Source organism: Sphingomonas naphthae (assembly GCF_028607085.1).
GTDB classification, from domain to species: Bacteria; Pseudomonadota; Alphaproteobacteria; order Sphingomonadales; family Sphingomonadaceae; genus Sphingomonas_Q; species Sphingomonas_Q naphthae.
The window spans coordinates 1-55,702 of the sequence record NZ_CP117413.1 but is presented as its reverse complement, the minus strand read 5'-3'; the positions used below and the strand labels follow the sequence as shown (position 1 = coordinate 55,702).

The window sequence follows — 55,702 nt, the reverse complement described above, 5'->3', positions numbered from 1 at the left end:
TCGGCGGTGGGAGAAGCCCGCGCTTCGATGCTGCCGAACCGCAATTTCCTGATCACGGCCGGCACACTCATCCCCTGCACCTTGCAGACCGCGATGAACTCGGCGCAGCCCGGCTACACGTCCTGCATCATCCCGCGCGACATTTACTCCGAAAATGGCCGTGTGATCCTGATGGAAAAGGGCACAAGGGTACTCGGCGAATATCGCGGCGGCCTGCAACAAGGGCAGAACCGCCTTTTCGTCCTGTGGACACGCGCGGTCACGCCGCAGGGCGTGCGCATCGATCTCGCTTCGCCAGGATCGGACGCCCTCGGGCGCGCCGGCATGGCGGGCGCGGTCGACACCTTTTTCTGGGCGCGTTTCGGCGGCGCGCTCCTGCTCTCATTGGTCGATGATGCCGCTTATATTGCCGGACAGGCGGCTGCGGGCGGCAACAATAATTTCACCAACACGACCCGCACGCCGAGCGAGGGCGCGAGCATCGCTCTCCAGAACAGCATCAACATTCGTCCGGTCCTGAAAAAGAATCAGGGCGAAGAGGTCGGCATCTTCGTGGCGAAGGATTTCAACTTCGCCGACGTTTATAATCTCGAGCTGCGGCGCTAGCCATGCGCGATACGGCGGTCCTTCGGCACTATCTTGCACCAATCCAGCCCCTGCTGGTGCCAACGGACGTGACCGAACTCGTCATCAACCGTCCCGGCGAGGTCGGCATCGAGGATCGCCAGGGTTGGCACTGGCGTGATGTCCCCGAACTCGACAGCGAGTGGCTGGCGACCCTTGCGGTCGCTGCCGCCAGCTTCACGCATCAGGACGTCAACGCCGAGATGCCGATCTGCTCGACGATCCTGCCCGGCGGCGAGCGATGCCAGATCGTCATTCCCTCCGTTACGCCCACAGGCGCGCCATCCTTTACGATCCGCAAGCCATCGCTCGTCACGCTCGCGATCGATGATCTCGCCGGCGCCGGCTTGTTTTCCGGCACGCGGTCCGCTGCGCGAGGGTTGGGCGCGGTCGATAGCGAGCTTATCGCACTGCGCGACGCTGGCGACTGGCCGGCCTTTTTTCGCGTCGCGGTTGCAGCGCGGAAGAATGTGCTGGTCAGCGGCGCCACCGGTTCGGGCAAGACAACCTTTGCAAAGGCCTTGATCCGCCTCATCCCATCCGAAGAGCGCCTGCTGACGATCGAGGACACCCGCGAGCTGGTCGTCGAACATCGCAATGTCGTCCACATGGTCTATTCCAGCGAACAACAGGGCCTCGCCAAGGTAGGACCGAAGCAACTGCTCGAGAGCGCGCTACGGATGCGCCCCGATCGCATCCTGCTCCAGGAGCTGCGGGACGGCACGGCGTTCTTCTATCTGCGCAACGTGAACTCGGGCCATCCCGGCTCGATCACCACGGTCCATGCTGGCTCGGCTGCAGGCGCATTCGAGCAGCTGACCTTGCTGGTGAAGGAATCCGAAGGCGGCCGGGACCTGGCGCGTGACGATATTCGCGGCCTGCTGCGGATGCTGATCGATGTGGTGGTCCAGACACGCAAGCATCGAGGCCAGTTCGAGGTCGAGGAGGTCTATTTTGAACCCTTTGGTGGACATCCGGCTGCCGGCTAGGGCCAGCCTTGCCGTCATGCTCGCTCTCGCCATCCTGATGGCATGGATAGCGGGCACGCTGCTCATCGCATTGATCGGCCTGCGCCAGATCGGTCCACAGATGCAGGTGAGCGCGCTGCCCGCCTGGCTCTGGTATTATCGCGAGGATCCGCTGCTGTTCCTCTGGCTAAAGCGCGGCGCGCTCATCTGTGGGGGGATCATCGTGCTGGCGGCGCTGGTGATCCTGCGCCGACGTCGACCGCTCCACGGCGAGGCGCGATTTGCGCGGGAAGCCGAGATCCGGCGTGAACAGCTGCGCAGCACCACCGGCATCATCGTTGGGCAGAAGGGCGGGCGCTATCTCGTCTTCGGCGGCACCGAGCATGTGCTGCTCGAAGCGCCGACCCGGGCCGGCAAAGGCGTCGGCGTCGTCATCCCGAACCTGCTCAGCTGGCCGGACTCGGTGGTCGTTCTCGATGTGAAGCGCGAGAATTGGGAACTCACCGCAGGATTCAGAGCCAGGCATGGGCAGAGGGTTCATCTGTTCGATCCTCTTGACCCGGAAAGCCGCTCGGCGCGCTATAATCCGCTCAGCTATATCGAACGCACGGACGACATCGATGTCGTCAACGAGTTGCAGAAGATTGCTGGCATGCTGTTTCCCGCACCCGAGAAATCCGATCCCTTCTGGGCTGAGGCGGCGCGCGGCGCCTTTGTTGGGGTGGGCGCGCTGGTGGCGGCGAACCCTGCCCTGCCCTTCACCATCGGCGAGATTTATCGCAGGCTGACGGCCGGAGACCCCAAGGTCGAATTGCCCCGCGCCCTGGAGGAAGCCGAACGGGTCGGCCAGCGGCTGAGCCAGGCCTGCCGCTCCGCACTCAGCGACTTCACCTCCGCGTCCGACAACACCTTTTCGGGCATCAAGCAGACGATCACCTCCAAACTCAACCTCTGGCTCAACCCCTATGTCGATGCCGCCACGTCGGAGACCGACTTCGACCTGCGCCAGGTCCGCCGCGAGCGCATGTCGATCTATCTTGGCGTGTCGCCGGACAATATCGACCGGATCGCGCCGGTCTATAACCTGTTTCTCCAGCAGCTGGTCGACCTCAACACACGCGAGCTGCCCGAAAGCGGCGGCCGCATCCCGGTCCTGATCCTTCTCGATGAGTTTGCCCGGTTGGGCAAAGCGCCCGTGATCGCCTCGGCCTTTTCCTATGTCGCTGGCTATGGGTTGCGGCTTCTGCCGGTCATCCAGAGCCGCTCGCAACCGCGCGCAATCTATGGCCCCGATGTGACCGACGAGATCATCGCCAATTGCGGGCTCGAAATCATATTCACGCCGAAGGAACTCAAGGTCGCGAACGAGCTGTCCGACCGGCTCGGCTTCTTCACCATGAACGTCAAATCGAAGAGCCGCACGATCCACGGCATGCTGGCCAACCGGAGCATCTCGGAATCCGATCAGCGCCGCGCGCTGATGATGCCGCAGGAACTGATGCAGATGCCCAAGAGCGAGCTTCTCCTCCTTCGTGGCGGTATCCCGCCCGTCCGCGGCCGCAAAATCGAATATTTCCGCGTGCGGCGCTTTACCAACCGCATCAGCCCGCCGCCCAAAGTGGCACCGCGCGCCATCACGAACGCCCCGGCACATGCCCCCTCGGCGGCATCAGGGCAGGCATCGCCGGGAAACGATCCGCTGGTTCGCGCGCGCGAAGGCAAGATTGCAGCCTTGCGATCCGATCCCGCAAACACAGCCATGGAAGAGGACATAATCATGACCCGTCCCATGTCCGACCCCGAGATTTCCGGCGAGTTTGAAATCACCGACGACATGCTGGTGCTCGGCGATCTCGCCGATCTTCCGGCGCCCGGCGACGAAGCCGCCGCCATTGCATTTGTGATGGCGATGAGCGCGCGAGCGGTTGGCGAGGGGGGCACCATCGCGGCCTCCGACATGACCCACATACAGGAAAGGTCCGATAATGGCCGATAAGGACAAGAATCCGGCGCCTCCCAAAAGCCCCGCCAATACCGTCGCGCTCGATGCCTCTTCGCCTGCGCGCGCCATCAAAGGCGGCACCGCTGAGGCCCCGTCGAAACCGGACCCATCGATCGGCCAGGCACTGCCCGGACCCAATGCCGCCCTCCCGTCACGCGAAAAAAGCGAAAAGGCAGGTGCGGTTCGATCCGTCGACCAGGGCGATATGCCGGATACCGTTCGCAAGCGCTATTACAGCGACAAGGCCAAGTGGTCGGGTGACGCCATATTCTTCACGTCCCCCGAAACAAAGGATCCCGCCTTTCGCGACCAGGGCCGCCGCCTGGTCACAGCGACCGAAAGCCAGGAAGTGGTCAAGGATCTGGTGGCGATCGCCCAGCATCGCGGGTGGGAACAGATCCACGTCACCGGCTCGGAAGCATTCCGACGCGCCGCCTGGCTCGAAGCCAGCCGGCAAGGGATCGAGGTTCGCGGTTTCAAGCCGAACGAACGAGACATTCAGGAACTCGATCGGGTTCGTGCAGCCGCCAGTCGCAACAGTATCACGCCTTCGGTCAAGGCACACAGGGAGGCTGAACCGGGAGCCGATCGCTCGGCCGCCAGTGCCCGACCCTCACCGTCGGCGCGCACCGATATGGGTTCGCCCGGTCGACCCGGTCAGGACAATGACCGTGCGGCGCGGAGCCAGCTTCGGGTCATTGAGGCCGTTATTCGCCGCACCCTGTTCGACAATCCCGAAGCGATCGGACGCGTGATGTCGGTTGCGCAGGCCCAGTTCGATGCGCATGTCGCGGCCGGTCGGCCCATCCGACCCGCACAGGTTCGGCAAGTCGAAAATCGGGAGCGCCAAGCGCCGGGAGATCGGGCCACAGCTCAGACATCGCCGAGCCGCGAAACGCCGGGCCGGGCGCCTCGACCGCCCCAGCGCAGTCGAAGTCGGTAGCAACAGCGTGCGCTTGTCGCCTTCGTGATGGCACGCAAGATCGCGCACGCCAGCGAACTGCTGGCTCGTAGCGACCTGCCGACAGAGCGCGTGGCGGCCGCTGCCGGCTTTCGCAACACCGCGCAGTTGCGCCGGTATTTCCAGCAACTCAAGGGGCAGACGCCGCGCGACTTTCGCAGGCAACCCCAATAGATTCCGCTCTATTGGCGACGGCATGGACAAGCAAAGTCGAGCCGGCGAGACCTAACGATCGCGGTCGCGAGGTTTGGGCGTCGTAAGATCCGGGTCGGCCCCGTTCCGCACGTCACCCTCGTCGGCTCGGATGCCACGAGCCGGCGTCCCCTGCGCACGCTCTCCCAACAGGATCTCTCGTGCGCGTTGCAGCCGCCGCGACACCGCCGGCGGCATCTCCGCGACGAACGCTGCAATATCGTCCGCCAGGGCGAGGTCTGCCTCTTTACCTGTCGCCGCCAAAGCCGCAGCGGCGTCGGCATAGGCGCCACGGATCTGTTTCTGCCGGCCCAGCGCCAGCACGTCCTCGACGCGTCGCTCGGGAAACTGGGCATGCGCGAACGCGGCCGCCCTGTCCTCGGTCAAACGGTCGATATCCATTTGTCGCCCTTGCCCCGCGGTGCGCGCTTCAAGATGCAAGGCGGGCGAACGCACCCGCTTCTGGACATGGCCGCGCGCGCGGCGGGGCGTCGCCTCGGCTGCAACGCCGCGCTGGCGCAGTTCATGGGCAAAGCTTTCACGCCAATGATGCAGGTCAGCCTTGCGCGGATTGAAGCGTGTGCCATCGATTCCCTGGGTCGCCACAGTCAGATGAACATGCGGATTGGCCGTGTCGGTATGGAGCGCAACCATATAGCTGAATTGCCCTTCTAGCTCGACGCGCGCGAAAGCCTGGACGGCATCATGGATCGTGGCGGCATCGGTCGTGCCGCCAGGCATCGACAGCACCATCGACATCGAGGTCGGCCGATCGCGGCCATGCTCGTTCATCGCCTCGTCGAGCATCTGCCAGTCCTGGGCGATCGCCTTCAGACGCGCGACATCCGTGATCTGTTCGCCCTCGCTGCTGCGCACGGCCAGTTTCCCATGGCGCGAGATATAGTGAAAATGCTCGGCGAGATGGGCCGCCCCACGCTGCTTGCCCGAAATCTTGACCATGACCTCGGGCGCCTTGCGCACGATCCGCTCGAGCTTGGCGCGCGCCTGCGCCTGGGTCAGCTTGGCCGCGCGCCCTGGCCCACCCTTACCCGCCGCCGGGATCCGCAGGGTGGCGCCACGGAGCATCCGCTTGCCGCCCGAAGGCGGTCGCCACGCCTCCATCAGACCGGGAAGCGGCAGGACGTCATCATCGTCATCCACGGGCAACGTCCCAATAGGAGAGGTCACCCTTGAGCGCGGCTCCCAGCGCCCGCAGCTGTGCCGCAACTTCGTCACGGAACGAGGCGACACGCGCCGCTTCGCGCACAAGATCGAGCCGGGAATCGACCATGGTCGCGGCATGTAAGGCATGGACCGCCTGATTGAGGTTGATCCCGATCCGATTGAGTTCGCGCCAGGACTGGGCGATCACCGCGCGGTCGCTGCGCGGCGGCAAAGGCTGGGCATGAAGGTGCCGGCGCAGCAGCATGACGAGCCATTCGGTTCGCCTCAGTCCCCGCGCATCGGCGGCGGCATCGAGCAACGCGACGTCGTCCTGTGACAGGCGGACCTCGACCCGGTCGGTCGCCCGCTTGCGCGGCGGCGCGGGTCCGGGATCGACGCCCTCTCCCGCCAAGGCGCTTTCGATAAGCCTGCGCAGTATCGCCGAGCGACCACCGGAAGGGATTGCCAGGACATCGAAGCGGGCCGCGAGATCATCGGGCAGTCGGACGGTGAAGACAGCCATGTCCCGAAGGCTATTGTCATACATCCCCGGCGCCAAGCCTATCCGGCCCTCACCTTAATCCACTCGTCCCATAGTCTGCTTGAACAGACTCCGCCCCCCTTCAAGCAAGGCCTGCAACCTTACTTGCTGCCTCCTTGAAGATCGTCCCATTAGGACAAGATCATCGGCTCGGCTTGCCAGAATGAAGACAGCCGCACCCCTGAAAAAGGGGTACGGCTGTCAAAATTGTCTGGAAGTCAGGATCGTTTCTACGCGGAGTAAGGGGTGAATTGGTGAAACCGCCCCGCCGACGGAACTAGCCGAGGATGATGTCGCCAATCGGCGCGTCGATCTCCTCCCCATCATCGAACAGCACGCGGACCTGCTCGGGCAGAAGCAACCGCCCTGCCCGCCCTGCACATGTCACGCGCACATCGCCAAGACGTTGGGATGGGGGCAAGGCATCCGGCCCGAACATCGCCTTTAACCCGCGATTGGCGCGGACGGGCGGCATTGATCCGCCACGCGCTGCACCATCCCTGTCCTCCACAGGGCGCAGTTGAGGCTGCTGGGCATCGGCGACCGACGCGGACGCCTTGAGACTGGCAATGAAGCGGCTGCCCTCGGCTAGGGTGACGTTTTCGTCACCAAGCCCTTCGACATAGGCCCGCACCGCATCGCCATAGGTCCGGGCCGCGCGGTGCAGATCGTAGAGCAAACGGATCGGCATCCGGTCGATCGCCGCGCGCAGCCAGGGCGCCATGTCGGCACAGGCGGCATATAGGGACACGAACTGCTTGGACCGGCCAAGCGCGCGCGCAATCTCGGCCTGGGTAACGCCGGCGCCCAGCATGCGTTCGATCCCGGTCGCCAGATCGTGCGGTGTTAGCCCGGCGCGCTGGTCATTCTCGACAATCTGATCGGCAAGCGTATCGGCGCGGTTCACCACCGCCATGACGATCGCGGGGATCGTCTCTCGTCCGGCGAGACGCGACGCGCGAAAGCGCCGCTCGCCGACCCGGATAACATGCAGGCCGTCGCCGTTTTTCGGCGCAACGAGGATCGGTTGCAGGACACCGCGCGCGGCGATCGATGCCGCCAGATCGTTGAGTTCTGCCTCATCGAACGTCCGGCGCGGATTGCCCGGATCGGGCGTGATCCAGTCGAGCGGCATGTCCTCGACGCGCCGCGCGCTGTCGTGGAGACCGACGAGCAGTCCGAATTCTTCGGCGCGCTGATCGAACTTGCCCATCACGCGGCACTCGGCAGGCGCGCATCGACCCGGCGAACGATCTCGGCGAGGATCGGTCGGATTTCCTCGGCCGCGGCTTTCGCGCCGCTTCCTGTCTCGCGCCACACGGGCTGATGATTTTCGGCTGAATGCTTGTAGGTCGGGCGCGCCTTGATGAAGGCGGGAAACATCATCGCCTCGCCGACCGCCCGGGTGAGCTTGATCGCATTGTCCATCTCGCGCCGGTCGAATGGATTGACCATCGAGGGCAGCAGACCGAGAAAATCGACCTTGCGACCGCCGCGCGCGCCTTCGGCCTTTTTGAGCGCGGTCAGCAGAATCTTGGCGCATTCGATGGAATCCTCGGCGACCTGCACGGGTGCGATCACGGCATCGGCGATTACCATCGCGCTCAAGGTCAGTTCATCCCATTTGGGGCCGGTATCGACAACGCAATGGTCGAAATGCTCACCGAAGGCCGCATAGCGACCGAGAAAATCCCGCACATCCTGCGCCGCCTTGATCATCTGCAATCGCGGGTCGGCGGCAAAGACCGCCAGGCCCGGCGCACTCACCGCGCTCAATGCCGCATCGGGATCGAACAGATCGGCGGAAAAGCCCGCCTGCCGTTCGGTTGCCAGCCTGCGGGTCGAACTGCCCTGGGGATCAAGGTCGATGAAGGCGACCCGCCGTCCCGGCTCCTCTGCCAGAAACCAGCCAAGATGGGTGGCGAGGAAGGTCTTGCCGACCCCGCCCTTGAGCAGGCTGACGACAATGGTGCGCATCGGCGTGCGCTTGCCTCCGGCGTCAGGACTCATAGTCGTCGGGCCCATCGCGCAGATTGCGCTCATAATGGTCGCGCGCCGACCAGTCGCCGCCGCCGCCGATGCCGGGGCCGACATAGCGGAACAGATAGACGGTGATCGCAAAGCAGACGAACGCGAACAGGAAGGCGTGATCGGGATGACGGGAAAAATAGTCGGCCATGGGATGTCTCCACAAATGAGCAGGCGCCGAGCGTCAGCGGGCGCCGGGATACCCACGCGCAAAAGCGCAGGCTGCCCAAAGGTCAGCCGCCCTCCCCTCTGACACAAAGCCGGGAGCACGATCGAAACGGCGTCGATGACGGGAGACAGTCTGCTCAAGCAGACTTTTCAGAGCCATCCCCCTGACCGGGGGGATCGGCGTATAAAGACGTCGCAGTCCTGCTAAGCGGGACGCGGCACAGAAGTCGATGAAGCTGGAACCCTCGCTGGCCAGCTCGCCGCACCTATGCGGCGGGCACGGTCAGCCGCCATTGCTCGACAAGCGCCACGATCCTGTCTTTGTAGCCAAGTTGGTCGGGATAGATCGCGCCATGATGGCCGCCAAGATAGGCAAAGACGATGGCCATGTCGGCAGCAACCGCATGATCGACGCCAAACAGGTCAGCAAGGTCGAAGCCGCCATTGTCCTGTGCATTCCACCAGGCGAGAAGGAAATTGGCGGCGCGGCGGGCCTGGCCGGTGTCGGAGGCGGCCAGATCGAACAAGCGGTCGAGCGCTTGGGTTACAGGCTGGCTCATCTACGAATCCCTTCGTGACATGGTGGCCCCGGCAATGCCGGGGCCATGATAGCTCAATATTCGTGGGTGAGAAGGATCGTCAGCACCCGAGTGGTGAGATCGGGGTCGGTGGGATCCGATGAGCCATAGACGAGGTCGCGATCATAATAGTCGATCTTCCAGTAGAGTGTCTCGCCCGCGAACGCGAAACGCCCGAAATCATGTTCGCCATGCGGATCAACGTCCGGTCCGAAGGTGTCATAATCGCGCACGGCACGCAGCAATTCGGCGCGGCGCTGAAATCCGCGAAACAGGCTGGTGTTGCCGATAAGGGCCGCGACGCCTGCGGTCATCACGACCCGGTTGCGGCCAGGATTATGGATGGCCTGGCGAAAGCCGTCATTGAGGATGGCGATGGTCGCATGGGTTTGCGATTGGGGCTGTGTCGCGCTGCTGTTGGGCTCGGCCATGGTGGATTGTTCCTGCGCTTGTCTGACCCCGCCGATCGGGGCCTTCCGACAGGCGACCGGACCGCCGGGGCATAGCGCGCCCGCGCACCTGAAGGGTCGCAACGATAGTGGAGAAGCCCGGCCACGGGCTTGCGCGGGCAAGTGCCTCGGCGAGGACGCCAAGCCAGGAAGGGACCGTCGTTTCGGCGGATTGCCATTGCGCTGAACGGTCTGGCCGATTTTGCAAAGCGACGATGGACGCAAGCGATCGGCGTTCGCTATCGTCCTTGTCATGACGCCGGAAGCACAGATCATTCCGCTTTGGCCTCGCTGGACCGCGAGCATCGGCCTTATGCGTCACCGCAAGATCCAGGTCCGGACCCGGTGCCGCCGCTGCGACGTACTGATGCGGGCCGATCTGAGCGACCTGGCCGGACGCTATGGCGCGAATATGTGCCTGATCGATCGGCAGGAGCGCTGCCGGATGGTCGGCTGCGATGGCGCCGCTTTTTATCTCGCTACGCCGCGCTATGGCGGGCCGTGGCATATTCTGCTCGCCGATCCGCGCCTCATGAAAGGACTCGATCTGGGTGCCGCTTCCGGCAGTGCGGCAGCCCTGCGGATACTCACATAACCGACCCAGCCCCTAGCGAGCAGGGTTCATAAACGCTATCTTGGTATCAGCAGAATCGCATCATGCCGAAAGGAGGGCAGTTTCATGGCGACGAACGCAGTCATTCAGCCCCGCGCGCGCAAGAGCAAGTCGCGCAAGGTGCGCTTTGGCGACGTGACGGTGACGGCGCCCGCGCCCTCAACCGCGCTGGTCCAGCATAATATCAGGCTGAGCACGCAGGCGCTCGAGCGTGTCGCCAAGCGTCTGGCCAAGCCGGGCGTGACCTTGCGCGCCAAGAAAGATGTGCCGCTCTATTCCCTCGACAGCGACAATCCCGACGTGATGATCCGCAAGCTCAATGGCAAGATCGAACGCGGGGCCATCGTCAACGGCGTCTTTCAGGCCGTCGATTGACCTCGGCGATCGCGGCGATCCGGCAAGTTCGCGAGACGCAGGAGAAACGCAAGAAGCCGCTGGCGATCGTCTTGGCCGGGCACAACGGTTCAGGCAAATCGACGATGTGGCGGCGCAGTCTTGCCGACGAACTGCAAATGCCCTTGGTCAATGCCGATCGCATGATGCTCTCGATCCTGCCCGAGCAGGCCAGCGACGGCGCGCTTCCGGCTTGGGCGGCGACTTTGCGCGATACCGACCAGAGCTGGATGAAGGTCTCCCAGCAAGGGGTTCAGGCCTTTGTGGGCCATGCCATGAACGCCAAGGTGCCGTTCGCGATGGAGACGGTCTTCTCGCATTGGCAACCGCGCGAAGATGGCACGGTTGAATCGAAGATTGATCAGATCCGCCAGATGCAGGCTGCGGGCTATTTCGTGCTCCTCATCTTCGTGGGGCTCGCGAGCGTCCAGCTCTCGATCGGGCGCGTTCAGACGCGGGTGCAGGAGAACGGCCATGCCGTGCCGGAGGACAAGCTGCGCGAGCGGTTTCCCAGAACCCAACTGGCAATCGCCGAGGCGATCAAGGTCGCGGACGCATCCTTGTTGGCCGACAATAGTCGCATGCCCGGCCAGGCCTTTACCGTCTGCCGGGTTCAGATCGAGGATCGCGAGATCTTTGATCTACGTAACGGCGCCAGGAGTGCGCCGAGCGTCATCTTGCGGTGGCTTGATCGCGTAAGCCCGCGACCGGCCTGACGTTCGCGGCAGGGATCGTGACCCGGATGGGCCAAGACCCGGCACGGGGCTTGGGGCGCGTATCGCCTAGAGCCCGGTCCGGCGCAGCCGGAGCCGCCCTGCCTGCGACCTGGTCTGCCGCCCTCCCCGCCAAACTCCCGCTGACGCACCGCTGATAACGGCATTGCAGTATCCACACAAAAGAGACGATGGAGAAGGATGAACTGCGAACTTAGGCAATAGGGATAGAGTATTTGGACCTGATCGGATTTGCCCTTGCTGTCCTGCTGATCGAACTGACGCCTGGTCCCAACATGGCGTGGTTGGCAGGTCTTGCGGCAACGGAAGGTCGACGCAGCGGTCTGGCGGCCGTGTGGGGTATAGGGCTTGGATTGCTCGCCAATGGGCTGCTGGCAGCAATCGGTCTTGCAGCCCTGTTGCAGGCGGCGCCGCAGCTCTGGACCGGATTGCGCCTCGCCGGCGCAGCGATGATGCTCTGGCTGGCATTCGATGCCTGGCGCGGATCGAACCAGAGCAGCGCGCCCGCCCCGCAGGCCCGTTCGGCCAGACGTGCCTTTGCGACAGGCGCGATGATCAATCTGCTCAATCCCAAGGCCTATGTCTTCTTCATCGTGGTCGCACCGCAATTCCTGCGCGGCGCAGCGCTCAGCCTGCACGGTGCGCTGATCTTGTCACTGGTCAGCGCGGCAATCGCCACGTTCATTCACCTCTCTATCGTCCTGGCTGGCGCTAAGGCCCATGGCTGGATGAATGATCCAATACGGATCAAACCCATCAAGCGGCTGTTTGCCGTGGTCATGGTCAGCGTGGCGATCTCGTTCGTCATTGCCGATATCGGGCGATAGGCGGGGGCACACGCCCCCGCCCTTGCGGTCAGCCAAAGGGATCATATTCGTTGAGAATGGCGACGTCGCTAGTGCAGTCGTCAGCGGTAATGACCGCGAACTGTGTGCCGATACCGATGACCATCGTTGCAACCATGAGGGTTTTCGAGAGGCCGAGCGCGTGGAGGCGGGCGATCTTGATGTCGGTGAACATATCGAGGCTCCTTGCCAAGCCGGCGGGTTCATCCCCGCTCGACTGGCGCCCGATGTGTTCGGCCGGTGGCCGCGATCACTTTTTTGCCAACGGCCAAAAAGCCGTAGCGCAAGCGACCGGACCCTTTACGGGTTGATCGCATTAGGCCGCCGGCCGGACCAAGGATTGCGCCTCAAAGAGCGGGGTGAGCCCGCCTGGATCTAGGAGCTGGCCTCGCCACCGACCTCTTCAGCCCGCCTCTCTGGTCAGCCCCACCCCGGACCGCACCGTCTTGCGCAGCACGATCGAGAGCTGCTCCATCGAATAGGGCTTGTTGAGCAGTTCGAACCCGAACGCCCCCTGTTCAGCGAGCGTGTGACTATATCCGCTGGCAAGGATCACTGGCAGATGCGGATAGAGGCGAGCGATCTCCTGCCCCAGCTCGATCCCGGTCATGCCGGGCATCACAACGTCGGAAAAGACGATATCGAAGCGCCTCGCGTCCTGCGCCAGTTGGGCGAGCGCCGCTGCGCCATCAGGCGCTGCGGTAGCATGATAGCCCAACTCCTCCAGCGTCTGTGTCGCAAACAGGCGCACCTCGGCATTATCCTCAACCACCAGCACGCGCATTCCGCCGCCATCGCTGGTGCCTGATGCCATCGGGACGGCAATGGCAGGTTGATCGGGCGCCTGTACATGGGGCAGAAAGAGCGTGAAAACCGCGCCGACGCCCGCTTCATTCGCGACATGAATCTCCCCGCCCGACTGTTTGGCAAAGCCGAACACCTGGCTGAGGCCAAGCCCGGTGCCATGCCCAACGGCCTTGGTGGTATAGAAAGGTTCGAATACCCGTTCGAGCTGGTCGGGCGCGATCCCGCCGCCGGTATCGGCAAGCGAGACCGCGATGAATTTGCCAGGACGCATCGGATGAGCGCGTATCGCGGGAATCGCATCGACAGGATGGACGGAAATGACGAGCTTGCCCTCACCGTTCATCGCGTCGCGCGCATTGACCGCCATATTGATGAGGGCCGCGTCGAACTGGCTGGGATCGGCGTCGGCGAAACAGGCGTCGCAGTGAAGGTCCGTTTCCACCTCGACCCGCGATCCGGCGAGCGTACGCACAATCTCACTCACGGCCAGCACGTTCAGTCCAACATCGAAGGTCTCGGGCTTGAGTGTCTGACGCCGCGCGAAGGCGAGCAGTTGCGATGTCAGTTTGGATGCCCGTCCCACGGTGTCGATAATGGCATCGACATAGCGCTCGCGCTTTTCCTCGGAGAGGTTCTTGCGCCGTAACAGATCCGCCGATCCGCCGATGACGGTGAGAAGATTGTTGAAGTCATGGGCAACGCCGCCGGTCAGCTGGCCAATAGCCTCGATCTTCTGGGACTGGCGCAACGCTTCATGGGCCTGTTCCAGCTCGCGCGTACGCTCTGCAACCCGCGCTTCCAGCGAGGCATTGAGTTCGCGCAGGTCAAGCTCGGCGCGTCGCCGTTCGACAGCAACTCGGGTGCGTTGCGCAATATCGCGCATGAAGGCCAGATCATCGGGCGACCAGTCACGCACGTCATCATGATTGACGAACAGGAGAGCCACGAAGCGCCCCATTTCGGTCACCGGCATGTTGATGAAGGATAAGGCGTTGATGGCGATCAGCACATCGGCGGTTTGCGCGGTGCGTGGATCCTGCCGCGCATCGGTGACCAGGACGGTGTCGCCGCGCTTCAAATCCTCGATATAGCTGCCATGCTCGCGAAAATGGAGCCGCCCGGCAATGCTGTTGACCCCTGGCGCGTTCCAGTCTCGCTCGATGTCGATTGTTTCGTTGACTGTGTCGATCGTGCCGTAGCCGGCGCGGCTGACCCCCATCGCCCGCCCAAGAATCTCGGCCGCTACATAGGCAAGGTCACCAGGTTCCTCGGTCATGAGAAGCTGGTCGTTCAGCTCCACCAACGCGTCGCGATAGGAAAGGGTCTCTTGGGACTGAGGACCAAACGTGTTGACGTCACGCACTCCCTGACGCCTGACGAAGGCTGTCAAACCCATATGCTCGACCTCCAGGAGCATGCTGGGTTCTTTTCGCAATCGTCATGAGTTTTCCTGATGATCCAAAGCGGATCGTTCGCGCAAAACGCGCGTCGTCGCCATTAGTGCCCGCTTCGTCTTAAACTCGATCAATAAATCCCAGTCCGAAAACTGGGTGAGGCAATGTGACCGCTGGAACAAACGGCCGCTTGATAAATGTTCCTTGTTTGTTCTATTTCAGGTCATGATCCGAGTCGATGAAGAAAGCCTGACCCTCCATCTCGAGGTTTCGCTCGCCATAGCCGAGCCAGAGCTGGTGACGGATATCCGCTGCGGTGACGCGGCCGCACGGCGGCGTGCGGTGGCGCTGCTTGCCCGCCATCTGGCGGTGCGTTTGCGTTGCTATGATATTCTCGCCGACGAGCCCGCCGCGATGGCGGGTGCATTACCGCTGTTCCCCGACGCATGACGAACGCCTCGTCCCGGTCCAGGCGCTGATGTTCACGGCCTTGCTTCTTGCGGTTGCGGTCGTGCCCGCCGGGCAGACATTCAGCTGCACGCCCGTCAGGGTGTGGGACGGGGATGGACCGGTCTGGTGCCGGGAGGGGCCACGGATTCGCCTTGGCGGAATAGCGGCACGCGAGATCGACGGCTCATGCCGGCAGGGCCAACCCTGCCCACGCGCCAGCGGTATCGCCGCGCGGGACGCGTTGGTCCGCTTGCTGGGCGGCGCCCGGGGCAGAAGCGGCGCCGGCCATATCCTTGTTGCCGGCCCGAGGCTCCAATGTCGGTCAACCGGCAACGCGAAAGGGGATCGCACCGGGGCCTGGTGCTCTGCGCCGGAGATTGGCGACCTGAGTTGCGCCATGATCGCGACGGGCACGGTGCTGCGGTGGCAGCGCTATGCGGCAGGCCATTGCCGCTGATAGGGCGCGAAGGGACAGAACGGGATAAACTGTCCGAAATCTGTCTACAAATTTCGGACGGGTCCGATTTACACTTGTCCGAAATCTGTATAGGTATTTCGGACATGGCCGATGATGCTCCCTACCTCAAAGCCGCCATTCTTCAGCGAATCGACGCGCGCGCACCCAAAGCGGTGTGGACGCCGGGGGACTTCCTTGACCTTGGCAGCCGCGATGCCGTCGACAAGACGCTGCAACGTCTGGTGGCTGGCGACATGCTCCGCCGTATCGACCGCGGCCTCTACGACAAGCCCGGGCACAACAGCCTCACCCGGCAGAGCAACCCGCCCGATCCGCGCGAGGTCATCGATGCGATCGCCCGCCGCGATCAGATCCGGGTGCTGGTCGACGGCATGACTGCCGCCAATGATCTGGGTCTCACCAATGCGGTCCCGGCCAAGATCGTCGTTCATACCGATGCGCGGCTGAAAACGATCCATCTCGGCCATCTCACCATCAGCTTCCGCCTGACCGCCGCCAGCAAGCTCTTCTGGGCAGGGCGACCAGCGATGCGGATCGTGCAGGCCCTCCATTGGCTGCGCGATACGATGGGCGGCGACCCGCAGGACGATGCCACGGTCCACCGCCGGCTCATGGCGCTGCTGCACGACCCCCGGCACGGCAAGATACTGCGCGACGATCTGGCCGATGGTCTCTCGACAGTGCCGGCGTGGATGCAGGCGTATCTGAAGCCGTTGCTCGCCAGCCAGGCATCGGCCGCATGATGAACCCTAACTATGACCGCATCATCAGCGCCGACGACGACACCCGTCTCGGCCTGTTCACGACGACCGCGCAGCGCATCGGCACGACGCCCCAGAATGTCGAAAAGGATTTCTGGGTCTGCTGGACGCTCGACGCCTTGTTCAACGGATTGCCGCCAGGTCCGCGCCTGCTGTTCAAGGGCGGCACCTCGCTGTCGAAGGGCTTCGGGCTTATCCGGCGCTTCTCAGAGGATATCGACGTCACCGTCTTTCGCGACGATCTCGGCCAGACCGCCTCGATCGCCGAACTGGAGGCGATGAGCGGAAAGAAACGGCAAGCTGCGCTCGACGCGATCCGCGAGGCCTGCGAGGCGCATATTCAAGGACCGCTGCACGACCATCTGGCCGGGCTCGTCAGTGAAGCCGCAGACCGCCTGGGCATCGCAACCGGGCAATGGCGCGTCGAACCGGACCCCGAGGATGCGCAGGCGCTCTATCTACGCTATCCCACGGTCACGCCGGTCGACGCCTATGTCGGCAAGGCCGTGAAGATCGAGTCCGGCGCAAAATCTGCGCTCGATCCCCACGGATTACATACGGTCCGGCCCTATCTCGAAAGCGACGTGCCGGGGATCGATCTCGCCATCGCCAATATCACGATCGTCGACGCGGAGCGGACCTTCTGGGACAAGGTGGTCATCCTCCACGGCCTGCGGCGCTGGTTCGAGATCCGCGGGGCCCTGCGTGGCAATGGCCAGCGCGTTTCGCGCCATTATTATGACCTCCACGAACTTCTGCAGTCCGATGCGGGTAAACGCGCATTGGCCGATCCTGCGCTTGGGCGCGATTGCGTGGCGCATGCCAGACTGTTCTTCAACCGCCCCGCCTTCGATCTGGCGACGGCCGTGCCAGGCAGCTTTGCGCTATGCCCCGAAGGCGACATGGTCGATGATCTGCGGCGCGATTATCGTGCGATGACGGGGATGATCTTCGGCACGCCGCCCGCGTTCGACGATGTGATCGAGAGCATCGCAACACTCCAGAATATGCTCAACGAGACTGCCGCGTAACGATCCGTGAGCCGATCAGCTGACGGCCTGTGTGGCAAGATCCTTGGCCGCATCACGTCTGACCGCTGCTGCCTTTCGCTCGGAATATCGATCGACAAGTTGCTCGGCATGTCCGCGCGTGAGGATCGTGAAGCGGACGAGCTCCTCCATCACATCGACGATGCGGTCATAATAGCTCGACGCGCGCATGCGGCCGTTCTCGTCGAACTCCTTGAACGCCATGGCCACGCTCGACTGGTTGGGTATCGTGAACATTCGCATCCAGCGGCCGAGAAGACGGAGCGTGTTGACCGCGTTGAAGGACTGCGAACCGCCCGATACCTGCATGACGGCGAGGGTCCGCCCCTGCGTCGGGCGCATGCCGCCGAATTCAAGCGGCAGATGGTCAATCTGCGCCTTCATGATGCCTGTGATCTGGCCATGACGCTCAGGGCTGCACCAGACCATCCCTTCCGACCATAGCGCATGCGCGCGCAGTTCATGCACCGCTGGATGATCATCGCCGCGAACCTGATCGGGCAGCGGGAGATCATGAGGATCGAATATCCGCACTTCGGCCCCGAAACGGATGAGGAGACGTGCGGCTTCCTCGACGGCAAGACGGCTGAACGAGCGTTCGCGCAGCGAACCGTAGAGCAGCAGGATGCGCGCAGGCGGATCGAGCGGGCCGAGGCCCGCAGCCAGATCGGCCTGGATCATCGCCGCATCCAGCGCCGGCACGAGATTGGGATCGGAAAGGGTGCGCAGACGGGACATCAACAAATCCGCTTAAACAAGAAGGCCGCGCTGGCCGGACACAGCGAGCGAAACTCCGCCGAGTTGGCGATCGGCTCGGGCGCCCTCGTCCGCTCGACCGGCATGTAGCCGGCGCGGCGAAAAAAGCCTTCGGCCGTCGTGGTGAGGAGGTAGAGAGATGTTGCCCCGCCATCGGCAGCGGCGTGTTCGAGCTGCCCCAGCAATATGCCACCCAGACCAGTGCCTCGGCGTTCGGTCGTCACGACCACCGAGCGTAGCAGGCGATCCGGCCCACGCCCTTCGAGACCACCATAGCCAACCATGCCAATTGCGTCCTCGAACCGATAGAATTGGCGGTCAGGGGCTTCGAGGTCGCTGGTTGGAAGACTGGCCGCCTCGAGCGCGTCAGCAAGAGCGGCCAATTGCTCAGGATCGAGCCGGACAAGGTTCATGCCGCGACCCGATGCTCATACCAGGGACGCGTCGCCTTCACGATCCGCACCACCGACAGCATGACCGGCACCTCGACCAGCACACCAACCACGGTCGCCAGCGCGGCGCCGGAGTTCAGGCCGAACAGGCTGATCGCCGCCGCGACGGCCAGTTCGAAAAAGTTAGAGGCGCCGATCAAAGCCGCCGGCGCGGCGACACACCAGGCCACGCCAAACCGTCGGCTCAACCAATAAGCGAGCCCGGCGTTGAAATAGACCTGGATCAGGATCGGCACCGCGATCAGCGCAATGACCAGCGGATGGGCGATGATCGCCTGCCCCTGAAAGCCGAACAACAAAATGAGCGTCGTCAGCAGCGCGACCAGCGAGACCGGCCCGAGCAGCGCCAGCAGTCGATCGAGCGCGGGCTGACCGCCTGACGACAACATCATGCGGCGCGCAATCTGCGCGACGACCACCGGGACGACGATGTAGAGCATCACCGATATCAGCAGTGTATCCCAAGGCACCGCAATCGAAGCCACGCCCAGTAGCAGGCCAACCAGCGGTGCGAACGCGAACACCATGATGATGTCGTTCAACGCGACCTGGCTCAGCGTATAGGTCGGATCGCCATCGCACAGATTGGACCAGACGAAGACCATGGCCGTGCAGGGCGCCGCCGCCAGCAGGATGAGCCCCGCGATATAGGAACTGACGTCGCTCGCCGGGAGCAACGGACGGAACAGCCATCCCAGAAAGATGGTGCCGAGTAGAGCCATGGAAAACGGCTTCACCGCCCAGTTGATAAAGAGGGTGACGCCGACGCCCTTCCAATGCCGGCGCACGGAGCCAAGCGCGCCAAGATCGATCTTGAGCAGCATCGGCACGATCATCAGCCAGATCAGCACGGCAACGACCAGATTGACCCGTGCGACTTCGGCCGACGCGATCACGGCGAACAAGCCCGGCAACGCATAGCCAAGCGCAATGCCGACGAGGATGCAGATCCCGACCCACAGACTGAGGAGACGCTCGAAGCGACTGATCGCGGGGGCGGCAGGTACGCTCGATGAGGCGTCCAGGACAGTCATGGCTGGATCCGTTTCCCATCGGAATCGATCACTCGCTGACCATCCTCCTTCGTGAACGGCCCGCGATGGGTGCCGGGCAGCAGATCGAGCACTTCCTCCGATGGGCGGCAAAGCCTGACGCCGAGCGGCGACACGACGATGGGGCGATTGATCAGGATGGGGTGCGCCACCATGGCGTCCACCAGTTCGTCATCGCTCAGGGCAAGATTGTCGAGACCAAGATCGAGATAGGGTGTACCCTTTTCTCTAAGCAGCGCCCGTGGTGTGATGCCCATCCGACCGATCAGCGACACGAGACGGGACCGGTTCGGCGGCGTCTTGAGATATTCGATGATGTGGGGCTCGATGCCCGCATTCTCGATCATCGCGAGCGTGTTGCGCGACGTCCCGCACGCAGGGTTATGGTAAATGACGATATCGATGGTCATGTCAGGTCTCAGCAGCAAGGAACAAGTTCGGCAATCAGCGGCTCGCACAATTCAGCTCTGCCCCCGCAGCAGTCCTTGACCAGGAACAGGGTCAGCGCCTTGAGCCGATCGAGATCGGCGCGGTAGATAATCTGCCGGCTATGGCGCTCAGCCCGGATCAGCCCCGCCCGCGCGAGACCGGCCAGGTGGGACGACATCGTGTTTTGCGGAATGCCAAGCTGCCGGGCGACGTCACCCGCGGCGAGGCCATCGGGCTCGTGACGGACGAGCAGCCGGAAGGCATCAAGCCGTGTCCCCTGCGCCAACGCGCCCAGAGCCAGGATCGCAGAATCATTTTCCATATATCGATATTATTGGATATATGGATCTACTGCAAGGCACAGTTGATTGCAGTGACCGTCAGAAAAGGCCCGGCGGTCTGAACCGCCGGGCCTTTCGGGATCCGCTCAGAAGGGGATGTCGTCATCGATCGGGAGGTCCCGCTCGCCCTGCTGCTGCTCGGACGCCTGACGGGCGCGGGTGAGGAAGGTCACCTCGTCGGCGATGATCTCGGTGCCGTAGCGCTTGATGTCGTCCTGATCGGTCCAGCTGGTGTAGTGGATGCGGCCGCGGACCATCACCTTCATGCCCTTGTCGACATATTCCTCGACGGTCTTGCCGACGCCGTTGAAGCAGGTGATCCGGTGCCATTCGGTGTCTTCGACACGGTAGCCGTCGCGATCCTTGATGACCTTGCCGTCGCTGTCGCGCTTGGGCCGCGAGGTCGCGAGGCTGAAATGGGTGATCTTGGTGCCGCCCTGCGTGGTGCGGGCTTCGGGGGTGGCGCCGACGTTGCCGGCGAGGATGACGATGTTCTGCATGTCGAGGTTTCCTTTTCTGTCGGCCGAGGGATGATCCCTTCGACTGATCCCCGAAAAAGGCGGCCAGGACGGCGTCTCCACCAAAGCGCGCCAGCGCGCAGGGAAACCCCGAGACAAGGGGTGGTGCGGGCAGCCGTGGCACACGGCAACTCGGCCCGAAGGATCGCGGGTTGGAGACGCTGGACGGCCGACTTAGGGGACAGGTGAATAAGAAGGGATTATTCCTCACTGCCGACACGATCTGTCGGAAACCATGCCGAAGGTCGTCTATCCCCGCCCCGTCAGCCCCACGATCCCAACCAGGGCGGAAAAGCTCACCCCATCTCCCCCGACCTTTTGGGCCTCCAGCGTCAGCGACAAGGGCACGTATAGCGCGACCGGAAACCCGACCCAGACCCGACGGCCTTGTCCTGCTGTCTGGCGCCGGCCCTGACCTTGCGGATCGACAGGCGCGAAGGATGATGGTCGGATGCCATCCTCCCGCCTGCGCCAGATCACGGTATAGCCTCCGAGGCACCCGCACCGCAGACGAGGTGATCTTCCGCGCTACGCTCGCCAGCCCGGCTGCGACGGGTCGGCGCCCGTAACATGTGAGGCCTTTACGCTGAAGCGGGCTCGGCGGCGTCGCCATCGGCCACGGCAAATGGATCGACAACGGTATGGATGGGCTGCGCACGCCCCATCCAGGGCTTGGGCTGGATGCACCGAACCCAATCGACAAAGCTCGGAATGAAGCCAAGGTCTTCCATGACGTGCTGCTCGCCGATCAGGCGAACCGGCACCTGGCGCCCCGTCGATAGGGTGATGGTGGCGCCGAAGAAGCGCTCGAGCATGAAGATGCCTTCGGCATGGTGCCGAAGCGCACGATGCCGATAATCGGCAGTGATGGATTTCGATTCATCGAACCACTGATGGAGCGGCAGATAGTCCTCGGCCACGCCGCCCCATTTACGAACCGACGACAGCGCGTGGTGATAACAATGTCCCATCACACCCTCCTCACCATTGATGCTCGAAGGATTCGACCGCTGTGTAGCGGTCGTTGTGATCGAGCGTGATCGTTCGGGCGGCGACGTCAAAGCTGAACTCGCCATAGGCACCATCATTATTCTCCCAGCCCGGATGGCTCTGGGTGAGGAGTTGATAGGCAAGGTCTTCGATCACGTCGGCCACCGACATGATCGTCGTCTCCATGCCACATCCGTCCGGCTTTGCCTTGAGCAGAGCGATCTGCGCTTCGGGCAGATCCGCCGGTGCATCGCCGGCGGCGGCATCGACGCTTTCGATCTGACCGGAATCGCCGCCACCGTCGAAAGCCACGGTGACCAAGGTGATACCGACAGCATGTAGCGCATCGAACAGCGCAGCTTTGTTCAACGGCATGAGCGAAGCGGCCTTCGCCTCATAAGCGGCGTGGCGTGCCATGACGGCCTCCCAGTCGATGCTGACCGGCGTAAGCGGTGCTGCATGATCCATTACTTGTCTCCAGAAGGGGGTTGAGGACGGATCGGCAATGCCGCCCGGCCGATCCACGCCATCGCAACCTCCCCTCTGGTCGGCCGGCACCTTTCCACAGGAGACCTGGAAGAAGGGAGGGCACCCACGCGAGGGTGCCCCCTTGCCGTCAGCGCGATCGCTGACGGCGCTCGGCATCGAGCGATGCCGGCGGGGCGCCGAGCGGCCCGCGCCGATCGACGACACGGATCTTGCGGGCCTTCGCCTCGATCACGAGCCGTTCGGTCACCCCATTGCCCTGGAAGGCGATGACGAAGCGGGGGTTGAGCGAGAGCATCTGCTCGTTGCGGCGGAACCCGGCGCGGTCGCCCAGCTTGCGGTCGAGGCCGAACCGCACTTGCTGGATGCCTTTCTGTTCGGCCCAGGAAGCGGCAAGCCGCTCGATGCCCTTCATGTCACCACCATGGACGAGATACATGTCGCCGACATGGGCGCGGACCTTGTTGAGGGTCGCCAGCAGGTTGTCGGCGAAGGTCTTGAGATCGGCGTCGTTGGCAAAGGTCAGTCGGCCACCGGCAAACACGACCGGCGTGCCACTGGCAGTATTGGCCTCGAGGCGACGTTCGCGACGCGCGCGGAGGAAGGCGTTGCCGTCGACGATCGCGGCAGTGACGCCCAGCGAAATGCGATTGCCGGAGGAAGGAACCCAGGACCGGCCTGTCTCGCGCATATAGTGAGCGGCAGCGACGTCGCGCATGACCTCGAAGGCGCCTGCGGATTCCTCGACCTTCTTGGCAAGGTCGATCTTCTCCTCCAGATCGTTGGTGCTGATCTCCGAGCCGTCCTGTTCGGCCAGGAGGAGCCGGATGTCGTCGGTCAACCGATCGACAAGCCCGTGCTTCTTGGCGGCGGCGCGGTGGAAGAGATTGACCATGCTCCAGCCGAGATCTTCGATGTCGCGTTCGATCGACGTGTTGGTCATCGTTGTGAACAGGTCGCTCCAGATGGCAGTGACGGTTTGCTCCAGCGCCTCGGTCGGCGGTGGCGCCATGCCCGACAATTCTTCGGCGGCAGGTTCGAGATGGTCCAGTTCCAGTGCCGCCAATGCGGCTGCTAGCGAGGTGGACATGATGGCTTGCCTTTCGGTTCTGAACCGGCGGCCTCTCCGCCGGATGCGCACCTCCTGGGCGGTCGATTGAGAGGGTCAGGCACCGAGGCGCAGCCGAGGGAAACCCTGTCGTGGCGGGGTGGAGCGGGCAGCCGCGGCACGCGGCAACACGGCCCGCTGCGACAGGGTTGCCAGGCCCTCGCGACCGCCCATGTGCCGCATCCTCTGGCGGCGAGGCTGTCGGTTGAGACGATGAGCCCAACATCCCCCTCGCAGCCGCTGATGGTGAGGTCTGGGACTACGGCCTGCGCTGCCGCTCGCTGAATGATCGCCGCGTCATAGCCCTCAAGCCTGCATCGCGCCGAACCCGTCATCACAGCTGGTCACCACCACAGGCGGGCAACGTCCGCACAGGTGGACCATCGAAGGCGGAGCTTATGGTTCCAGACCATTCCGCTGCGCCGCCCGTCCGTCGGGCATGGAGAGATGAACAGACCGGCATCCCCGAACCGAGCCCGGACGACCTCGGCGGCAAAACGATCGCAGAGTGAGGTGGCATCGTCAGCGTCGAGGATGCTGGTGTTTCTTCCCGGGTTCCCGCGCGCTGTGCTCAAGATCGCCGACAAGGTTGCCATGGTCCAACGCCGTGCACCGATTGGGCAGGCGCCACTGGTGTCAGGGATCGGAGAGCATAAGCGGCTCCTCCTCATAGGTATCGCAGGGGGCGCCAACCGCTTCGAGCCATTCGACCCCTTCGGTGCTGCTGTCGAGGTCACGGATCCGCGCGAACAATCCCTCCTTGAGCATCGCAGGCGTGAAATCCTCGCCGCGCTCGTCGTCCGAGACGATGCTGAAGGCGATAGTGACAAGGTGGTTATAGCGCGGCATGCGGTCCTCCCTGGTTGAAAGCACGCTCATCGCGTGCGCGGTCGAGCACATCTGGCAGGCGTGCCGTGGTGCGCAGCGCCTCCGCTGCGCGCTGGAAATCGCGGAGCCAGTCGCCCATCGGCGTCCGCTTCTCGACGGGGAGGGCGGCCTGGGCAGCCTGGAAATCCAGAAGCTCGCCTGGCGCGCTTTCCACGATCCGATCGATCTCGACCGGTGGGAGCAGTCCCCGCTCGCGGATGAACTCAATGATGCTGCCGGGTCGGGGTGTCGCGCCGCGATGGCCCAATACCGGCTTGCGCCATAGACCCTGCACGTTGCGCAAACGCGGCGCCGCGCGCGCCTCCATCAGCACAATGATACGAAGCTCGTCAGCCGACAGGTCGATGACTTCGTCCGGCTTGATCGCGCCGCAGAAGAATTATGTCGCCATTGAGACGATCCATTCCCTTTGACGGGATAAGGATATTGTCCCATTATCGATCGGGTCGGGGCAATAAAATGGAAACGCCCAGTGTCATGTCGAGGGTTCAGTGCATCTTTTCCCGTTCGATCCTTGGCTCGGCGTCGAGCCTATACTTCTTGATGGGACGATGATCCGGCCTGCGCTTGATGACTCCATAAAGCAGGACGCAATCAAATACTTACCCGAAACAAATCTCCCTTCTCTCCTTCATTCCGACGGAAGCCCCGTTGTAGAAGTCAATTCGTTCATCACGTTCCTGCGATCCGATGGCGTGTCCCTTGCCAGCGCAGGCCACTATGCTCGAGATCTTCAGGTCTTTGCCCGTTACCTGCGGGATGCGCGTTCAAAGTCGTTACTCGACGCATCGAGTGCCGACGTAGGGAAATATCGCAGCCTTCGGCTCGAAGGGCCGGGCGAGCTCCGACTATCGGGATCGTCTTGGAAGCGCACCTCTGCGGCGCTAACGCGGTTCTATCAATGGGCCGCCAGCGAGGACGCAGGACTGATATCAGTTGCGCCGAAAACCAGATTCCGCCGTGATGGCGCGGTTGCCGAAGATACGATCCGCATGATCCCGCTCGAGGATTACGTTCTGTTCCGAGACCAAGGCCTGCTCGGTGGGGGTTACGCGAACGGCATCACTCACCGGCGGAATCCGATGCGCGATGCCGCGTTCGCCGAGCTGCTTGTGACGACAGGGGTTAGGCTCGAAGAAGGCGCAAGCCTTCTGATCGGTGAGCTTCCGACGACGAACGCCCGCGTCTTTCACGGCTGTCGCAGCACCATGATCGACCTGCCCGCCAGAATCACCAAAGGGCGCAAACCTCGATCAGTGCCGTTCCCGAGGCGGGTAGCCAGTAACTTCATCGACGCTTATATTCGCGAGGAGCGGAGCCAGTTGGTCGATCGCTGGCGACGCGCGGGTGGGGTCCGGACCATGCGGCAGCCGCTCATCGGCACGCTTGCAGGCGGGCAACGCGTTTTGATCAAGGGCGAGCGGCGCCCTCGATCACTGGCGACTCTGCGCATCGACGAACGACGCAACCTCCTATTGCTGCCCGGATCGGGCGCACCATTGGAAAGTGCGCAGCCGGCAGCATTGTGGCTGGCGCAGGACGGCCAAGCCCTCACCCCCGCGGCATGGCAGTCGATATTCCGGCGTACCAGCAAGAAGTTGTCGGAGGACATGGGCTGGGACCTACACGTATCGCCCCATACCCTCCGGCATACCTTTGCCGTCTACTGGCTTACACACCTCGTCAAAGCGGAAGTGATGAGGCTCGACGATCGATCTGTCCCGGATCGAACCGAGGAAATCTACATGAAGGTTGTCAGCGACCCCTTGCGCCGGGTCCAGCGATGGCTGGGTCACGCCAGCGTCCTGACCACTGAAAAATATCTCACCTACCTCGATGAAGCCTTCGAAATCGTAGATCAGGCGGCCGAGGCGCTGGACTCTCGTCTGATGGGCTTCTTCTAGCAGTGGGTCGCCCTCGCCTCTCGTTCCGCGATTTACCTCCGCAGCAGGATGAGGAGCCGCGAGCCGACGCGATCGTAGCCTATCATCATCGTGACGGTGTCGGGCGCGAAATGACCTGGTTGCTGCACGAGGTGGGGAACGAAGGCCTGGGTCGCGATCTTGCCTTGTACCTTGGGCCGATGATGAACGAGCTGTTCGCCGGCCTGGCCGTCCCGAGTGTCGAACAGTATCGACAGAGCTGGATCCCGCTCGGGAAACATCTGTCCTCCAGCGGGCGCCTCAACGGGGGGCTTCGCGTGATCACGGCCGCTGACATCGATGCCTGCGACGTTCGGGGTCAATACTCCCGGTTCCGTTGCCTTGTTCACGGCCTTCGCGCGATAGACGAACGAAACCCTGATCTGCTTCGTCCGGATCTGAAGGCGCGGATCAACTTCACGAGCCGGCACAACGGAACGGCATTACGGCCCCGCGAACCGTTGACACCGTTCGTCGCTCGCGTCCTGAAAGACGCCGCTGATCGCAGCGTGGTAGCTACACGCGAAAGGATCTTGTCGGGCCGCGAGCAGATCGAAGCTTTGCGAAACAAGCCGGAGAGGAGCCGCTTTGAGAATGTGTTCCTGAGGGTCGCCGACGGCACGCGCCCCGCTCGAAGCGAGTTCGACATGTTCAAATATCGCAAGGTTGCCATCGCCGCGGCCAGCGATCTTCTCGTTCTGACCCTGCCTGATGCGATCTGCTTCATCATCGCCATCGCGCTCCGGGTCGAAATGCCGATAGAATGCCTGCGGACCCTGCGGCGCGACTGCCTGAAGAACCCCGCGAGAGGGTACGTCTCCATTGAATACACAAAGGGACGAGGCGGCCCCCGCGCGAAGATCAAGCGCGAACGCGTGCGTGATGGTGGAATTAATACGCCCGGCGGACTCGTTCGCCTTGCCCTCGAACTATCCCGACCCGCCGCCGAGCGAATGGCCGATCGAGGGGACCCGAATGCGGATTACCTGTGGGTGGGCTTCGTTGCAGCCGGACTGCCGAGCTGGCGGCGGTTCAGCCTTTCTACCCACAACTTCTATGCCGCGATCAGGAGCCTTGGGCTCGTCGACGAAGCGGGCAAGCCGATAACCAAGATCGTTCCCGCCCGGCTAAGGAAGACGGTGAAGCGGGACAATTACTTGCGCCACACAGGCCACCTTCGGCGCTTCGCGAGCGATCACTCGAAGCCAGTTGCCGCTCGGCATTATGCCGCGGTGGACGGGCTTCGAGAAGAGCATGCACGCTCGGTAGCGGTCGCTGAAGGTCAACTGTTCGACATGGCGATGATGCCGTTGGTCCTGCCACCGAAGGAGGAAGTCAGCGCGCTCGCATCCGGCCTCTCGATCGGAAACCAAAAGCTCGACGCAGGCGCGGTCGCGTCGTTGGTCTCAGGCGATGCCGATACGTTCCTTGGCATGTGTTCCGGCTTTTGGTCGAGCCCTCTTGGGCGGAACGACAACGGCTCCTGCGCCACCGCGTTCACCGGCTGCCTCCATTGCTCGAATGCAGTGTTCACCGCACGAAAACTGCCTGCATTGCTGACCTATCTGACATGGCTAGCTGAACGGCGCGCCGTCATGACGGAAGCGGAGTGGCACGAGCGCTACAGCGCCGACCATAATCGAATTATGGTACAGATACTCCCCGTGTTCGACGCTGGCGATATCGAACAGGCTCGGTCCACGGCGGAAAATGCCGCTGTGGCGCCAGCGCTGCCGCCACATCTTCAGCGGGGCTGAACATGCGTCGGGTTCTGGAACGTGCCGAAGCATCTTGGCGGATTGACCGTTCGGCATTGGTGATTCCGCCCCAGATGGTCGTGAGTGGCCGTGAGCAGCAGAATATCTCTCTGGTCGGGGACGATAAGTGGCTGCTCGAATGTGCCATCGCGCGGCCGACAAAGGCCCATGAAGCCTGTATCTGCTTCGGTCGGATCGCCGATGCTGATGAGCGGGAGCTCATACGAGAATACCTGTTCCTGTCTTTAAACTACGACTCCCGAGACAATGTGCGCGGCCGCCTCGGCGTCCTGAAACCTGGTTCGCTGATGCAGGTCGGCAATATAATCCGGCATTTTCTACAAGAAGTGCGGGAAGCCGGACTTCGACTCCACGAGATCGATCAGCCTTGGCTGGATCAGTGGCTGTCCGCGAAGCGGCACCTCGCACCGGCAACTCTTGTCTACAAGATCCTCTGCGTACGGCGACTTGCGCTCTATACGCCCTCCCTGTCGTTCCGGGGAATCGAGATAGCTCCTTGGGGTAACCGTTCAGCGACTAGGATCGCGGGATACCGGGGTGGCCGAGAAAATGTCACACCGCGAATACCGGAAGCCATTAGCGCGCCGGCGTTGCGGTGGGCCATGTTCTACGTCCATCATGGGATCGACGATCTTATCGCCCGACATCGTATAGCTGGCATCAACATCGCCGCGCGTCGGCAGAGAGTGTCACCGAAACTAAGCGACCAGCGCCTGCGCGCTTATTTGGATGCGCTTGAAGCATCGGGCTCTGGAGTACCGGCGACCCAAGATGGTCGACCCGCGTGGCCAGAAATCTGCAAGGCCAGCGGCCTCGGCGTGGCAGTGCTGAAGGCACGCTCAGCTATGCTCGAGAAGGCAATCTCGCAACTCGGAACCGAGCGCCCAGGCGCAAGCAGTGGTTGGGCCAGCATGCCAGGAACAAACATTGCGTGGCGGTCGCATCTTCCCAGCTTCAGCAGCCGTTATACCTTCATACCGGCGATAGCCGCGTGCTATCTCGTAATCGGCCTATTATCAGGAATGCGCGGCGAGGAAGCGGCCGCGCTCAAGCGTGGTTGCCTCAGACTCATGCGCGACGAACATGGGAAGGTTAAGGGCTACGAACTCGTCGGAAGAATCTTCAAAACCCGTAAAAACGTCGACGGCGCTGAACATCGCTGGACCGTGATAGAGCCTGTTGCCAGGGCCGTATTGGCAGCAATACGGTTGCAGGACTATCTACACAACAGCGCCGATCGAACGGAAGCGCCGCGAGATGATGAGCCCCTGTTCAAACCGGCCTTGATTCGGGGGGTGGGCAATGTCCAGCTTACGGCGCATCAATCGACCGTATACCTGAATTACTTTGCCAAAGAGTGTCGCCGGCTCGCCGAAGAAATGGCAGCGGCGGCGCCCGCCGAAGCCGACCGCATACTGGCACTTTATCATATCCCGGACGAGGGTGATGAACCCTGGCGGTGGCGCACGCGTCAGCTCCGCCGCACCCTTGCATGGTACATCGCCAGTCAGCCCTTCGGCGTGATCGCGGGCATGATACAATATGGGCACGCGAGCGCCATGATGTTCGAAGGCTATGCGGGCACTTCCCAATCCGGCTTCCGTTCGGAGATCGAAGAGGAACGTCGCCTCGCTCAGCTCAGCGATATCGTCGAGATGTACGAGGACTGGAAGGCAGGGATCAATCCAGGCGGCCCCATGCGATCGAAACTCGTCGCCGAATTTACAAGCATCAGAAACAAGATCGGAGATCTGCCCGGCACGGTCGTTGATGATCGGCGCCGCGCAAAAATGCTCTCGAACACCGCCGTCACGCTTCATCCGGGTTATATCAACGACTGCTTCTTCTATGCCGACCACGCCCTCTGCTTGAAGGTGAAAGGAGCTGAGGCGCAGCCGGCATTTACGAGGTGCCAGCCTGCTCGTTGTCCGAACAGCGTGGTGGCGAGGCGGCATGTGCTGGCTCTGCAATCATGCATCGCAGATGCCGAGACCATGAAAAATGGCAAGAACATCAGCCCGATCCAGAAACACGCCATTGAGGCACAGATCGATATTTACAGGCAGTTGCTGGAACAGGTCGAACGATGACGACGAAAGCGAACCCTCCCCGGAAATCGCAAGCCACCGTCGCGCTGCTTGACGCCTATAACCGCTTGCGCGACGGCAAAGGCACCGCGACGAATGGCAAGCTGAGCATAACCAATGTTGCGCGCGAGGCGGGGGTCAGTCGAGCGACGGCCTATCGATGCTCCAAACTTCTCGCTTTGTTCGATGAAGCTCCGAAGCCGCCGAAGGCTAAACCACAAAGCACGAGCGGCAAGGCCGAGCTGCGAAACGTGATCAACCAGTTGCTCAATCGTATCATCATGCTGGAGGCTGCGTTGGAAGCCAAAGACGCGGAACTCCGGCAATTGCGCTCAATGCTGCCAAAACCACGGCCGGCCGACTCATGATGCGAGCAAGTCCTGAGGACATTACAATCGACGCCACGTTGCACGCTCAATTCGCTCTACGCTACATGGCGACGCGAGACCGCCACGGGCGGGCTACGCATTGAAGGCAGGTTCAGTGTAAAACCCTCCCCGCTTGCGCAGCACTGATCCTCCCCTGCACAACGCTTGATGGATTTTGGTTGGGCCCATCACTCGACGAAGAATTCCCTCAATCAACGGCCCGCCTGCGACCAGCAGCTTGAATGGGTATCTCGCATGTAAATGACCGCGATTGGCCGGTAGGCGACTGTCCGGTTCGGAGCCGGGATGCGTGGATAGCTGACGGTCGTTCGGAGTCGGCAACCGACCAAAATGCGTCGTTCACCGCTCGGGCTTCTAACGGCAGCTTATTTCGGAACCTGCCGTTTGCTCGTTGCGAACCTTCGTGGCCGCCCAGCAAGGGATTACAATCGCTGCGACACCGGTATGGCGTTTGATCGATGCGTCGCGATGGAGGATCCGGTGCAGCTCTCCAGGGTCGACCTTCACCAAGATGATTGCCTCAACTCAGACTGTTACTAGATGATCGGCAAGAAAAGGCCGCCGCCATCGATGGATCGTGAAATCGAAGATATGTCCCTGCGCCTGAAGCAAGGGCTTCTCTGCCACGGATTGACCGTCACGGTCGCACATTGAATGTTCCGGGTCGCCAGCACCTTCGATGCGGCGAGCAGCGGCAATGAGGTTCTGCTTTTAAAGGGCAACTGGAACGACCGGTTCACCTGGATCACTCAGTTCTATGTCACGGTCGTCGACGCGGACGGCACGCGCACCCCTGCCCTCCCAGCATGACAACGATGTCCACTGCGTGCGGTAAGTCGAACATGGACTCCCCGTCAACGATCTCGCCTGCCATCTGAAGTGCCATCAAGATCCCAACCGAGATGGCGATACCCAACTCGGCCAGCACCCTGCGCATCACCAAAGCCGACCGGGCGTCACAAAGATTTACAATCGTCGCCAACTCCTGTTGCCTGACGAGCCGATAACAGCCTCAGACATCAAGGAGGCGGTTATGCGGCAGGATGAGCGATGCTGGACACGGATCATCCTGCGGCCAGATCCGTCCCCTTGATTGCATACCGCAATTTCCCCTTTGCGCTGGCCGTTGTCCCTTGCTCCTCCCCCTGGACGGCCAGCGCCGACGCGGTGCGGATCCTCGCCCCCGGATCCGCACCGCGTCTTCTTGTTCGAAAGGCTTCACCATGAACCATTATCCGATCGCGGTCGCGACCGCATTGCTCGCCAGCGTGTCGACTATCGCCAATGCTGCCCCGGCCATGACGCTCTATCCACAGCAGATTGGCGCGGAAACGGCGCGCTATCAGCATGGCAGCGCGACCATTTCCCTGAAATCACCGACGGCTACCGTCGAAATTCGGCCCCTGCCGGTGGAAGACGGACGCGCCGCCTTTTCCATTGCCATCTTCAACCATGACGGCCGCCCCGCCAATCTGGGGATGGAAAATATCACCGCTGTCGTGAACGGCATTCCAACACCCGTTCCCACCTATGCGCAACTGGCGGAAGCAGCCGAGCGGAAGGCACGTCAGGCGAAGATCGGTACTGCGCTGTTCGCCGGCGTGCTGGCAGGCGTCGCATCCACCGCATCGAACCAGGGCAGCTATTATCGCCATGTCCGTGGCCCGCGCGGCGGCTTCACCCAGGCCATTCACTGGCAGGACGATACGCCCGGCGTGATCGGCGCGACGGCCGCGGTCGCAGGCGGCGCGATGGTAATCGGCGGCATCGACCGAAAGCTCGACTACACGCTGGACCAGTTGGGAACCGAGATTTTACAGACGACCACGATCGACCCCGGCAGCAGCTTTGGTGGCATGGTCATCCTGCCGATCGATCGGGACGCCGGCCATCCGGCAGATATCAGGGTCAATGTCGCCTTTGACGGCAGGGTCTATGCCTTCGGATTTCGCCTGACGCGCTCGGGCATCGGCGTGCCTGCGCCCGTGCCCGCGGCGGCAAGGGCGGACGCGCCCGGCGTCCAGGCATTGCCTGTCGACCTTGCCGGCGAAGGTGGCGGCGAATGACCATGGCGGGAAGCGGCCGGATGCGCGCAGCGGCGATACCGCTGGTCGGCGCCCTGCTGTTGTTGCCAGCGTGCGCCGGCACAGCCGTCCATGACCTCAGCATGGCGCCCGCGCGGTCGCAGCAGATACCCGGCGCCATTGGGGTGCGGGTGACGCTGGCGCCGGACATCCGGTCCGATCCCGATGCGGGCAGGGCCGCACATCGTCTGCTGGCCGAACTCGTCAAGGCCTATCGCAAGGCTGGCCTCCCCGCCTCCGTCACGACGGACGGGCAGCCCTCTCCCGGCGGAGCCACGGTAAGAGTCCAGATCGTCCGGGCCGATCCCGGCAACAGTGCCGAACGGTTACTGATCGGCTTCGGCGCGGGTCGATCAGCCCTGCTCACCAAAGCCTCGTTCGACATCGCCGGACAAGCCGGCCCGGCCATGTCCTTTTCCGCCACCGCCAAGGATGGGCGCAAGCCCGGCCTGATCGTGCCGGGCGCTGTGGCGGCCGCCACCGGCGAATTGTCGCGCCTTGCCATCGGTGGTGGCGTCGGCCTGCTGATGGGAAGCCGCAGCGGGCTGCACAGAGGCGCCAAGCGATCCGCTGCTCTCATCGTCAAGCAAACGCGGCAATTTTACCGCGCGTCCGGCTGGCCCTGGCCATCCGACAAGGGCTGACCCTCCCCCTCTTGCCAGCAAGGTTCCCGCAATGAAGATGCATCCCCCCATCCAGCCGCCGCTTCCCGAAATTCCGCTGGTCGACAATATGTTCGCACCGGAAATATTGGCTGGCGGCCTGACTGGCCTGTCACTGCTCAACGGCATCGTAACGGTCACGCTGGAAAATCCAAGGGCCGACCATGGCCGCCCCGATCCCAGCCTGGAACGTGTCATCGTCGGCCGGATCGGCATGCCGATTCCGACCGCACAGGCGCTGCTTTGCGGCCTTTATCAATTTCTGAGCCAGCATCAGGTCAATCCCCTGGCCGCGGAAACGGAGATGCGCTGCCAATGAGCTATTTCCCGTTACTGCATCTCATCGGACACAAGCGCAGCCACCACATCGCACTGCTCATGCCGCCATGCCGCTATCGATTTTCGATCCGATGGTCGGGCTCCAGTGCGGCACACACCATACAGCGCGTGACCCACATGCCCCGATAAGATGATCTTGCCCCGAAAGGACAGCCCATGGCTGCGACATTTTCCTTCAGCATTCAACAGCAGCTGGTGCTGACCGCCGCCCGTCAGTGGCGTCGGGCGCGGCACCTGCACATCCCTGCCCAGCCGCATCTCTACCGCAAGCTCGCCCGCCATGGCTGCGGACAGCTGGCCCCCGCCTGCGACAGCCTGATGAGGCTATCCGAACTCGTACTGGGGCATCCGTTTCGCTGCGGTACCGGCCTGGCCCTGTCGGAGGATGAATGGCGACTGCTCGACATGATCGAAGGGCGCGAGCGCCAATTGGTCCACGAATGCAGCGTCGCGCTGGCGAGCGCTTTCCGCCATGCCATCAGGTCGCTGCACATCATGATAGACATGGCCTTTAACATCGACAGCGGCGAGCCGGTGAAGCGTGCCGTCGCTTCGACCGGCCTGATCGCCGCCTGATCGTCAGGCGGCGATCATTTCATCAGCGCATTCACTCCGGCCAGCGTCTCATCGCCCAGATCGCCAGTCGCGGCAGCGAGCTGGAGCCGGGCCGTCATATAATCATATATGGCCTGACGCCGGTCGCGGTCGGTCGAAAAGCTCTGGCTCTGCGCATTCAGGACATCATCCTGCGTGCGGATGCCGACCTCTCGCCCGGTATTGGCCGCATCCTGCTGCAAGCCGGCCGACCGGTTTGCGGTGTTCAGGGCAGCTATGCGGCGCGCGCCGGTCGATACGGCATGCCAGGCCTGCTGCGCCTGAAGACGAGCATCCCGCCGCGCGGCATCCAGGGCGCGCTCGGCCTTGACGGCGTTGGCGCGGGCTTCCCGTTCCTTCGACTGAATCGCCCCACCGGCATAGAGCGGAATGGTGATACGCAGCCCGGCCGACGCCGACTGGATGCGGTCGGGAATGATGCCATTGCCCCCTTCCCCGCCCAGCCGATACTGGCCCTGATAACCGGCGACGCCTTCGACGACGGGGCGTCCCGCAAGGCCGTAGCGGTCGATATCGGCTCCTGCGGCCTTTGCCTGATGCTCGGCCGCCTTCACCAGCGGCGACTGACGCTCCGCCTGCTCGATGGATGCTTCCAGCGTCACGAGCGGCAACGGCGCGGCGAAATTCCCGGCGGGTCGGTCCAACCCTTCCGCCGGCAAGCCCGTCAGTTCGGAAAAATCGGCACGGGCATAGGCCAACTCGGCCTCGGCGCCGATGCGCTGTGCTTCACTCGCGTCGCGGCGGGCCTCCGCCTCGCGCACGTCAGTGATGCGCGCGCGCCCGGCATCGAAACGCGCCTGCGCGCCGCGGCGTTGCTGTTCCGCCGCATCGACCTGCGCCTGATAGGAGCTTAGCCTGTCCTCGGCCGCCAGCACCTTGAAATAGGCCTGCGATACACGAAGGATGAGTTGCTGCTGCTCGCCGGCAAACTGCACATCGGCGCCTGCCGCCTTTTCGCGCAGCTGGATCGACTGTGCATGTTTAGATGCATCATACAAAGGCTGAACCGCCTGCACGCCAACGGTCGCCCGGCCGCTCGATCGGCTTCCGGTAAAGACCGGGTCCAGTTCTTCCGGGAAACGGGCGTTGGTTTCTGTGACATTATATTGGTATCCGCCCTGAAGCTGTACGCTGGGCCGCTTGAGCGCCCGCGCCTGAACGGCGGCCTCCTGCCCCGCGTCGCGCTCAGCCTGCGCGCCCAGATGATCGGGATCATGCGCCGCCGCTGCTTGCCATGCTTCCATGAGGTCGGTCGCATGGGCGGGCGGCGCGAGCATGGCCGCTGCGGTACAGAGGAAAAGGCGTTTCATGCGGAAATCTCCTGGCTGTCGGCGCGATGCTGCGGGCGGTCGAAGACCAGCTCGTAGAGCGCGGGCAGGACGATGAGGGTAAGGATAGTGGCGACCATCAGGCCGCCCATGATCGCCCAAGCCATCGGCCCCCAGAAGGTCGACCGGGTGAGCGGGATCATGGCGAGGATGGCGGCGAGCGCGGTCAGCAGGATCGGGCGCAGACGATGGACGGCGGCTTCGCGCACGGCCTCCCGCATCGCCAGGCCATGGCCCGACAAGGTGTCGATCTGCGCGATCAGGATGACCGAATTGCGCAGCACCATGCCGAACAGCGCCAGCGATCCCAGCATGGCGACGAAGCCGAAGGGGATGCGGAACAGGGCCATGATGAGCGCCACGCCGATCAGCGCCAGCGGCCCGGTCGCCAGCACCACCAGCATCCGCTTCACATTCTGGAGCTGGAGCATCAGCAGGATGACGATCACGAAGATGGCGAAGGGCACGGCGGCCATGGTCGCCTTCTGGTTGATGCTGCTCTGTTCTTCCGACCCGCCCTTGACGATGGAGGCGCCGGACGGAAGATCGCGGCGCAGCGCCGCGATCTGTGGTTCGATCCGCTTCGTCAGGTCGCTTGCCTGCTCGCCTTCGACATCGGCGGAGATGGTGATGGTCGGCTGACGGTTGCGCTGGTAGATCACGGCCGGTTCGCTGCCCGCCGATACATGGCCAAGCTGGGCCAGCGGCACCGCGCCATTGGGCGTCGATATCGGCAGGTTGGCGATGCGGCCAAGGTCGGTCCGCTCAGCCGCGCTCAGGCGAAGCACCACGTCGAGGGCCAGATCGCGATCCCGAAAGCTGGTGGTACCCGCCCCGCCAATCGCCGCCTGCAACGATTGCTGCACCGCCTGCGTCGACAGGCCGAGCGCGCGAACCTTATCCTGATCCAGGTCGACCCGAATGGCCTTGAGCGGTTCGCCCAGATCGCTGTTCACGTCGCGCGCGTGACTGTCCGCACGGATCAATTCCTCCAGCTTCTTCGCGACCGGCATGATCTGCGCAAGGTCCGGTCCCGCCACACGATACTGCACGGGCTGGCCGACCGACGGGCCATTTTCCAGACGGCTGACACGGCCGCGCGCTTCGGGGAAATGCGTGGCGAACAGGCTCTGGATGCTGGCGATCACGCCTTCGCGCGCCTCCTCATCCCTGGTCTGGAGCACGAGTTCGGCCAGCGTGATATCGGGCGTCTGGACATTGAGCGGCAGGTAGAAGCGCGGCGACCCGCCACCGACATAGGCAGTGGTGGACGTCACCCGGTCATCGCACGCCAGCAGCTTTTCCATGCGGGCGGCAACCGCCTGCGTCTGGGCGAAGCTTGCATTTTGCGACAGCTGAAGGTCGATCACCAGTTCGGGTCGGTCGGACGCGGGAAAGAATTGACGGGGCACGCCGATCTGGAACAGCAGCATCGACCCCACGAACATGGCGAGCGCGACCGCCACCACCGTCTTGCGCCGGTCGAGGCAGCGGTCGAGCACGCGCCGGAACCAGCCGTAGAAGCGGCCTTCATATTGTTCTTCGGGCTCTCCCGCGTCGTCACGCGCATCCGCGCGCTGGGGCAGCAGATGATAGGCGATGAACGGCGTGAAAATGACCGCGACGATCCACGACAGGACCAGCGAAATGGCGATCACCTGAAACAGCGAGATCACATATTCGCTGGCTGTCGCCTTCGACATGGCGATCGGCAGGAAACCGGCGACGGTGATGAGCGTGCCGACCAGCATCGGCACCGCGGTCACGCTATAGGCGCTGACGGCCGCCCGCGTCCGGGTCCATCCCGCCTCCAGATGCGTCGCCACCGCCTCGACCACGATGATCGCGTCATCAACCAGCAGACCCAGCGCAATGATGAGTGCGCCCAGCGAAATGCGCTGAAGGTCGATGCCCATATACAACATGCACAGGAACGTCATCGCCAGCACCAGCGGGATGCACAGCGCCACCACGATGCCCGGCCGCCAGCCCAGCGACAGGAAATTCACCGCCAGCACGATGACGATCGCCTCGATCAGCGATGTCGTGAATTCGCCGACGGATTCGTCGACAACATGGGTCTGGTCGGACACGGTATGAATGCCCACGCCGACCGGCATTTCGGACTGGAGGGCAGCGATCGTGCGCTTCAGATCCTCGCCGAGACGCGCAACGTCACCGTCCGACCGCAGGCTGATGCCCACACCGACCGCATCCTTCGCTCCAAAACGCATCCTGAACGTCGCAGGATCGACCGGCTTGCGTTCGACCCTGGCTATGGCGTCGAGCCGAACGCTCTTGCCATTGGCGACGATCGGCGTTGCGGCAATGGCCTCCACCGATGCGAAATCGCCCGTCACCTGCATCCGCACACGTTCCGCGCCGGCCTCTACGATCCCTGATGCAGCGACCGCGTTGGTCGTGTCGAGCGCGTCGGCTATCGCCTGCGCAGAAATGCCCGACATGGCGAGACGCGCACTGTCATAGGTGACATAGATAGCTTCATCCTGCGCGCCGATGATCTGCGTCTTGGCGACATCGGGCAGCGCCTGGATACGGTCCCGCAGCGTCTCGGCATAGCGTTTGAGCACCGGATAGGAAAAGCCGTCGCCCGTGACGGCATAGATATTGCCGTAGGTCGTGCCGAATTCGTCATTGAAGGCCGGTCCGACGACCCCGTCGGGCAGGTCTGCGCGATTGTCGGTCACGGTCTTGCGGATGCGATACCAGATATCGGGGACGGCGCTGCTCTTGACCGTCGATATGAGCGTGATGTTGAGCGTCGCCTGGCCCGGTCGGGCCTTGCTCTTCACATAATCGATCTCGGCGATATTCTCGGTCAACACCGTCTCGAGCGGCTTGATCACCTGTTGCGACATCTGCTGCGCCGTCGCGCCGGGCCAGCCGACGGTAATCATCATCGTCTTGACGGTGAATTCGGGGTCTTCCTTGCGCCCCAGCGCCATGTAGGAAAACAGGCCCGCAACGGCCGCCAGCACAAGCAGGAAGCCGACCATCTGCTGATGGGTGAGCGCCCAGCGGGACAGGTTCATGCCCTTCATGTCGATGCTCATGACTGCGGCACCTGCACGATACGAACCTTCTCGCCCGCACGCAGCAGATGCACCCCGGCCGTGACGATGGTCTCGCCCGGTTTCAGGCCGGACCGGATGGTCAGCATGTCGCCCTGCGCCGCGCCGATCTGCACGGCGCGCGGCTGCACCACCATCGTTCGCCGGTCGAGTACCCAAGCCTGCGCGCGTCCGTTGGATTGCAGCACGGCGGTCAGCGGCACGCGGACGGCGGCATCGCCGGCATCGCCTTCGACCCGCAATTCGGCGGTTTCGCCCATCAGCAGCGCCTGTGCCGGCGCATCGACGGACAGGCGTGCCGCAAAGGTCCGCGTCGCAGGATCGGCAGCGCCCGATATGCTGCGGAGCCTGGCAGCATAACGCCGGCCCGGGCTGCTCCACACGCTCACACTCAATCGTGAGGCGGACCGGATCCGGTCCAGACTGCCTTCCGGGAGCGCCACCGCGATTTCCGGCCGGGACGGATCGGCCAGCGTCACGATCGCCTGTCCCGCGCCCACGACCTGACCAACCTCGCCCTGAATCTGCGTGACGACGCCGGCGCGCGGCGCCGTGAGGACGGTGCGGCCCAGCTGCGCCGATGCCGTTCCGCTCTGGGCGCCGGCGGCACGCAACTGCGCCTGCGCCTGAACGGCCGCCGCCTTCTGCTGATCGAACTCTGCGGGGGAAATGAAGCCTTGCTTCAGCAATTCGCGCGACCGCGCCAGATCAGCCTGCTGCACGGCGGCGGCGGTCCGGGCCGAACCGCTCTGCGCCGCCGCGCTGTCCAGCGCCCGCGCATAATCGCTGTTGTCGAGACGCAGCAACGTCTGGCCCGCATGGACGCTGCTGCCAAGGTCGACCCTGCGCTCGACGATCCGGCCCGCCACTTCGAAACCGATCTGGCTTTCGAAGGCGGACCGGATTTCGCCGGCATAGGTTGTGCCGATGCCGGCATCGGCGCGAATGCGCTGGACGGCCACGGCGCGTCGTTCATCCCTGACCTGCGGCTCATCCCGACAGGCCGGAAGCAGCAGCAACGCGATCGGTACGATATGGGCAAAACGTGCCATTCCATCCCCATGGGAAAAGGCCGCCGAGGCAGGCCGGTTCATGCAAGGCCAAGGGAATGGAGCAGGTCTGCAACCATCTGATACGCACTTTGTAACGCTATGTAACAGGCTCGCGGCGCTAGGCGCGCGTTCAGCCTGGTCAGTCGCCGATAGTGCCGGACCATGAGGCCGACCCGCCATTGGGACCGGTCATGTTGCGATGATAGGTTGCGGTCCCATCGCCATTGGCTGTCGCGCTGGTCGATCGCCCCCAGCTTTTTCCGCTGTTGGTCACATGACTGGTGGAGCCGTGGAACTGCCCGTCCTGCGCCTGATACCCGCGCTGGCTGCTGAAGCCACGTCCGTCATTGGTCTGGACATTGCGGGTCATGGCTGCCTGCCCGCCGCCGCGCGAGGCGTTGTAGCTGCTGTGCAGCCCTCGCCCATTCGGCCCCTGCACGTTGCGGCTGTGGCTATATTGAAAGGAACGGTTGCGGGCTTCGGCCGTCGATATGCTGGCTGCGATGGCCAGGGTCGAAACGATGATCGTGGTGAATTGGCGCAATGTCATGAAGCATACTCCTTCTCCGCGTCAGCAAAAGGCGCGGGACAGGACATGTCGCACCGGGCCGTGAACGGCCTTGCCGCATAATGTGTCGGATATTTGCAGCGGGATCGGGCGCCGGATCGCGCTGTTACAAACTGTAATCTGTCTTCACCTGGGGATCGAACATGCTGCGGTGGCGCGCGCTATATCGGCCACGCTCATTTTGGGCCTGATACAAGGAGAATGACATGAAATATCTGACGATCGCCCTGTCGCTGGCCGCCGCGGTCATCGCCCAGAGCCCGACCGCCATGGCGCAGGATGCGTCGGCAAAGGCCAGGGAAATGTTCATCAAGGCCGACACCAATCAGGATGGCGCGCTGTCGCTGGAAGAATGGAAGGCGGCCGGTCGCCGCGATCGTGGTTTCGCGATGATCGACGCCGACAAGGACGGCAAGATCACACCGGACGAACTGCGCGCCGCCGCCGCAAAACGTGGCAAATGATCAATTGCCCCTGGAACCATGCTAGATGGTTCCGGGGGCGCTGCACCATCGGCACAGGCGCTGACGACAAAGAGGTATGGCATGGTGGCCGAAACGCAGGCATCAAATGGCAAGGTCGCGATTGTCGAGGATGATCCCGGCATTCGAGATCTGGTGCGCATGTTGCTGACCCGTGAGGGGTTTGAAGTCCTGGCCATGGAAAATTCGGCCGGCCTCGACGTCGATGGCGTGCTGGAACGGCTCGATTGCCTGATCCTCGACCTGATGTTGCCCGGCGAGGATGGGCTGGAAATATGCCAGCGCCTGCGCGCCCGCTGGCCGCGCCTGCCGATCCTGATCGTCACGGCGAAGGACGATCCGATCGACCGGATCATCGGGTTGGAAATCGGCGCCGACGATTATCTCGCCAAGCCGTTCAACAAGCGGGAATTGCTGGCGCGGCTGCGCTCCATCATTCGCCGGACCCGTGACATAGACACGGCCGTCAGCGAGGAGAATGGCGACAGTTTCCGGTTTGACGGCTGGCTGCTGCGCCTGGGAGCCCGCGATCTGACCAACCCGGCGGGCGAGCCGGTGGGCCTGACCACCAGCGAATTCGACCTGCTCCATGCGCTGGTGCTACACCCACGCCGCATCCTGTCGCGCGAACTGCTGATCGACTGGACACGAGGCGGTCATGCCAGTCCGGTCGATCGCGTCATCGACGTGCAGATGAGCCGGCTTCGGCGCAAGCTGGGCGACGATCCGCGCGAACCCGTGATGATCCGGACCGTGCGGGGCGACGGCTATCTGTTCGCACCGGCCGTCACCCGATGCTGAAGCTGCGCCCGCCCCGGTTGCGAGAGCGGATAGGCCTCATCGTCCTGCTCCATCTGCTGGCCATGATTGCCGTCATTCTGCTGTTCCTAGAACAGACGGACATGCGCAAGATGGCCCCGCTATATCGGGTGCCCGTTCCCGAAAAGGTCGCTTTGGTCGTCACCGCATTCGAACGCACGCCGCCCAGATCGCATCCCGATCTTGTCCGCGCCTTTTCCGATGCGACCATGCGCGTCACCATGCTGGCGGCACTGCCTGCGGGCCAGGCATCCTCTGCCACGCCCGCGACCCTGTCCCGCTATCAGGAGGCTTTGGGCGGCAGGCCATTTCGCATCGAAACATCAGGCGATATCGGCCCCGCAGACCTCAACATGCGCCCCGCCGTCACGATGAACCCCGTGCGGATATCGGTCGCCCTGTCCGGCGGCGATGCCATCATGATCGAACAGATGGTCGCAGCGCCGCTGACCAAGATCGTCAACAATCTGATGCTCTTCCTGGCGGCGGTTGCGATTGTCGATATCGCTGTCATCCTGTGGCTGGCCGCGCAGACGACGCGGCCTGTCGAACGGCTGGCCCGCGCTGTCCGCGAGGACAGGCTGGATGCGCTGAAGCCCGACGGCCCGCGCGAGATCGTGGAACTGGGCGAAGCGTTCCGGCAATTGCGCCAGCATCTGCGGACGCTGCTTGATGAACGAACGCGCATGCTCGCGGCCATCGCACATGATTATCGCACCTATCTGACCCGCATGGACCTGCGCAGCGAATTTATCGAGGATGAGGAGCAGCGCGCGCTGGCGGCCAAGGATATCGAGGAAATGCGCGACCTGCTGAGCGACACGCTTACCTTCGCATGGGAATCGGCCGCGACCGACCTGGACATGGCGACATGCGACATTCGCGCCGAACTGGCGCTGGTCGCCGAAGAGCGCCTACAGCGCAACCAGCATGTGGACGTCGCGCCCCTGCCCCATGCCGTCCATGCCCATGTCTCCCATATTTCCTTCCAGCGCATGATGGCCAACCTGCTGGACAATGCGGTTCGCTACGGCGGCGGACAGGCGCGTATCCTTGTCGAACCCGACGGCCCGTTCATCCGCATCATGGTGGAGGATGACGGCCCCGGCGTACCCGAACCCAGCCTGCCGCGCCTGACCGAACCGTTCGAGCGGCTCGAGCCGTCGCGCGCGCGCAGGACGGGGGGCGTGGGCCTTGGCCTGTCGATCGTCCAGGCACTGACCCAGCGCTACCGGGGCGACCTGGTGCTGGAAAATCGCGCGGAAGGCGGGTTTCGCGCCATCCTGTTGCTCCGCAGTGCAGGAGGAACCGGACCGGCATGACCGACACGGACTGATACATGGCACCCGACCGGATGATGCAAAGGCCATCCATATCAGGCTTCCCACCCAAGGAGTCCGATCATGCCCCGGTTTTTCAATCCCCAATCCCTCACGAAGCACGGTGTCAGCGTCAGCGCCGCTTTTGCAGGCAGCGCGACCCTGTTCCTGTCCGTCATGGCCATCATGGCCAGTCCCGCCGCAGAGGCGCAGGTCGTCCGGCATACGACCGTCGCGCCCCGCGCCGGGGTCGTGCACAGCCGCACCGTCATCGTCGATCGCGGCCGTCCCGGCTGGTGGCGCGGCCACCCCGGATTTGTCCATTATCACGGGCCGCGCCATGGCCATTATTTCGCGCCCGGCTACGGCTATTACCCCATCCCGCCCAGACATGCGCATAGCGTTTGGATCGTCGGTGGCACCCTCCCCCTGTCGATGCGCCATTATGTCGTCGTCAATCCGGTCGGCTATGGACTGTCCCCAGCACCGACCGGCCATATCTGGTGCTATGCGGGAACGAATTTCGTGCTGATCTCCCGAAACACCGGCGTCATCATTCAGTCCGTTGCCGGTGGTTGGTGAAAAAGCGACACTCGCTGGCAGTGCTTCTGACTGCCAGCGGCCCATACCGGTCTTTCCGCCGACGATTCCCAATGCTCAGGTGCAGACGGCCCAGGACTGGCAACTCGCGACCACAATGCGTCGTTCGCCGTCCGGGTTTAGAACGGCTGCTTCCGTTTGAACCCGCCGTTCGCTCATTGCGGAACCGTCAGGCGGCAACGCGTCCCATTTTCGGTCGTTCAGCTAGCTCCCTGCAAAGCCTGAAAGCGGCCGTGAGTTCAGCCCCCGCCGATCGGCGTAGTGGGTGGATGGCAGCCCGTCTCATTTGAAGCGACACCATAGGATAAGCGACCTTTTGTTCATCGACCGCAAACAACAGCTTGGTTGGTGGTTGAGGGCGATGTCATCTGCATTGATCGAGCGAGCTAAGACGGCCCAATGGGGTGATTGCGGCGCCACACCGACCGTGCAGGTCGTTGCAATTTCAACGATGAAAATCAGACTTAGCGCTTTAGTCGTGCTCGTGAGATCGGCTATGCCTACAACATGGAGGCACGGACCAGAATGAGCGATCTTGAAGCGATGGCTGACGCGTTGCAGGCGAGCGGTCAGTATCGCGTGCAACGCCGTCTGCAACCGAGGCTTCGCATCAATGATGCGCGCGGTGCGCCAACCCGCCAGGGTCTTTTCGTCGATGTCGAGACAACTGGGCTCGACCCGACGAAACACGAGATTATCGAACTTGGTATGATCCCGTTCAGCTATCTGCCAGACGGCTTGATCTGCGACATTGGCCCACCATTCGAACAGTTTCAGGAGCCTTCGTCGCCAATCCCGCCTGCAATCACGCGATTGACCGGCATCACTGACGAAATGGTTGCCGGGCAGCGTATCGATGTTGATGCTGTCCGAGCGCTGGTCGACCGGGCGTCGCTCGTGATCGCGCACAATGCGAGCTTTGATCGCCGATTTCTGGAGCGACTCAGTGATCCTTTCGTTCTCAAGCCTTGGGCCTGTTCAATGTCCCAGGTCGACTGGACCGAGGAAGGGCATGAAGGCGTGAAGCTCGCCTACCTCGCCGCCAGCACCGGCTTTTTCTATGACCGGCACCGCGCCGTTCACGACTGTCGTGCAGCCATCGAGCTGCTTGCCGCGCCGCTTCCGACAAGCGGGGTGCCGGCGATGCAACGGCTGCTGGAAAAGGCCCGGCGTTCGAGCTGGCGGATCTGGGCGGAGAACTCGCCCTTCGACCTGAAGGATGTCCTCAAGGCTCGCGGCTATCGCTGGAACGGCGACGACAATCCCAATCCCCGCGCCTGGTATATCGATGTCGAGGATGGGCTCCAGGAGGCCGAGATCGCATTCCTGCGCAAGGAAATCTATCTGCGCGATGTCGAACTGCTGGTGCGCGAGATCACCGCGTTCAACCGCTTTTCCGATCGCGCCTGATCGATACAAACTGATGTCCGGGGGGGATGCATGCACATTTCGAAACTGCAGCTGGTCAATTACCGAAACTTCGCCCGCGCCACGGTGAAGTTCGAAAAGGGCGTGAACACGATCATCGGCGAGAACGGATCGGGCAAGACAAACCTGTTCCGCGCGATCCGCCTGCTGCTCGACGACAATTTGCTGCGCATGGCGCACCGTCTCGATGATCGGGACTTCCATCGCGGCCTCGGTGAATGGCGCGGTCACTGGATCATCATCAGTCTCGAATTCACCGATGTCTCGCAGGACGAGACGATCCAATCGCTGTTCCTTCATGGTGTCGGCGCCATCACGGGCGCAACGGTCGACAAGGCGACCTATAATCTTATCTTTCGCCCAAAGGCTGCGATCCGGCAGAAACTGTCGCAGCTGGCGGCCGGGGACAAATCGGCCCTTGCCGATCTTCGCAGGGAGATCAGTCTTGCCGATTACGAGACCGTCTTCACCGGCAAGAGCAGCGCCGATTTTACCGACCCGGCGGTTTATCAGGCGCTCGTCGGGGACTTCGATGCCGTGATCTTCCCGGATGAACTCACCCCGGCCGAGATCGGCGGCATCGTCCCCGGCATGTTTTCGATCGCTCGCGAGATCGGGTTCACCTTCATTCAGGCGCTTCGCGACGTCGTCGCCGAATTCCAGAACAATCGCACCAATCCGCTGCTGACCTTGCTCAAGGGCAAGAGCGGCGAGATCGACCCCGCGAAGTTTGCTCCCATCAGCGGACTGGTGACAGACCTGAACGCCGCGATCGAAGGCCTCGACGATGTCCGCGCGATCCGGACCGACATCCGCGACACGATCACCGAAGCCGCCGGCGAAACCTATTCGCCCAAATCGCTCTCGATAAAATCTGACCTGTCGGACGAAGCCGACCGGCTGTTCCAGTCCCTCAAGCTGTTCGTCGGGGAAGCCGAGGCAGGCTATGAGGGCGGCATCCACGAGCTCAGCCTCGGCGGCGCGAACCTCATCTACCTCACGCTTAAGCTGCTCGAATTCAAATATCAGAAGGTCAAGCAGACATTCGCCAATTTCCTCGTCGTCGAGGAACCCGAGGCGCACATCCACACGCATATCCAGAAGACCCTCTTCGACCGTCTGAACTACGACGAAACCCAGATCATCTACTCGACGCACTCGACCCATATTTCTGAAGTCAGTAACGTCGAGAACATCAACATTCTCGGGCGTGATGGCGGGGTCTGCGAGGTCTACCAGCCTGCCGCCGGCCTCGACCCCACGCAGATCGGCAATATCCAGCGCTATCTCGACGCCGTGCGCAGCAACCTGCTGTTCGCCAAGAGCGTGTTGCTGGTCGAGGGAGATGCAGAGGAAATCCTCATCCCCATCCTCATCAAACAAGTGTTCGGCCTCAGTCTCGACGAGCTCGGGATCAGCCTGATCAATATCCGCAGCACCGGCTTCGAGAATGTCGCGATCCTGTTCCATGACCAGCGCATCCGCAAGAATTGCGCGATTATCACCGACCTCGACCAGGCCTTTATCGATCTCACGACGAACCCGGCTGACACCCCTGCGCAGAAGAAGGCGAAGGACAAGGCCACTGGATCGCAGACGTCAGGCGCAGCGCGCGCGCTGCGATTGACCACCTTCTGCACTGGGAACAACTGGCTGAGTACGCACCTCGCGCAACATACGTTCGAAGTCGATTTCATTCGTGCCGGCAACAGCGCCGCCGTGGTCTCGATCCTCGGTGAGGTCTACAGTGATGGCCCTACGATCGCGCTGGCCAAGACCGAACTGGAATCCGGCGACATCGCGCAATATGGCACGCGCGTCCTGACCATGGCGAAACATGTCGGGAAGGGCTGGTTCGCGATCATTCTCGGCAAGGCAATCACACCCGACGTCCACATCCCGGACTATATTCTCGACGCCTTGTTCATGGCGCATCGGCCGGTCTCCGACGAGATCCTCGCCAGCATCATCGACCATCGCCTCAAGGTTCAGTTGAAGACCCTCGGCGTTCTTCCTGCACAGGTCGCGGCGATGCGCGTCCATCTCGATCGGTTCCGATCGGGCGACATCGATTTCCCTGCGGTGCGAACCGAGATGCTCACGGCGTTTCCTGGGGATCGCATCAACACCATTCTCGCGACCCTGTGATGTTCGTCTGGAACGCCGACGACCTGAACGCCGATCAGGTGAAGGCGATCGAGCAGCCGGGCAGCGTGTTTCTGACGGCGTGCCCCGGCAGCGGAAAGACGCGCACGCTTACGTACAAGATCGCACGCGAACTTTCGCTGCTGACCTCCGACAAGCAGCGCATCGTCGCGATCACCTATACCCATCGCGCTGCGGACGAGATCCAGGAACGGATCGAGCAACTCGGGGTCGATACCAGCCAGCTGTGGATCGGAACGATCCACTCCTTCTGCCTCGAATGGATCCTGCGGCCCTATGCCATTTACCATCCGGAGCTAAAAAACGGCTTCCGGGTAATCAACGCCCATGACACCGAGCGCGCCCATGAGCTGCTGTGCAGCGAGCATGGAGGCGGTCTTCGCACGTTCGATTGCGGCCACTATTTCACGTCTGCCGGCCATGTCATCGCCTGTCCGGACTGGAAGCGTGCGAAGGTCGAAGCGCTGCTTCAGCAATATTGGGCGGAGCTGCGCGCGAACCGGCAGGTCGATTTCGAGATGATCCTCGACTACGCGTATCAGTTGGTTCGCGATATTCCGTCGATCAGCGTCCTGCTTGGATCGATCTTCGCGACGGTCTTGGTTGACGAATATCAGGACACTAAAGAAATCCAGTACGCGATCCTCGGCGCCATCCTGAAAGCGTCGGGCGGTAAGGCCAAGGCATTCATCGTCGGCGATCCTAATCAGGCGATCTATGGGTCGCTTGGCGGCTATGCGATCACGCCCGCCGCATTTTCAGCGCTTAGCGGTGTCAGCTTTACCGAGATGGACCTGACGGTAAACTACCGCTCGTCAGACCGCATCGTCACCTATTTCGAGAACTTCAACCAGCTCACTTCAAAGATCAGTGCTGGCGGGAAATACAAGAGTTTCGCGAGCGCAATTTCCTACGACAGCTCGACTAATCGCACTGCGCTGGTGGACGAGGTCGTACGTCTGATCCGCTATAACGTCGAGAGCATGGGGATCGTCCCCCGCGAAGTTTGCATCGTTGGGCCGCAATGGCTGCCGCTTGCAGGCATGACGCGCCAGCTTGTGGCTGCCTTACCGGATTACAGTTTCTCCGGCCCCGGCATGGTACCGTTTGCCCGAGACATCGACAATTTCTGGTACAAGCTCTCCCGGATCATTCTGACCGAAGCCTCGCCGCAACTCTATATCCGGCGCAGCCGGTGGGCGGGGGAAGTGATCGCTGCGCTCGACCTGGCCGGCATCAACACCGCCTCGATCACACGGAAGAGCCTGTTGCGTGCATCGAATACGACTACCTCCGCCGAAACCGACGGTCTGAAATATCTGCTGGAGTGCTTCGACGCCTTCTTCGACGCGCTCGGCATAGATCGCACCAGCTCTCCCATGCTGGTCGAACACTACGAGGCCTTCGTCGAAGGATCGCAGCGACGGATCGAAAGGCTCATCGCGGACGGTGCGACCGCGATCGCCGAGGTCGCCATGTTCCGGAAGGTTTTCGATGAGAAGACCGGGATCACCGTCTCGACAATCCATGGTGTGAAAGGCGCCGAATTCGAAGCGGTGATTGCTTTCGGTCTGCTTGAGGGCATGGTTCCGCATTTCAACGAGGACGATAAGATCGCGGCCGCAAACAAGCTTCTCTACGTGATTTGCTCCCGGGCAAAAAAGAACCTGCACCTCATTTCGGAAGTGGGCCGGCGGCGGGGGCAGAACAACGTATATCAGCCGACCGATATCCTGCTTGCTTGCACTTTTGGCTATGACCAGATTCCCTGACCCGGCGTACGCGCGACTGCTTACGAAGGTCGGCTATACTGCTCGATTTGCATTGAAATTGCCGGTCGGCAATCGGCCCACTTCCGGTCGTACTCCGATGGCTGGTCGGGGAAGCGCTGGACGTCCGCTCCTAGCGAAACCTGCTGTTCGGCGAGTCATGCGGAAACGGCAGATAAGTCCCAGACCACGTCATAGCTGTCGTTCGGCTCAACAGCGCAGGAAGACGCGAGCCGTACGACCAACTTGGGCGCGTAACAGACATTTCCCAATCTGTCGGCGCAACGATCAAGGCCGCATCAGCAAGTCCCGACGGGCAATGGCAAGTCAGTTTCTTCCGCTCAGCAAAGTCATTCCGGATGCCGCCGCGACGAGTCGCACCGCCTTCGGCGGTTGCGCTCGGGACAGTTGCAAAGTGCAGTAGCGCTTTGCAACTGTCCCGAGCGCTTCAATGGCCTCGGATCGTCTCAAACGGCGGATAATTTTGTAGCCCATAAATAAAGGGTTGCGGTGAGACGAGACACCATCTGCAAACATAACAGCCAGCAGCTCGATTTCGGCGGAACAGGCAGACCGGCGGCCGTAATCCGTGCCGCGCAGCGTTCGCGATCCCATCCCCATTCGCGCAACGGATAGCGATAGAGATAGCGCGGATCCTCGCAGCCGAGGGCATGGCGGTAACGCTGGGTGTCGCGGGCTGAAGCGTCATAGCCGATCAGCTTGGTGACGCGCCCTCCCCCGCCCCAGCAGCGGCGCGCCGGTTCCCAGCTTGTCGTCCACGCCTCTTGGGCGGACACCTTCCATTTTTGCGAGCAGGAGCCACCGCCGAACACGACCGATGGAAGGGTGGCGTTCGAGAGCATATTCTCGGCGATGGTCGCGTAGGGCGGCCAGTGCTTGAAATTGCGCGGCCGGTATCGGACGATCTCGGACGGGATGCCGCGCGCTTCCATCCACGCGCGGAACGGCGGGATGAAGGCATAGGTCTGGGTCTTTTCAGAACCCGGATCGGCGAACAGGACCATGTCGATGGGCTCACCGCGTTCCGCCAGCTCGATGATCATAGCCGTGGAATCAACGCCCGCGCCCCACGCCGCAATGACTGGGGGCCGGGTCATGGGAACCGCAACCCATCATCGGTGAAGCTGTAGTCGTTGGCGAGGATCGCCGCATCGACCTGTTCGTCGGCCGTTTGATACGCATATTCGGCTTCGAGCTGGCGGTAGAGCCAGCGCGCGAGGTCGCGCAGCGCCTCTGTCACCACCTCGTCGGCACCGCCCGCTATCGCGCTTTCGACAGGGGCGGACCGCTCGACATCGATCGTCATGCTATACTCGTGATAATAACGGCCGCGGTGCTCAACGCGGGCTTCGAGCTGATAGAAATTGGACCGCTGAACGGTTGCCAGCGTGTCCGCGATCCGGTGGAGCTCGGCATCGCGTGGCGCATGGGCTCGGATCATCTTGGTCGAAGACCGGGCGTATCGGTATCGCCCTTCGAAACACGCACCGTCGCCCTGGCTCGCAAACCCCGAAAACCAGATGCGCGGTGCCTGCCGGCTTCCGCCACCATAAAGGCGAACGGGATAGCTGCCTAGGTCGACGCCGATGAGATCGCAAATGCGCGTGAAGTCGTCGTACACGAACTCATGCCAGTCATCGCCAGGTGCGACCTGCCGATACCAGTTGCGCGCCGCGTCCTTCGCGGACGCCGACAGCTCGTTGAGCCGATAGACGGTGGTGGACACCAGCTCAGGCATGGCCGTCCCCTCCCGTCAGGACCCCGGCCAGCCAGTCGGACGTCGACGTCCAGCTATGTGAGGTGCGGTTGGACAGATCGACCACATGCGCACCGCCACCGAACCCGTCGAGCAACGGGCGTGACGCGGTCAGCGCATATTCGAAACCCCATCGCCCCTCCAGGAACAGCGTCTCGGCGCACAGCAGTACGAAACTGACGAGCAGTTCGATGTCCCCGCGACCATCGTCGTGAATCCAGAGCTCCGAGCCACCGTCGGCCGGCGGCTCGAGCCGGAATCCATCGGGGAAGGTAAGTCCGTCCTCGTTCGGCGGGGTATTGGCGTAAAGCGCGAGCGCTTGTTCGACATGAGGATGGTTACCCACGTCGAGCGTGCAGGAAAAATGCGTGTAATAGTCAGCCATCACAGCCTCCGTTGAAATCGCGCCCGACGGGCGCTGGCAGGTGGAAAAGCCGCCGCTCAGGCCGCGACCGGCAACGGCAGGCCGGTATCGCGCAAGGCTTCCAGGCGGCGAGCGAAGCTGCCGGGCTCGAGCAGGAGCGCTACCCCACCATGACGGGGGCGACCCGCAATGACGCCACGGGCGCACCGGAACCAGGTCACCTCACTGTCGGGCAGAAAACCGCGCGGGACGACACGCACGAAGAAATCGGCGTGGCGCAGCTCGGTGATACCGTCTTCATGGTCAGCGCCGGCAGTGACGACGATCTGGAATTCTTCCGCGACAAGGCCAAGCGCGTCTGCGACCCACGCGAGTGCCTGCCGCGCCTGCACATGGAAGGTCCGCTTGGCGAGCCGGTCACCGCTGACCGCTTGGCCGGCGATGGCGAGCAATGCCGGATGAGCGAGGATCGCTGCGCGATCGGCCGCGCAGCGTGCCGTAAGAGCCGTGAGATCCGGGACGGCGCGCGCGGCGCTCTTAGCCAGAGCGCGGATGAGCAGCAGGACTGCCGCATCCTGTTCGGCGGATTTGCCGGCGCGCCGACAGTCGTCGATCGCGCTCAGCAGACCATGCAGCACAACGCCAACCGTGGCGTCGGGATCGGGTGTAAGCGCCTGATTGTGGCGGTAGATCGTGTCGTAGAACATGGGAGTGCCTCCAGCTTGGCGCGATCACGCGCATCCCGCCGGAGGCCCCCTCTCCTCTCGTTCCTGCCCGCATCATGTCGGCCCGGCCGCTTCACCGAATGCGCCTGCCGGCAACGACCATGGATCGAGCGTGATCGGGAGCTGCCAGACCGGATCGTCGGCCTGGGCCCGATCATCGGGATGCGCGCTTGCCGCCGGATAGGGACGCCCCCGGTCGGCGAGTTCGTTCACGCTACAGGCGCGGTGGATCGTCCTGCTACTAGCCGCCTCGCGACGTGCGACGCGTTCGAAGGCTTGCGGAAAGATCAGGCGCAGTGTCGCCCATTGATCGGGCGTCCCGAAAATGCAGCAGCGACACGAGAGGCGACGCCAACCAAGCCGATAGGCAGGATGCAGCCTGATCCGCGCCGACGCGATGATGTCCCACACGCGCTGCTCGCCCCAGCCATGGACCGGTCGCCAATGATCGACATGGCGACGACGGCTCCAGGTCCGGTGCGGTTCGAACGTCGCATAGCGAGCACGACCGGGACTTTCCGCCGCGCGCTCCCCGGTAACGACGAGGGTCTTGCCTTCAACGAAACGGCTTTGATTGCGGATGGCCGCCGCCAGCACGTCGATCTTGAGCGCCGGGCTGCACCAGCGTACCCGAAGGTCAGCGGAAATCTGCGGAAAGAGGCCGCGCGTGCCGGGCGGGCCCGCACCACCGGCGACGCGGAGCCCATCAGGCGTCTCGAACGCGATCGGCGCGGTCGCCGTGCAGTCCCTGTCGAGCTCGCGCGCAAACCCGCCGATCCGCCAGGACCGATAGAGGGCGATCCCGAAATGGCGCGCGAGCGCGTCGACATAGGCCGGCGTACACGGCCAGTCCATGAGGGTAGCCCCCTGCCCGTCCACCTCATGATGATGCAGTTCGATGCGGTCTGGGGATATGCCATGCTCCAGCAGAGCGAGGAGACTGGCGAGGCTGTCCTTGCCGCCGCTGAAGGCCACGACGAAGCGGCGGTAGGCGCCGAGGTCGGGGAGGACGTCCATGGTCACGCCGCTTCACGAACGGTCTCGTCACGATCATCCGTGTTGGCGAGCCCGGTGGCGCGCAGCAGATAGCCGGCCGCGACTTCCGCCTTGGCGGCAGCGGTCATGACCACGCGGCTATCGCGTTTGAGAACCCGAAGCCATGAGGCGATGTAGCTGGCATGATCATCCAGATGCGCGGTCGGCAAACCCAGATCGGCGCCGAGCAACGCAGCGGTCATCTCGGCGCACAACTCCTCGAGCGCATAAGCGTCATCGCCGAACTTCTTGCCGAACACGCGGTTCAGCCGGTCGGGGTGACCCGTCCAGTGACCGGCCTCATGGGCGAGCGTCGATGCCCAATAAGCCTGCGTGGTGAACAGCTCGATCGACGGCATGGTGATGCTATCGGCGACGCGGTCGTAGAAGGCGCGGTCGCCGCCAACCGACACGGAGGCCGGAAGTGCGCGAATGAAGCGATCTGCCCGTTCGGGTAGCACGTCGCCGGGGGCGACGAGCGCGACTCGGCTCGGATAATAGTCTGCGGGCAATCCTTCGATCTGGTCGACGTTGAAGACGGCATAGCTGCGGAGCATTGCCCGGACTTCGTCGGTCACCGCCCCCGTCACCGGAGAGGCGACCTCCTTGGTGTAGGTCTTGTAGAAGATCGCAAATTGCGATTTCTCGCCCGGACGGACCTGTCCACCGAGCGTCTGGGCCTGTTTGTAGGTCATCCAGGTGCGCGCGCTGTAACCGGCGCTCTCCGCCACCAGCCAAAGCCAGAAGCAGTTGATGCCGCGATAGGGTTCACCCGTCACGCGCAGCGGTCGACCGCCGAGTCCCGGTCGCCACGGCTTCACCCATGGACGGACACCGGCCTCGAGCCTGTCGATAATGGTGTTGGTGATGATGTCGGCGGGCGATGGCTTGCCAGTGGTCTTGGCCACAATCAGTCTCCGATTTGGCGAGAGGCGGACCCGCCGGCTGACGGATCACGAAAAAAAGGGCGGCACTCGCAAGAGCACCGCCCCAAGTCGCCTCGAACAGTCAGCGCAGCGTCAGGCCGCTTCGCTCAGGTCATCGTCGCCCGTGATGTCGACGATCGACCGATTATCCTCGCCATCCAGATCCTCATCGACGCCCTCGACGTCGTCCTCCTCCCCTTCCAGGAAGGTCGAGCGGGTGGGATAGCGTTCTGGCTTTTCGATCGCCTCGAACCGCATGGCGTCGGGCAGCCAGGCGCTCGCCTTCTCGCGGATTTCGGCTTCGACGATGCCCTGTCCGTTGCACAGGGATGCGCAGGTGGCGGCAAGATCGCCCTTCTTGGCGTCCTTGTAGCGACCGCGCAGGATCGGGCCGCCGATATCCTCCAGCGCGTCCAGCATCACATCCTTCTTCACACGGCCGAAGAAGTTCGCGGCCGTCGGACGCCACCATTGCGCCACCTCGATGTCCAGAATCCGGCCGAGATGATCGTGGAAGCCGTTGAGGCGACCGCCATCGCCGGCATTCAGCGTCGGCTCGAGCGTCTGCGCAATGACGAAGGCCACCCACGCACCTCGGGCTTCATCATCAAGAGCGCGAAAGGCATCGAAGCGCGCGGACATTGTGTCGTAACCCGCCCAGTTGGTGTCGAGCGCCTGACGCTGTTCCGCGATCGTCTGCGACGCAAGCGAACCCTCATCGCGGAAGGCAAAGATGGGGAACTGCGATGGCGATGCCTTCAGCGTCGAATGATTGCGGACATAATTGTTCGCGAAGATGGCATCCTGCGCCATAAGGAAAATCGTCAGGTCGAGGGCCAGAGCCGGATCGCTCGCGAGATGGGCGACAAGGATTTGGCGCCGCTGGGTTGCGAGTTCATCGACAAGGGTCGCGCTGAGCTTGACCCCCTGTTCGACCACCTCATCCGCCCCGCCCCCGATCGGGCCGATGACGACCGGAGCGTTCGGATCGACCACCGGCTTCTCGCTGAACATCCGGGTGTGGACGCGGACAGCGCCGTCGCCACCGATATAGACGAACGTGCCGAGCTGGGCGCGAACCTCGGGATCGACGACCTTGCGCGCAGCGTCGAGCTCGTCGAGCTCACGCTCGATTTCCTCCAGTCGCGCATTTGCCGTCTCCGCTTCCTCGGTGCCGTCGCTCAGTTCCGTTTCGAGCTGCTCGAGCAGCGCGTCATTTTCCACAGCGAGGGCTTCCACCCGAACCTGTTCCTCCTCGGTCAGCGGCCGCGCGACAGCATGATATTCGTGGAGCTGACGCTCGGTGTCATAGGGAACATGCGTCGCCGCGACGGGCGTGACGAACGCGAGACCCTGCGATTCGGCCAGTTCGGCGGCAGCGGCCTCGAGCTTCTGCGCCGCCAGATCCTCCAGGAGCTCGACATCGATCCAGTTCTCGTCGCCCTCGGTCGCGAACAGATCGCCCTCGATACGGCCGCCGCCGGCCAGATAGGCGTCCCGGCCCACGAAACGCGCCTTGGCGTCGTTCGCCTTGACCGTACCGTTCAGGATCGCACGCCGGATATTATCGGGCTGGTTCCCGTAGTAGGCGGACTTCATCTGATCGAAGACACGGGCCTGCCGATCAGTGTCACCGGTGACCGCATAGGCCTGCGCAACACCCAGGCTGATCTCGCCGGCAGCGAGTGCCTGGAAGATGGAAGGTGCAAGTTCCGCAAGGCGAACACGCTGCTCGACAAAGCGGGTGGTGACACCGAACCGCTTGGCCACATCCTCAGCCGATGCGCCCTTGTCGATGAAGTGGTTGAAAGCGGTGGCCTCGTCTGCAGGGTTCATCGGCAGGCGGCCGAAATTCTCCGCAAGGCTCGCCTCGGTGCTGTCGGCATCATCAGCCAGCACCAGAGCCGGCACTTCATGGTCGGCAGGCAAAACGCCCGTCGCGATGAGGTGCTGCAGCGCGCGCAGGCGACGACCACCGGCTTTCACCGTGAAGTGGCCGCTCTTCTTCAGCGGGGTGACCACGAGATTTTGCAGGAGTCCGTGCGCCGCGATGGTGGCGGCGAAGGACTCGATATCGAGGTCGCGATTGCTCTTGCGAACATTGTCCTTCGAAAGGGACAGGTTCTTCACTTTGACAGATTGGATCATTGGATTTCT

The 55,702-nt window shown here is 63.0% G+C and carries 59 protein-coding genes and 1 pseudogene (1 of these 60 cut by a window edge); 29 read left to right on the top strand and 31 right to left on the bottom strand.

Going from position 1 to position 55,702, the window contains the following annotated elements; all coding sequences use genetic code 11:
• The 5 genes in view from virB10 to PQ455_RS20200 are tightly spaced (at most 27 nt apart) and all read left to right on the top strand, a layout consistent with a single transcriptional unit that may run on beyond the window.
• Positions 1-606: the 3' portion of a type IV secretion system protein VirB10 gene (gene virB10, locus PQ455_RS20220; protein ID WP_273692149.1), read on the top strand. Its footprint begins 522 nt before the window's first position; the window shows 606 of its 1,128 coding nt (coding positions 523-1,128); its start codon lies off the left edge, out of view; it ends in the stop codon at positions 604-606.
• Positions 607-608: 2 nt separating this feature from the next.
• Complete coding sequence (gene virB11, locus PQ455_RS20215; RefSeq protein WP_273692146.1) at positions 609-1,613, top strand: P-type DNA transfer ATPase VirB11; 1,005 nt, start codon at positions 609-611, stop codon at positions 1,611-1,613.
• Positions 1,614-1,629: 16 nt separating this feature from the next.
• The gene (locus PQ455_RS20210) at positions 1,630-3,588 is read left to right on the top strand and encodes a type IV secretory system conjugative DNA transfer family protein (RefSeq protein ID WP_273692177.1); all 1,959 of its coding nucleotides are present in this window, start codon (positions 1,630-1,632) and stop codon (positions 3,586-3,588) included.
• A complete protein-coding gene (locus PQ455_RS20205) occupies positions 3,578-4,537 on the top strand; it encodes an LPD7 domain-containing protein (protein ID WP_273692145.1) in 960 nt (319 codons plus the stop codon). Before PQ455_RS20210 ends, PQ455_RS20205 begins: the two co-directional genes overlap by 11 nt.
• Before the next feature lie 27 nt (positions 4,538-4,564).
• On the top strand, positions 4,565-4,729 hold the full coding sequence (locus PQ455_RS20200; RefSeq protein ID WP_273692143.1) for a helix-turn-helix domain-containing protein: 165 nt from the start codon (positions 4,565-4,567) through the stop codon (positions 4,727-4,729).
• Positions 4,730-4,780: 51 nt separating this feature from the next.
• Here the strand turns inward: PQ455_RS20200 and PQ455_RS20195 are convergent, their stop codons facing one another.
• The 7 genes from PQ455_RS20195 to PQ455_RS20165 all read right to left on the bottom strand — a co-directional run bounded on the left by PQ455_RS20195 (position 4,781) and on the right by PQ455_RS20165 (position 9,657).
• Positions 4,781-5,908: a relaxase/mobilization nuclease domain-containing protein gene (locus PQ455_RS20195; protein ID WP_273692141.1), complete on the bottom strand. Its 1,128-nt coding sequence runs from the start codon at positions 5,906-5,908 to the stop codon at positions 4,781-4,783.
• A complete protein-coding gene (locus tag PQ455_RS20190; protein WP_273692139.1) occupies positions 5,901-6,434 on the bottom strand; it encodes a ribbon-helix-helix domain-containing protein in 534 nt (177 codons plus the stop codon). Before PQ455_RS20190 ends, PQ455_RS20195 begins: the two co-directional genes overlap by 8 nt.
• A gap of 295 nt (positions 6,435-6,729) precedes the next feature.
• Complete coding sequence (locus PQ455_RS20185; protein WP_273692137.1) at positions 6,730-7,665, bottom strand: ParB/RepB/Spo0J family partition protein; 936 nt, start codon at positions 7,663-7,665, stop codon at positions 6,730-6,732.
• A complete protein-coding gene (locus PQ455_RS20180; protein ID WP_273692135.1) occupies positions 7,665-8,429 on the bottom strand; it encodes a ParA family protein in 765 nt (254 codons plus the stop codon). The genes PQ455_RS20185 and PQ455_RS20180 overlap by 1 nt, the downstream gene beginning before the upstream one ends.
• Positions 8,430-8,451: 22 nt before the next feature.
• Positions 8,452-8,631 (bottom strand): hypothetical protein, encoded by a 180-nt coding sequence (locus tag PQ455_RS20175; protein WP_273692133.1) that lies wholly within the window; start codon positions 8,629-8,631, stop codon positions 8,452-8,454.
• 283 nt (positions 8,632-8,914) lie between these two features.
• Positions 8,915-9,208, bottom strand: a complete 294-nt coding sequence (locus PQ455_RS20170; RefSeq protein WP_273692130.1) for a DUF7673 family protein — start codon at positions 9,206-9,208, stop codon at positions 8,915-8,917.
• A 53-nt stretch (positions 9,209-9,261) separates the two neighbouring features.
• A complete protein-coding gene (locus PQ455_RS20165; RefSeq protein WP_273692128.1) occupies positions 9,262-9,657 on the bottom strand; it encodes a DUF3768 domain-containing protein in 396 nt (131 codons plus the stop codon).
• Between the two features lie 271 nt (positions 9,658-9,928).
• On the opposite strand from PQ455_RS20165, the gene PQ455_RS20160 reads away from it, so the two are divergent.
• The 4 genes from PQ455_RS20160 (at position 9,929) to PQ455_RS20145 (ending at position 12,242) form a co-directional block, all read left to right on the top strand.
• Complete coding sequence (locus PQ455_RS20160) at positions 9,929-10,270, top strand: hypothetical protein (RefSeq protein ID WP_273692126.1); 342 nt, start codon at positions 9,929-9,931, stop codon at positions 10,268-10,270.
• An 84-nt stretch (positions 10,271-10,354) separates the two neighbouring features.
• The gene (locus tag PQ455_RS20155) at positions 10,355-10,663 is read left to right on the top strand and encodes a hypothetical protein (RefSeq protein ID WP_273692124.1); all 309 of its coding nucleotides are present in this window, start codon (positions 10,355-10,357) and stop codon (positions 10,661-10,663) included.
• Positions 10,660-11,397 carry an ATPase gene (locus tag PQ455_RS20150; protein ID WP_273692122.1) on the top strand — a complete coding sequence of 246 codons (738 nt, stop codon included), beginning with the start codon at positions 10,660-10,662 and terminating at the stop codon, positions 11,395-11,397. Before PQ455_RS20155 ends, PQ455_RS20150 begins: the two co-directional genes overlap by 4 nt.
• 233 nt (positions 11,398-11,630) lie before the next feature.
• On the top strand, positions 11,631-12,242 hold the full coding sequence (locus tag PQ455_RS20145; protein WP_273692120.1) for a LysE family translocator: 612 nt from the start codon (positions 11,631-11,633) through the stop codon (positions 12,240-12,242).
• 28 nt (positions 12,243-12,270) lie between these two features.
• Here PQ455_RS20145 and PQ455_RS20140 read toward each other — a convergent pair whose 3' ends face one another.
• Positions 12,271-12,435 (bottom strand): hypothetical protein, encoded by a 165-nt coding sequence (locus tag PQ455_RS20140; RefSeq protein ID WP_273692118.1) that lies wholly within the window; start codon positions 12,433-12,435, stop codon positions 12,271-12,273.
• 228 nt (positions 12,436-12,663) lie between these two features.
• On the bottom strand, positions 12,664-14,484 hold the full coding sequence (locus PQ455_RS20135; protein ID WP_273692114.1) for a GAF domain-containing hybrid sensor histidine kinase/response regulator: 1,821 nt from the start codon (positions 14,482-14,484) through the stop codon (positions 12,664-12,666).
• Positions 14,485-14,665: 181 nt separating this feature from the next.
• On the opposite strand from PQ455_RS20135, the gene PQ455_RS20130 reads away from it, so the two are divergent.
• The 4 genes from PQ455_RS20130 to PQ455_RS20115 are packed head-to-tail and all read left to right on the top strand — an operon-like array spanning position 14,666 to position 17,181.
• Positions 14,666-14,911 carry a hypothetical protein gene (locus tag PQ455_RS20130; protein WP_273692112.1) on the top strand — a complete coding sequence of 82 codons (246 nt, stop codon included), beginning with the start codon at positions 14,666-14,668 and terminating at the stop codon, positions 14,909-14,911.
• 28 nt (positions 14,912-14,939) lie between these two features.
• Complete coding sequence (locus PQ455_RS20125; protein ID WP_273692109.1) at positions 14,940-15,368, top strand: thermonuclease family protein; 429 nt, start codon at positions 14,940-14,942, stop codon at positions 15,366-15,368.
• Positions 15,302-16,132 (top strand): DUF6088 family protein, encoded by an 831-nt coding sequence (locus tag PQ455_RS20120; protein ID WP_273692108.1) that lies wholly within the window; start codon positions 15,302-15,304, stop codon positions 16,130-16,132. Before PQ455_RS20125 ends, PQ455_RS20120 begins: the two co-directional genes overlap by 67 nt.
• Complete coding sequence (locus tag PQ455_RS20115) at positions 16,132-17,181, top strand: nucleotidyl transferase AbiEii/AbiGii toxin family protein (RefSeq protein ID WP_273692175.1); 1,050 nt, start codon at positions 16,132-16,134, stop codon at positions 17,179-17,181. The genes PQ455_RS20120 and PQ455_RS20115 overlap by 1 nt, the downstream gene beginning before the upstream one ends.
• Positions 17,182-17,196: 15 nt before the next feature.
• Here PQ455_RS20115 and arsH read toward each other — a convergent pair whose 3' ends face one another.
• From arsH to PQ455_RS20060, 11 genes are all read right to left on the bottom strand, one after another.
• Complete coding sequence (gene arsH / locus PQ455_RS20110; RefSeq protein WP_273692105.1) at positions 17,197-17,937, bottom strand: arsenical resistance protein ArsH; 741 nt, start codon at positions 17,935-17,937, stop codon at positions 17,197-17,199.
• Positions 17,937-18,368 carry an arsenic resistance N-acetyltransferase ArsN2 gene (arsN2, locus tag PQ455_RS20105; protein WP_273692103.1) on the bottom strand — a complete coding sequence of 144 codons (432 nt, stop codon included), beginning with the start codon at positions 18,366-18,368 and terminating at the stop codon, positions 17,937-17,939. The genes arsH and arsN2 overlap by 1 nt, the downstream gene beginning before the upstream one ends.
• On the bottom strand, positions 18,365-19,441 hold the full coding sequence (arsB, locus tag PQ455_RS20100) for an ACR3 family arsenite efflux transporter (protein ID WP_420542884.1): 1,077 nt from the start codon (positions 19,439-19,441) through the stop codon (positions 18,365-18,367). Before arsB ends, arsN2 begins: the two co-directional genes overlap by 4 nt.
• A complete protein-coding gene (gene arsC, locus PQ455_RS20095) occupies positions 19,438-19,869 on the bottom strand; it encodes an arsenate reductase (glutaredoxin) (RefSeq protein ID WP_273692102.1) in 432 nt (143 codons plus the stop codon). The genes arsB and arsC overlap by 4 nt, the downstream gene beginning before the upstream one ends.
• Positions 19,870-19,877: 8 nt before the next feature.
• Positions 19,878-20,210 (bottom strand): ArsR/SmtB family transcription factor, encoded by a 333-nt coding sequence (locus PQ455_RS20090; RefSeq protein WP_273692100.1) that lies wholly within the window; start codon positions 20,208-20,210, stop codon positions 19,878-19,880.
• Positions 20,211-20,315: 105 nt separating this feature from the next.
• Positions 20,316-20,729: a single-stranded DNA-binding protein gene (locus PQ455_RS20085; protein WP_273692098.1), complete on the bottom strand. Its 414-nt coding sequence runs from the start codon at positions 20,727-20,729 to the stop codon at positions 20,316-20,318.
• 599 nt (positions 20,730-21,328) lie between these two features.
• Positions 21,329-21,718 (bottom strand): DUF6915 family protein, encoded by a 390-nt coding sequence (locus PQ455_RS20080; protein ID WP_273692096.1) that lies wholly within the window; start codon positions 21,716-21,718, stop codon positions 21,329-21,331.
• 10 nt (positions 21,719-21,728) lie between these two features.
• On the bottom strand, positions 21,729-22,205 hold the full coding sequence (locus PQ455_RS20075; protein ID WP_273692094.1) for a DUF6878 family protein: 477 nt from the start codon (positions 22,203-22,205) through the stop codon (positions 21,729-21,731).
• A gap of 148 nt (positions 22,206-22,353) precedes the next feature.
• A complete protein-coding gene (locus PQ455_RS20070; protein ID WP_273692169.1) occupies positions 22,354-23,313 on the bottom strand; it encodes a DUF2493 domain-containing protein in 960 nt (319 codons plus the stop codon).
• 654 nt (positions 23,314-23,967) lie between these two features.
• The gene (locus tag PQ455_RS20065; protein WP_273692092.1) at positions 23,968-24,180 is read right to left on the bottom strand and encodes a hypothetical protein; all 213 of its coding nucleotides are present in this window, start codon (positions 24,178-24,180) and stop codon (positions 23,968-23,970) included.
• Positions 24,167-24,526, bottom strand: coding sequence for a hypothetical protein (locus PQ455_RS20060; protein WP_273692089.1), 360 nt, complete (start codon positions 24,524-24,526; stop codon positions 24,167-24,169). The genes PQ455_RS20065 and PQ455_RS20060 overlap by 14 nt, the downstream gene beginning before the upstream one ends.
• A gap of 244 nt (positions 24,527-24,770) precedes the next feature.
• Between PQ455_RS20060 and PQ455_RS20055 the strand changes: the two genes are divergently transcribed.
• The 9 genes from PQ455_RS20055 (at position 24,771) to PQ455_RS20015 (ending at position 34,056) form a co-directional block, all read left to right on the top strand.
• Positions 24,771-26,123, top strand: a complete 1,353-nt coding sequence (locus PQ455_RS20055; protein ID WP_037522502.1) for a tyrosine-type recombinase/integrase — start codon at positions 24,771-24,773, stop codon at positions 26,121-26,123.
• 110 nt (positions 26,124-26,233) lie between these two features.
• Positions 26,234-27,898 carry a hypothetical protein gene (locus PQ455_RS20050; RefSeq protein ID WP_048939653.1) on the top strand — a complete coding sequence of 555 codons (1,665 nt, stop codon included), beginning with the start codon at positions 26,234-26,236 and terminating at the stop codon, positions 27,896-27,898.
• Between the two features lie 2 nt (positions 27,899-27,900).
• Positions 27,901-30,009, top strand: coding sequence for a site-specific integrase (locus PQ455_RS20045; RefSeq protein ID WP_048939652.1), 2,109 nt, complete (start codon positions 27,901-27,903; stop codon positions 30,007-30,009).
• Positions 30,006-30,374, top strand: coding sequence for a hypothetical protein (locus PQ455_RS20040; protein ID WP_010409068.1), 369 nt, complete (start codon positions 30,006-30,008; stop codon positions 30,372-30,374). Before PQ455_RS20045 ends, PQ455_RS20040 begins: the two co-directional genes overlap by 4 nt.
• A gap of 675 nt (positions 30,375-31,049) precedes the next feature.
• On the top strand, positions 31,050-31,205 hold the full coding sequence (locus PQ455_RS20035; protein WP_155276513.1) for a hypothetical protein: 156 nt from the start codon (positions 31,050-31,052) through the stop codon (positions 31,203-31,205).
• A gap of 413 nt (positions 31,206-31,618) precedes the next feature.
• On the top strand, positions 31,619-32,461 hold the full coding sequence (locus PQ455_RS20030) for a hypothetical protein (RefSeq protein WP_120253629.1): 843 nt from the start codon (positions 31,619-31,621) through the stop codon (positions 32,459-32,461).
• A complete protein-coding gene (locus PQ455_RS20025) occupies positions 32,458-33,123 on the top strand; it encodes a DUF4410 domain-containing protein (RefSeq protein WP_080727357.1) in 666 nt (221 codons plus the stop codon). Before PQ455_RS20030 ends, PQ455_RS20025 begins: the two co-directional genes overlap by 4 nt.
• A 31-nt stretch (positions 33,124-33,154) precedes the next feature.
• Positions 33,155-33,460 (top strand): hypothetical protein, encoded by a 306-nt coding sequence (locus PQ455_RS20020; protein WP_051887045.1) that lies wholly within the window; start codon positions 33,155-33,157, stop codon positions 33,458-33,460.
• A gap of 176 nt (positions 33,461-33,636) precedes the next feature.
• Positions 33,637-34,056, top strand: a complete 420-nt coding sequence (locus PQ455_RS20015) for a hypothetical protein (RefSeq protein WP_120253630.1) — start codon at positions 33,637-33,639, stop codon at positions 34,054-34,056.
• Positions 34,057-34,070: 14 nt separating this feature from the next.
• On the opposite strand, the gene PQ455_RS20010 is transcribed toward PQ455_RS20015, so the two are convergent.
• The 4 genes from PQ455_RS20010 to PQ455_RS19995 form a co-directional block, all read right to left on the bottom strand.
• Entirely contained in the window at positions 34,071-35,405 is a 1,335-nt protein-coding gene (locus PQ455_RS20010) for a TolC family outer membrane protein (RefSeq protein ID WP_120253631.1), read from the bottom strand.
• On the bottom strand, positions 35,402-38,497 hold the full coding sequence (locus PQ455_RS20005) for an efflux RND transporter permease subunit (protein WP_206517729.1): 3,096 nt from the start codon (positions 38,495-38,497) through the stop codon (positions 35,402-35,404). Before PQ455_RS20005 ends, PQ455_RS20010 begins: the two co-directional genes overlap by 4 nt.
• Complete coding sequence (locus PQ455_RS20000) at positions 38,494-39,567, bottom strand: efflux RND transporter periplasmic adaptor subunit (protein ID WP_037522490.1); 1,074 nt, start codon at positions 39,565-39,567, stop codon at positions 38,494-38,496. Before PQ455_RS20000 ends, PQ455_RS20005 begins: the two co-directional genes overlap by 4 nt.
• A 139-nt stretch (positions 39,568-39,706) precedes the next feature.
• Positions 39,707-40,117: a hypothetical protein gene (locus tag PQ455_RS19995; RefSeq protein ID WP_051887041.1), complete on the bottom strand. Its 411-nt coding sequence runs from the start codon at positions 40,115-40,117 to the stop codon at positions 39,707-39,709.
• Between the two features lie 224 nt (positions 40,118-40,341).
• Between PQ455_RS19995 and PQ455_RS19990 the strand changes: the two genes are divergently transcribed.
• From PQ455_RS19990 to PQ455_RS19960, 7 genes are all read left to right on the top strand, one after another.
• Positions 40,342-40,599: an EF-hand domain-containing protein gene (locus PQ455_RS19990; RefSeq protein WP_120253633.1), complete on the top strand. Its 258-nt coding sequence runs from the start codon at positions 40,342-40,344 to the stop codon at positions 40,597-40,599.
• An 81-nt stretch (positions 40,600-40,680) separates the two neighbouring features.
• Positions 40,681-41,418: a response regulator gene (locus tag PQ455_RS19985; RefSeq protein ID WP_037522488.1), complete on the top strand. Its 738-nt coding sequence runs from the start codon at positions 40,681-40,683 to the stop codon at positions 41,416-41,418.
• Between the two features lie 101 nt (positions 41,419-41,519).
• The gene (locus tag PQ455_RS19980; RefSeq protein ID WP_273692057.1) at positions 41,520-42,758 is read left to right on the top strand and encodes an ATP-binding protein; all 1,239 of its coding nucleotides are present in this window, start codon (positions 41,520-41,522) and stop codon (positions 42,756-42,758) included.
• Between the two features lie 81 nt (positions 42,759-42,839).
• Positions 42,840-43,337: an RcnB family protein gene (locus tag PQ455_RS19975; protein ID WP_051887035.1), complete on the top strand. Its 498-nt coding sequence runs from the start codon at positions 42,840-42,842 to the stop codon at positions 43,335-43,337.
• Positions 43,338-43,862: 525 nt separating this feature from the next.
• A complete protein-coding gene (locus PQ455_RS19970) occupies positions 43,863-44,765 on the top strand; it encodes a 3'-5' exonuclease (RefSeq protein ID WP_273692050.1) in 903 nt (300 codons plus the stop codon).
• A gap of 30 nt (positions 44,766-44,795) precedes the next feature.
• Positions 44,796-46,931: an ATP-dependent nuclease gene (locus tag PQ455_RS19965; RefSeq protein ID WP_273692047.1), complete on the top strand. Its 2,136-nt coding sequence runs from the start codon at positions 44,796-44,798 to the stop codon at positions 46,929-46,931.
• On the top strand, positions 46,931-48,721 hold the full coding sequence (locus tag PQ455_RS19960; protein ID WP_273692045.1) for a UvrD-helicase domain-containing protein: 1,791 nt from the start codon (positions 46,931-46,933) through the stop codon (positions 48,719-48,721). The genes PQ455_RS19965 and PQ455_RS19960 overlap by 1 nt, the downstream gene beginning before the upstream one ends.
• A gap of 535 nt (positions 48,722-49,256) precedes the next feature.
• Here PQ455_RS19960 and PQ455_RS19955 read toward each other — a convergent pair.
• From PQ455_RS19955 to PQ455_RS19925, 7 genes and pseudogenes are all read right to left on the bottom strand, one after another.
• A pseudogene (locus tag PQ455_RS19955) lies at positions 49,257-49,836 on the bottom strand (hypothetical protein); the annotation flags it as partial.
• A complete protein-coding gene (locus tag PQ455_RS19950) occupies positions 49,833-50,477 on the bottom strand; it encodes an antitoxin of toxin-antitoxin stability system (protein WP_273692043.1) in 645 nt (214 codons plus the stop codon). The pseudogene PQ455_RS19955 and the gene PQ455_RS19950, both read right to left, overlap by 4 nt.
• Entirely contained in the window at positions 50,470-50,880 is a 411-nt protein-coding gene (locus PQ455_RS19945) for a hypothetical protein (RefSeq protein WP_273692042.1), read from the bottom strand. The genes PQ455_RS19950 and PQ455_RS19945 overlap by 8 nt, the downstream gene beginning before the upstream one ends.
• A gap of 56 nt (positions 50,881-50,936) precedes the next feature.
• A complete protein-coding gene (locus PQ455_RS19940) occupies positions 50,937-51,566 on the bottom strand; it encodes a hypothetical protein (RefSeq protein ID WP_273692041.1) in 630 nt (209 codons plus the stop codon).
• A 72-nt stretch (positions 51,567-51,638) separates the two neighbouring features.
• Positions 51,639-52,601, bottom strand: a complete 963-nt coding sequence (locus PQ455_RS19935; protein ID WP_273692039.1) for a phosphoadenosine phosphosulfate reductase domain-containing protein — start codon at positions 52,599-52,601, stop codon at positions 51,639-51,641.
• A 2-nt stretch (positions 52,602-52,603) separates the two neighbouring features.
• Entirely contained in the window at positions 52,604-53,527 is a 924-nt protein-coding gene (locus tag PQ455_RS19930) for an ArdC family protein (RefSeq protein ID WP_273692038.1), read from the bottom strand.
• A gap of 111 nt (positions 53,528-53,638) precedes the next feature.
• A complete protein-coding gene (locus PQ455_RS19925; RefSeq protein WP_273692035.1) occupies positions 53,639-55,693 on the bottom strand; it encodes a ParB/RepB/Spo0J family partition protein in 2,055 nt (684 codons plus the stop codon).
• Between the last annotated feature and the right edge of the window lie 9 nt (positions 55,694-55,702).

Excerpts from the sequence above, each read along its gene's own strand:
- PQ455_RS20185 (WP_273692137.1), bottom strand. The coding sequence starts at position 7,665 with ATGGGCAAGTTCGATCAGCGCGCCGAAGAATTCGGACTGCTCGTCGGT.
- arsH (WP_273692105.1), bottom strand. The coding sequence starts at position 17,937 with ATGTCCCGTCTGCGCACCCTTTCCGATCCCAATCTCGTGCCGGCGCTG.
- PQ455_RS19975 (WP_051887035.1), top strand. The coding sequence starts at position 42,840 with ATGCCCCGGTTTTTCAATCCCCAATCCCTCACGAAGCACGGTGTCAGC.
- PQ455_RS19990 (WP_120253633.1), top strand. The coding sequence starts at position 40,342 with ATGAAATATCTGACGATCGCCCTGTCGCTGGCCGCCGCGGTCATCGCC.
- PQ455_RS20000 (WP_037522490.1), bottom strand. The coding sequence starts at position 39,567 with ATGGCACGTTTTGCCCATATCGTACCGATCGCGTTGCTGCTGCTTCCG.
- PQ455_RS19950 (WP_273692043.1), bottom strand. The coding sequence starts at position 50,477 with ATGCCTGAGCTGGTGTCCACCACCGTCTATCGGCTCAACGAGCTGTCG.
- PQ455_RS20030 (WP_120253629.1), top strand. The coding sequence starts at position 31,619 with ATGAACCATTATCCGATCGCGGTCGCGACCGCATTGCTCGCCAGCGTG.
- PQ455_RS19965 (WP_273692047.1), top strand. The coding sequence starts at position 44,796 with ATGCACATTTCGAAACTGCAGCTGGTCAATTACCGAAACTTCGCCCGC.
- PQ455_RS20190 (WP_273692139.1), bottom strand. The coding sequence starts at position 6,434 with ATGGCTGTCTTCACCGTCCGACTGCCCGATGATCTCGCGGCCCGCTTC.
- PQ455_RS20045 (WP_048939652.1), top strand. The coding sequence starts at position 27,901 with ATGCGTCGGGTTCTGGAACGTGCCGAAGCATCTTGGCGGATTGACCGT.
- PQ455_RS20210 (WP_273692177.1), top strand. The coding sequence starts at position 1,630 with ATGCTCGCTCTCGCCATCCTGATGGCATGGATAGCGGGCACGCTGCTC.
- PQ455_RS20155 (WP_273692124.1), top strand. The coding sequence starts at position 10,355 with ATGGCGACGAACGCAGTCATTCAGCCCCGCGCGCGCAAGAGCAAGTCG.
- PQ455_RS19985 (WP_037522488.1), top strand. The coding sequence starts at position 40,681 with ATGGTGGCCGAAACGCAGGCATCAAATGGCAAGGTCGCGATTGTCGAG.
- PQ455_RS19960 (WP_273692045.1), top strand. The coding sequence starts at position 46,931 with ATGTTCGTCTGGAACGCCGACGACCTGAACGCCGATCAGGTGAAGGCG.
- PQ455_RS20020 (WP_051887045.1), top strand. The coding sequence starts at position 33,155 with ATGAAGATGCATCCCCCCATCCAGCCGCCGCTTCCCGAAATTCCGCTG.
- PQ455_RS20015 (WP_120253630.1), top strand. The coding sequence starts at position 33,637 with ATGGCTGCGACATTTTCCTTCAGCATTCAACAGCAGCTGGTGCTGACC.
- PQ455_RS20170 (WP_273692130.1), bottom strand. The coding sequence starts at position 9,208 with ATGAGCCAGCCTGTAACCCAAGCGCTCGACCGCTTGTTCGATCTGGCC.
- PQ455_RS20025 (WP_080727357.1), top strand. The coding sequence starts at position 32,458 with ATGACCATGGCGGGAAGCGGCCGGATGCGCGCAGCGGCGATACCGCTG.
- PQ455_RS20115 (WP_273692175.1), top strand. The coding sequence starts at position 16,132 with ATGAACCCTAACTATGACCGCATCATCAGCGCCGACGACGACACCCGT.
- PQ455_RS20085 (WP_273692098.1), bottom strand. The coding sequence starts at position 20,729 with ATGCAGAACATCGTCATCCTCGCCGGCAACGTCGGCGCCACCCCCGAA.
- PQ455_RS20070 (WP_273692169.1), bottom strand. The coding sequence starts at position 23,313 with ATGTCCACCTCGCTAGCAGCCGCATTGGCGGCACTGGAACTGGACCAT.
- PQ455_RS20200 (WP_273692143.1), top strand. The coding sequence starts at position 4,565 with ATGGCACGCAAGATCGCGCACGCCAGCGAACTGCTGGCTCGTAGCGAC.
- PQ455_RS19995 (WP_051887041.1), bottom strand. The coding sequence starts at position 40,117 with ATGACATTGCGCCAATTCACCACGATCATCGTTTCGACCCTGGCCATC.
- PQ455_RS20165 (WP_273692128.1), bottom strand. The coding sequence starts at position 9,657 with ATGGCCGAGCCCAACAGCAGCGCGACACAGCCCCAATCGCAAACCCAT.
- PQ455_RS20175 (WP_273692133.1), bottom strand. The coding sequence starts at position 8,631 with ATGGCCGACTATTTTTCCCGTCATCCCGATCACGCCTTCCTGTTCGCG.
- arsN2 (WP_273692103.1), bottom strand. The coding sequence starts at position 18,368 with ATGAACCTTGTCCGGCTCGATCCTGAGCAATTGGCCGCTCTTGCTGAC.
- arsB (WP_420542884.1), bottom strand. The coding sequence starts at position 19,441 with ATGACTGTCCTGGACGCCTCATCGAGCGTACCTGCCGCCCCCGCGATC.
- PQ455_RS19945 (WP_273692042.1), bottom strand. The coding sequence starts at position 50,880 with ATGGCTGACTATTACACGCATTTTTCCTGCACGCTCGACGTGGGTAAC.
- PQ455_RS20205 (WP_273692145.1), top strand. The coding sequence starts at position 3,578 with ATGGCCGATAAGGACAAGAATCCGGCGCCTCCCAAAAGCCCCGCCAAT.
- PQ455_RS20140 (WP_273692118.1), bottom strand. The coding sequence starts at position 12,435 with ATGTTCACCGACATCAAGATCGCCCGCCTCCACGCGCTCGGCCTCTCG.
- PQ455_RS19935 (WP_273692039.1), bottom strand. The coding sequence starts at position 52,601 with ATGGACGTCCTCCCCGACCTCGGCGCCTACCGCCGCTTCGTCGTGGCC.
- PQ455_RS20135 (WP_273692114.1), bottom strand. The coding sequence starts at position 14,484 with ATGCTCCTGGAGGTCGAGCATATGGGTTTGACAGCCTTCGTCAGGCGT.
- PQ455_RS20035 (WP_155276513.1), top strand. The coding sequence starts at position 31,050 with ATGTTCCGGGTCGCCAGCACCTTCGATGCGGCGAGCAGCGGCAATGAG.
- PQ455_RS20050 (WP_048939653.1), top strand. The coding sequence starts at position 26,234 with ATGACCTGGTTGCTGCACGAGGTGGGGAACGAAGGCCTGGGTCGCGAT.
- PQ455_RS20075 (WP_273692094.1), bottom strand. The coding sequence starts at position 22,205 with ATGGATCATGCAGCACCGCTTACGCCGGTCAGCATCGACTGGGAGGCC.
- PQ455_RS20125 (WP_273692109.1), top strand. The coding sequence starts at position 14,940 with ATGTTCACGGCCTTGCTTCTTGCGGTTGCGGTCGTGCCCGCCGGGCAG.
- PQ455_RS20160 (WP_273692126.1), top strand. The coding sequence starts at position 9,929 with ATGACGCCGGAAGCACAGATCATTCCGCTTTGGCCTCGCTGGACCGCG.
- PQ455_RS20010 (WP_120253631.1), bottom strand. The coding sequence starts at position 35,405 with ATGAAACGCCTTTTCCTCTGTACCGCAGCGGCCATGCTCGCGCCGCCC.
- PQ455_RS20040 (WP_010409068.1), top strand. The coding sequence starts at position 30,006 with ATGACGACGAAAGCGAACCCTCCCCGGAAATCGCAAGCCACCGTCGCG.
- PQ455_RS19980 (WP_273692057.1), top strand. The coding sequence starts at position 41,520 with ATGCGCAAGATGGCCCCGCTATATCGGGTGCCCGTTCCCGAAAAGGTC.
- PQ455_RS20090 (WP_273692100.1), bottom strand. The coding sequence starts at position 20,210 with ATGGAAAATGATTCTGCGATCCTGGCTCTGGGCGCGTTGGCGCAGGGG.
- PQ455_RS20065 (WP_273692092.1), bottom strand. The coding sequence starts at position 24,180 with ATGCCGCGCTATAACCACCTTGTCACTATCGCCTTCAGCATCGTCTCG.
- virB11 (WP_273692146.1), top strand. The coding sequence starts at position 609 with ATGCGCGATACGGCGGTCCTTCGGCACTATCTTGCACCAATCCAGCCC.
- PQ455_RS20005 (WP_206517729.1), bottom strand. The coding sequence starts at position 38,497 with ATGAGCATCGACATGAAGGGCATGAACCTGTCCCGCTGGGCGCTCACC.
- arsC (WP_273692102.1), bottom strand. The coding sequence starts at position 19,869 with ATGACCATCGATATCGTCATTTACCATAACCCTGCGTGCGGGACGTCG.
- PQ455_RS19940 (WP_273692041.1), bottom strand. The coding sequence starts at position 51,566 with ATGTTCTACGACACGATCTACCGCCACAATCAGGCGCTTACACCCGAT.
- PQ455_RS20055 (WP_037522502.1), top strand. The coding sequence starts at position 24,771 with ATGATCCGGCCTGCGCTTGATGACTCCATAAAGCAGGACGCAATCAAA.
- PQ455_RS20060 (WP_273692089.1), bottom strand. The coding sequence starts at position 24,526 with ATGGAGGCGCGCGCGGCGCCGCGTTTGCGCAACGTGCAGGGTCTATGG.
- PQ455_RS19970 (WP_273692050.1), top strand. The coding sequence starts at position 43,863 with ATGGAGGCACGGACCAGAATGAGCGATCTTGAAGCGATGGCTGACGCG.
- PQ455_RS19925 (WP_273692035.1), bottom strand. The coding sequence starts at position 55,693 with ATGATCCAATCTGTCAAAGTGAAGAACCTGTCCCTTTCGAAGGACAAT.
- PQ455_RS20080 (WP_273692096.1), bottom strand. The coding sequence starts at position 21,718 with ATGGGACATTGTTATCACCACGCGCTGTCGTCGGTTCGTAAATGGGGC.
- PQ455_RS20180 (WP_273692135.1), bottom strand. The coding sequence starts at position 8,429 with ATGCGCACCATTGTCGTCAGCCTGCTCAAGGGCGGGGTCGGCAAGACC.